Source organism: Streptococcus downii (assembly GCF_004353325.1).
Taxonomy (GTDB): domain Bacteria; phylum Bacillota; class Bacilli; order Lactobacillales; family Streptococcaceae; genus Streptococcus; species Streptococcus downii.
Window position 1 is genome coordinate 173,214 of the sequence record NZ_MZNX01000009.1, and the last position, 57,671, is coordinate 230,884.

Here is a 57,671-nt window from a genome sequence, read left to right on the forward strand (position 1 = left end):
TCGGACCATCACAGAAGCAAGTCTAACAGTTGATGAGACAGGGCAGTTTTTGACCTTTAGCTTTTCAGGGAATGGTTTCTTGTATAAGCAGATTCGCAATATGGTGGGAACGCTGCTCAAAATCGGAAATAATCGAATGCCAGTTGAGCAGATTGACTTGATTTTGGAGAAGAAGGACAGGCAACTTGCAGGTCCAACGGCGGCACCAAATGGTTTGTATTTAAAGGAGATTCGTTATGAAGAATAATCGTATTTTAGCACTTTCTGGGAATGATATTTTTAGTGGTGGAGGTCTGTCAGCTGATTTGGCTACCTATACCTTGAACGGCTTGCATGGTTTCGTAGCAGTGACTTGTTTGACAGCTTTGACAGAAAAGGGGTTTGAAGTCTTTCCTACGGATGATACTATTTTCCAACATGAGTTGGATAGCTTGCGTGATGTGGACTTTGCAGGGATTAAGATTGGCCTTCTTCCTACTGTCAGTGTGGCTGAGAAAGCCTTAGACTTTATCAAGCAACGTCCGGGAGTGCCTGTGGTATTGGATCCCGTCTTGGTCTGCAAGGAAACGCATGATGTAGCGGTCAGCCAACTCTGTCAAGAGTTGATTCGTTTTTTTCCTCATGTTAGCGTGATTACACCTAATCTCCCAGAAGCAGAATTGCTAGCTGATCAGGAGATCAAAACCTTGGAAGATATGAAAGCTGCAGCGCAGAAATTGTATGATTTAGGAGCGCCGGCAGTTATTATCAAGGGAGGCAATCGCCTTAGTCAGGACAAGGCTGTGGATGTCTTTTATGATGGACAAACTTTCACTGTCCTAGAAAATCCCGTTATCCAAGGGCAGAATGCTGGTGCAGGATGCACCTTTGCCTCAAGCATTGCCAGTCACTTGGTTAAAGGTGATGAACTTTTAACAGCAGTGGAGAGCTCTAAAGCTTTCGTTTACCGTGCCATTGCACAAGCAGATCAATATGGAGTAAGACAATATGAAGCAAACAAAAACAACTAAAATCGCCCTTGTATCCCTTCTAACCGCCCTTTCTGTGGTTCTAGGTTATTACTTGAAAATTGGAACGCCAACAGGAATATTGACTCTCTTGGATGCAGGTATTTTCTTTACTGCCTTTTACTTTGGCAGTAAAGAAGGAGCTGTCGTTGGAGGACTAGCAGGATTCCTAATTGACCTTTTATCAGGCTATCCACAGTGGATGTTCTTTAGTTTAGTGAACCATGGCTTGCAAGGATTTTTTGCAGGTTTTAAAGGGAAGTGGCAATGGCTAGGCCTTGTCTTGGCTACTATCGTCATGGTAAGTGGCTACGCCCTAGGTTCTACCCTTATGAATGGCTGGTCAGCAGCCTTGCCAGAAATCCTTCCAAACTTCCTGCAAAATACCTTGGGAATGGTTGTGGGATTTGTAGTCTTTCAGAGTGTTAAGAAGATTAAGTAGAGAGGTTGAGTCAAAAGTCTTTAAAATCAAAAAACGCATAGTATCAGGTGTTGAATAAACTTGATACTATGCGTTTTATTATTTTGACTCTCAGTCTTCCTGTAGATAATAGGAAATTACAACAGAAGAATTACTATCAAAATAGGAATCTTTATCAAAATATTTGCAATTTTCTATTGTAATACTATGTATTTTGTAATTTTTAATAAAATGAGGTAATTTTTCATATTTTTCTTCAAGTAATGTTACATTATGAAATCCAATATTCTCAAAAAGCTCTTTTACTTCGAAAGGTTCTTTTGCAAGTAAAATCTCATAATCATCAGGTGGAAGAATATACTGATTCTTTAAAATATCATTAAGCCGCTCCGAAATTCGTAAACTAACATTTTTAGGCATACTTGAGTCAGTGTTTTCACTTGAGATTCTAACTTTTCCTGTTAAAATTCCATAATCATTATAATCTAAAGTAAAACACCAAGTTGAAATTCGACTATTTGAATATACCTCCAAATTAATTAAAGCTTGGCTAATTTCTACTTTTTTTATTCGAATAATTTTATCGGTTTCTTCGTGAATTATTCTATTGAACTCTTCTTGATTTAAGAATTCTGGAAATTGAATGGATAAAGATTGTCTAAGCTCCTCATCTTGTTTCTTTTCAAGACGCTCTTGACTATTCCATGAGTGTACTTCAAGAATAATATTTACAACTTTACCTGGAATACTTATAACATTAGAAATTCCTGTCATAGTATTATTGACTATATTCACAGCTCCATCTACAGTATTGCCAGTTATTTTTGAAGTTTCATCGACAACTATTTTTACGGCTTTTGAAGTCTCATTAGCAATATCATTAACAACCTTCGAGGATTCATTAACGATACCATTTACAACCTTAGAAGTTTCGTTAGTAACGTTGTCAACTAATTTAAAGAAATCATTTAACATAAAATAATACCATTAATCAAAATAAAGCAAGTCTTTGCTGGTGCTGGTGAAGAGGTCAAAGCCATCCTTAGTGACGACACCGCAGTCTTCGATACGGACACCGACTTTTCCAGGGATATAGATACCTGGTTCAACAGAGAAGCACATGCCTTCTTCGATGACCATGTCGTTTCCTTCCATGATAGATGGAAATTCGTGGACATCCATACCGATACCGTGACCGAGACGGTGGTTGAAGTACTCACCGTAGCCCGCTTTTTCGATGACTTCACGGGCGGCGCGGTCCACTTCATGGGCAGTCACACCTGGATTGATAAAGTCAAGGGCAGCTTGTTGGGCTTCAAGGGTCAAGTTGTAAATATCTTTTTTGAATTGGTCTGGTTTGCCGACAGCGATCGTACGAGTCATATCTGAGGCGTAGCCATTGACCATAACACCCAGGTCAAAGAGGAGAAGGGCATCCTTTTCGACCTTGTTTGCTCCAGGGATACCGTGTGGATTTGCAGCGTTATCACCAGTCAAGACCATGGTATCAAAGCTCATTTCATAGCCTTCATGCTTCATGGCAAAGTCGATTTGGGCAATGATATCTGTCTCAGTCTTATCAAGAGAAATATTATCAAAACCAACTTTAACCGCCTTATCAGCATAGAGACCAGCAACCATCATTTTTTGCACTTCATCAGCTGATTTGATGAGGCGCATGCGTTGGATGCGAGGAGTGAGGTTTTCAAACTCAGCAGTTTCAAAAACTGTTTTCAAACCATGGTATTTGGTTAAGATGAGATTGTCAAACTCGACTGCCACACGTCTGAAGTCTAACTGTGGCAAGGCATTTTGGATTTTCTTCCAAGGGTTTTCAGAGTCCACATAGCCCATAACTGGGAAGGAAACAGTGCTTGTTGCACGCTCTACTTCAAGGGCTGGAACGAAGAGAAGCGGTTCCTGATTTGCTAGGACAAAGAGGAACATTTGGCGTTCATGGGGATCACTGTAAAAGCCAGTGAGGTAATTGATAGTGACGGGGTCAGATACGACAGCGACGTCTAGTTTTTCTGATTCAAGATATGTTAGGATTTGTTGTAATTTAGACATATGCTACCTTCTTTCTACCCCTCTATTTTGGCAAAAAAAGAGAGAAAATGCAAGGGAGAAGGGTAAAAGAACAGGCAAAAAGAACTCCGACAAGATAGGGGAGTTCTTTGATATAATTTTCCTTAGTTTAAGAAAAGTCAGCCTTGCTTTTGACGTCGCTGTATTCTTCAGCGATTTCTTGACTGAGGATGTTCTCATAGGCAGGGAGTTGGATATCCTGACCGTATTTCTTCTTGAGAGCAGTAGTGACGAGGCGATAAGCCAGATTGGCATTACGAGAGAGGATAGGTCCGTGGAAGTAGGAACCAAAGACGTTCTTATAATGAACCCCTTCGCCGACCTTTTCTTCGTTGTTTCCATTTCCATAGACCACCTGTCCCAGTGGTTTTTGGTCATCTGAGAGGAAGGTGCGACCTTGATGATTTTCAAAGCCATAGTAGGTTTCATCGAAGTCTTCATTGTGAATCTTGATGTCACCGATAAAGCGGTTGTTGGTTTGGTTGAGGGTATAATGTCCCATGACACCGAGCCCTTCGATGCGTTTACCTGAAGCCTCAACATAATATTGGCCCAATAGTTGGAAACCACCACAGATAGCTAGAACCACTCCGTCGTTTTGGATGTAGTTGTCAATGCTTTCTTTTTTAGCAGGAAGGTCTCCAGCGATAATACTTTGTTCAAAGTCTTGACCACCACCGAAAAAGGCGATGTCGTAGTGATTTTCATCAAAGTCATCATGAAGTGAAACGATGTCAACCGTCACATGGGCCCCTAGTTTTTCAGCCACATACTTGAGCATGAGGATGTTTCCATTATCCCCGTAGGTATTCATAAGGTTTCCATAGAGGTGGGCGATGTTGAGCTGATAAGGGTAGTTGCCAGCTTTTGAGGAAAGTGAAGTATAAACCATCAGTTCATCTCCTTTCTAACAATCTGACGACTAGCCAGCAGTTCGCGGAATTCAAGCATAGCAGTATAGGTTGCTAGGATATAGGCATGCTTACAATCTTGGTTCTCAATGGTCTTGAGAACTTGTTCCAGACTACTTGTCTCAGTGATTTTATCAGCTGGGTAGCCCGTTACCCGTAGACGACGAGCGATTTCAGAATGACGAACACCGCCAGCGTTGATTTCAGGAATGTCCATGTCAGTGATTTGTTCAAAGTCAGCATCCCAAATCCAGCTAGTATCAATCCCATCAGCATAGTTGGCGTTGAGAAGGACAGATAGGCTAAATGGATAAGGAGCTAGTTTGATCATCTCGATAGCTTGGGTAGCACCGACTGGATTCTTAATCAAGACAAGAGTACATTCCTTATCACCGATATGGAAGGTCTCCTGGCGTCCAAAGACAGCACGGCTCTTGTCAAATCCTTGCTTGATCAGTTGTGAATCAGCACCGAGGAAACGGGCAATAGCAACCGCAGCAAGGGCATTGTAGATATTATAGAGTCCACCGATTTGGATGCCGTATTCTTGGCCGTCAATGACAAAGCGAGAGCGATTGTTGGTCAACTCAACCAGTTCTGTCAGACGGTAGTCCAAGTCAGGACGTTTGCAGCCACAATTTTCGCAGATATAGGCCCCCAAGTTGGCATAGGTATTGTGCTCATATTTGAGGATGCCTTGACAGTCAGGGCAGAGAATACCTTCAGTATTGTAGTGAGCAAGTTGGGCTGGCCCTTTCTCCAAGTCAAAACCAAAATACTCTACAGGATTTGGAATAGCTGGCTTGTAGAATAGGGGGCTATCACCATTTAGAAGAACAGTAGCCGTAGGCACCTTACGAATGGCATCCAAAATCATCTTATAAGTTGTGTAAATCTCACCATAGCGGTCCATCTGGTCACGGAAAATATTAGTGATAACAAAAAGGCTAGGATGGATATAGTCACAGATACGAGAAAGACTGGCCTCGTCGATTTCGAGAACGGCAATGTTTTTCCCAGTTTTAGACGATTTGGCAGTCAAGAAGGTTGTCGTTATCCCTGTGATCATGTTGGCACCACTTGGATTGGTCAGAACCTGACCATAAACCTCTTTTAAAATGCCGACAGTGAGGGCAGTTGTCAGGGTTTTTCCGTTGGTTCCAGTGACCACGACAATCTCGTAGTTCTTAGCTAGATTTTGTAAAATATCTTTATCAAATTGAAGGGCGAGTTTTCCTGGGAGCGTACTTCCACGGCCAAGACGGCTCAAGATGAAGTGAGATGAACGCCCAGCAAGAAGGCCCAAAGTAGTTTTTAATTTCATGTTTCTATTATATCATACTGCGCCCAGCAGTCCAATAACTAAAGTAACCTCTACGATCAACTAAAAAAGTAACCTCAAAGGCGCTTTTTAGGCTCTAATTAAACCAATCAAATACCAACCTTTGGATTTTTTAACTTTGGTAACTTTAAGAAATGAATCTTTCTCACTCTGAACATAAAAAAGTAGAGGACATCAATTATCCTCTACAGATTTTAAAATTTCATTAATCTACTACAGTTGACAAAGATATCTAACCTTTGGGATTTAGATTATTTTTGGGAAAGTCTCTTTTATAATAAATTACGAATTTTTTCTTTTATAAATGCGTTAAGAGGATAGTGTTTATCAAGATATTCTAGGAGTGCCTGAGCAGATTCAAAAATTCGTTCGTAACCTTGCAAGAAGTGAGGCAATTGTTTGGCCTCATTTGGATAACTTTTTTCAAATCTTCTATTGCTGTTAAAAATATCTATAAAATCAGATTTAGAAGTTTTTTCCAAATTGATTAGTTCGGTCCAAAGCTTGACGGATCTGTTTTGGATGAAATCATAAGCAGCCAATTTTTCGCCTCGTTGATAGCGACCTAGTCCTATATATAGATTGCATAAAATTTCTCCCAACAGCCATTCACGGTCTCTATTTTCTTTTGATGGCAATCTTTGTGGCCGGCAGATTGTTCCATCAAAACCGACCTCCTTCCAGATAATCTTGCCTTCAGCGAAGGGAATGTTTACTAGTTCATGAGCTTCAAAGACAGCAAATTCACAAAAAACATCATCTTCAAATAGAACTTTATGTCCGTCCACTGTATTTTGGTAGTGAAATGCAATTGGTTCTAGATTACTTAACCAAGTTAGATCCTGTATATAGGCCTGCTTGTAGCCATCTTTTACAATAACAAAAAAATCCAAATCTGAGTATTGATCCAATCGGTCTCTTTCTACTCCGCAAGAACCAAGTGCCAGCAAAGCTAGTGCTTGTCTAGAATCTTTTAGAGACTGACCAATATCATCTAGTCTTTGTAACAGTAATTCTGTTTTATTCATAATCGTTACCTCATTATTTCTTGTTTACAGACATTATATAGTTAATGTTTTCGAAAGTCAATTTCATCCCATACCAAATATATACTAATGTAATATGGGATTTCTTTCGATATTTTTTACAATGATAAAGTTTAAACATTTTGCAGAGTATTGCTCATATTATCAAGAATGAAGAAATTTGAAGTATCCTTTGATTGATTAGAAAGTGATTCTTATCTTTAAAAAGATTAAATGATTTGGAAAATATTTGAGAAGAAAAAATATATCGACTTAGCCATCAATTTGCAAACGGTAAAACCTTTCCACAAACGATGAAAATACACATACGACCCGCGCAAAGAGTGGATAATTTACTAATTAGGCATGAAACAATCATTGCAAAATATACTTTTTAAATTACCCATAAAACGATGAGCTGAAGCGAGTTATTCAAAGTCATATGTATTGCTGATATTTGAAAGAGTGACCTGAGACTCAATATATAATTAGGACTGCTAAGTAAAGTTTGGATATTATATCATAAAAGAGGGAAAAGACAGATTTGAGATTTCGCAGAAACAAAAACAGCCCGATGAGGGCTGTGAGATACCAAGAAGTCTCAACTTAAATCGCAAACAAGTCATTCAAGTTCTCAGCCAAGGTTGGGTGAGTGAAGATTTGTTTTGTGAAGTAAGTGTAAGGAATCTTGTTGTCCATGGCAACAGTGATAATGTTGATGATTTCTTGAGAACCTTCTGAGAAGATAGTTGCTCCAAGAATTTCTTTTGTTTCAGTATTGACAACAGCTTTGAAGGCTCCACGAAGGTCTCCGTTTACGTGACCACGAGGCATGGCAGCAACAGGAATTTCCTTCACTGCGTATGGAAGTTTCAAATTAGCTGCTTGGCTTTCCGTCAAACCAACTTGTGAAAGTGCAGGTGTGATGAACATGGTGTTTGGCACATTGAGACGGTCTTCAAGAGTGTAGCTGCCATCTCCAGCAAGGTAGCTGTAGACAACACGGAAGTCATCAAGTGAGATGTAGGTAAATTGAGGTCCACCGTTGACGTCTCCAACTGCGAAGACACCAGGAACGTTTGTTTGACAATGTTTGTCTACTTTAATAGCACCACGTTCAGTTAGTTCAATATCTGTATTTTCAAGTTGAAGTGGTTCTACATTCGGTTTACGTCCAGTTGCGTAGAGAAGGGCATCGAAGCGGTAAGTTTCGTTTTCAGTTACGACAAGGACTTGGTCACCGTCGTTTTTGATTTCAGTAGTACGGATGTTTTGAAGCAATTCAATGCCGTCTTCTTCCATGTATTGTTTAGCAAGAGCTGCGATGGAAGGTTCTGCACGAGGAAGGAAAGTATCCAAGGCATCTAGGACGGTAACCTTGCTTCCAAGTTTGTTGTAAAGACCAGCAAATTCAAGACCGATGTTTCCGCCACCAAGGACTCCAAGTTTTTCAGGCAATTTGTCCAAGTTTTGAATACCAGTCGAGTCAAAGACATTCTTACTTGTAGCAAGTCCAGGGATTGGCAAGACGTTTGAAACAGCACCAGTGTTGATAACGATGGTTTCAGCAGTCATTTCTTGTTTTTCGTCACCAGCCTGGATCTCGATCACCTTATTTGACACGAAATGTGCCTCTGCATCAATGACATCAACGCCATTATCGGACAACATTTTATAATTCTTAGCGTTAAGACGATCAGTCACTGCACCACGCTCTTTCATGGTATCGTCAAATGACCAGCCCTTTTCAGCCACTACAATCATAGTCTTGGTTGGGATACAAGCAATATTAATGCAAGTACCACCATACATCGCTTTACTGCGCTCGATGACAGCAACTTTTTTTCCAGCCGCATTCATCTTAGCAGCCAAAGTCTTACCGGCTTTACCAAATCCAATGACAATTAAATCGTATGTTAACATTTTTAAATCCTCCTATTTGATTTAATTCTAGCATAAGAAAACACTTTTTGCACAAATCTGCTACGGGAAATGGAGTGAGTTTGAAATGCTCCCTTCAAATCCTTTGAAAAACCAGTTTCAGGCCACTTTACTGTTAGAAAATCGTTTACATGATTTTCCTAATGGATTCTACTATCTTTTGCTTCTCTCTTGTGTTATACTAGATAGGTTGCAAAGAAACTAGTACTTTTCTTTCGTGGAAAAGAAGCAACACGGTATCTCTTTTTTGTAGAAGATACGTCATGAAAAGAAAAGTATATACTAAGCGCTATAGGATGGCTTCGCACCATCTTTAGAAAGAAGAAAAACGTGAAATTTAATGAATTTAACTTGTCTGCTGATTTGCTAGCAGAGATTGAAAAAGCTGGATTTGTAGAAGCAAGTCCCATCCAAGAACAGACCATTCCATTGGCTCTTGAGGGAAAAGACGTTATCGGTCAAGCCCAGACTGGTACAGGGAAAACCGCGGCCTTTGGCTTGCCAACCCTTGAAAAGATCCGTACAGAAGCAGCAACTATTCAAGCCTTGGTCATCGCTCCAACTCGTGAACTCGCTGTTCAAAGTCAAGAAGAACTCTTCCGCTTTGGTCGTAGCAAGGGAGTGAAAGTTCGATCAGTTTACGGTGGTTCAAGCATTGAAAAACAAATTAAAGCCCTTAAATCGGGTGCCCATATCGTGGTGGGAACTCCAGGTCGCCTCTTGGACTTGATCAAACGCAAGGCTTTGAAATTGCACGATATTGAAACCCTCATCCTTGATGAAGCGGACGAAATGCTCAACATGGGCTTTCTTGAAGACATCGAAGCTATTATCTCTCGTGTCCCTGAAAGTCGTCAAACCTTACTCTTTTCAGCAACCATGCCAGATGCTATCAAACGTATCGGTGTTCAGTTTATGAAAGAACCTGAGCATGTGAAGATTGCTGCCAAAGAATTGACAACAGAGCTGGTGGACCAGTACTATATCCGTGTCAAGGAACAAGAAAAATTCGATACCATGACCCGTCTCATGGATGTAGAACAACCAGAACTTGCTATCGTATTTGGTCGTACCAAACGCCGTGTGGATGAATTGACTCGTGGACTTAAAATCCGTGGCTTCCGTGCAGAAGGCATTCACGGGGATTTGGACCAAAACAAACGTCTTCGTGTCCTTCGTGATTTTAAAAATGGCAATCTTGATGTACTGGTTGCGACAGACGTTGCTGCGCGTGGTTTGGATATCTCAGGTGTGACCCATGTCTATAACTACGATATTCCACAAGATCCTGAAAGTTACGTTCACCGTATCGGTCGTACAGGTCGTGCTGGTAAGTCAGGTCAATCTATTACCTTTGTTTCTCCAAATGAAATGGGTTACCTTCAAATCATCGAAAACTTGACTAAGAAACGCATGAAAGGCTTGAAACCAGCGACAGCAGAAGAAGCCTTCCAAGCTAAGAAACAAGTAGCGCTCAAGAAAATCGAACGAGACTTCGCAGACGAAGCAATTCGTGGGAACTTTGAGAAATTTACTAAAGACGCTCGTAAGTTGGCTGCTGAATTTAGTCCAGAAGAATTGGCTATGTATATCTTGAGCCTGACAGTCCAAGATCCAGACAGCCTACCAGAGGTTGAGATCGCGCGTGAAAAACCACTGCCATTTAAACCATCAGGTAATGGCTTTGGTGGCAAAGGTAAGGGAGGTCGAGGAGACCGTCGAGATCGTGATCGCCGTGGTAATGGTCGCCGTGATGATTTCAAGAAAGGCAGTCGTGGGAACGATCGTTTTGATAAAGACAGACGTTACCGTAATAAAGACAATAAAAAACCTCGCAACACTTCAAGCGAAAAGAAAACCGGCTTTGTTATTCGTAACAAGGGCGATAAATAAGAAAAAGCGGTTCAAAATGAATCGCTTTTTTATATAAGGAGACCGATAGTAAAAGAAGATGTATAAAAGTAAAGGAAAGGTGAGATGGGAAGGGGAACTTTAATCCATCTTCTTATAATGTTATTATATAAAAACCGGAACAGAATGTCAATAAAAAATTGCTATTTTTATAAAATATTTTTGCTTTTAAAAATTGCAATTCAATAAGCAATTTTCAGATAATTATTGAAATAAAGACTTTTCTATGTTATAATGGAAGCGATTATATGCGAGGTGAAAAATGGCACATTTATTAGAAAAAACAAGAAAAATTACATCAATTTTAAAACGCTCAGAAGAGCAAATGCAGGATGAACTTCCATACAATGCCATTACACGTCAACTAGCAGACATTATTGATTGCAATGCCTGTATTGTCAATAGCAAGGGTCGTCTTTTGGGCTACTTTATGCGCTATAAAACTAATACAGACCGTGTAGAGCAGTTTTTCCAAACCAAGACTTTCCCAGATGACTATGTTCAAGGGGCAAACATGATCTATGATACGGAGGCCAATCTTCCTGTTGAACATGATTTGACCATTTTCCCTGTAGAGAGCCGTGCGGACTTTCCAGATGGTTTGACAACCATTGCTCCCATTCATGTATCAGGGATTCGCCTAGGTTCGTTGATCATTTGGCGTAATGATAAGAAATTTGAAGATGAGGATTTGATTCTTGTTGAGATTGCGAGCACGGTTGTGGGGATTCAACTCTTGAACTTCCAACGTGAAGAAGATGAGAAGAATATTCGCCGTCGTACGGCTGTTACCATGGCGGTCAACACCCTTTCCTATTCAGAACTTCGTGCCGTATCAGCTATTTTAGCTGAATTGGATGGAAATGAAGGGCAGCTGACGGCATCAGTTATTGCAGACCGTATTGGCATTACGCGCTCAGTGATTGTCAATGCGCTTCGTAAACTGGAATCAGCGGGAATTATTGAGAGTCGTTCACTAGGAATGAAGGGAACCTATCTCAAAGTATTGATTTCAGATATCTTTGAGGAAGTGAAAAAGAGGGACTACTAATGACAAAGGCTTTAATCTCGATTGACTATACAGAGGATTTTGTAGCAGATCAGGGAAAATTGACAGCAGGTGCTCCTGCTCAAGCCATATCAGAGGCGATTGATCAGGTGACCAGACTGGCTTTTGATCGTGGATACTATGTCTTTTTTACCATTGATGCTCATGAGGAAGGGGATGATTTTCATCCTGAGAGTAAACTTTTCCCACCTCACAACATCATTGGAACTAGTGGTCGCAACTTGTATGGAGAACTAGCAGATTTTTACCAAGCCCATGCTTCTGATAGTCGTGTCTTTTGGATGGACAAGCGTCACTATTCAGCATTTTCAGGTACGGACCTAGATATCCGCTTGCGAGAACGTCGAGTTGATACAGTCATCTTAACTGGTGTTTTGACAGATATTTGTGTTCTCCATACGGCTATTGATGCTTATAATTTAGGTTATCAAATCGAGGTTGTCAAGCCTGCGGTTGCTTCCATCTGGCCAGAAAATCATCAGTTTGCTCTTGGACATTTTAAGAATACTCTGGGAGCCAAATTGTTGGATGAAAATCTTGATGAAATTAAAGAATGATTCCCTTGGAAAAATGAAAAAAATCTGAAAAAAGTGTTGACAAAGATTTTGAAAGTTGATATACTAGTAAAGTAATCGACGCGGGGATGGCGGAATTGGCAGACGCGCAGGACTAAGGATCCTGTGACCGCTTTAGGTCGTGAGGGTTCAAGTCCCTCTCTCCGCATAGGATAAGAGTTAGCTTTGGCTAGCTCTTTTTATTTTTAAAAAGAAGGCTAGAGGACGCATTTTGGATATCGGAAGGTATTGGGCATCAAGAACTATTATTTTATGAGAAAGTTTGAACCGTTTTTTTCCATTTGGTCTTGTTCAGAATTTTCTCAGACACAAGTCAGAAAATGAAGAACTTAGGAGATGGGAAAATACTAAGCTGAAAGACGGTGCCAGCATTTATAAAATGGAGTATATTTTTGATTGATAAAATGCATTCTATATGAGAAAAGTTAGCGTTCGCTAGCTTTTTTGTTTTTTTCAAAAAAATTTTTCGATTTCATAAACATTTCATATTTGGATTTTATAATAGTCTTACAAATATGGAGGTGACAAATGAATCCAATCCAAAGAGCTTGGGCTTATGTCAGCAGAAAACGACTGAGAAGTTTTATTTTATTTCTGATTTTATTTGTCCTTTTGGCAGGAATTTCAGCCTGTTTGACTCTGATGAAGTCCAACAAAACAGTAGAAAGCAATCTTTACAAATCACTCAATACATCTTTTTCTATCAAAAAGATAGAAAATGGACAGACCTTCAAATTGTCTGACCTAGCATCCGTGAGCAAGATTAAGGGACTGGAAAATGTCTCTCCTGAACTCGAAACGGTCGCAAAACTGAAAGACAAGGAAGCGGTGAGTGGTGAGCAGAGTGTCGAACGCGATGATTTGTCAGCAGCGGACAAGAACTTGGTTAGCTTAACGGCTCTTGAAGATTCATCCAAGGATGTCACCTTTACCAGTTCGGCTTTCAATCTAAAAGAAGGGCGACACCTTCAAAAAGGAGACTCTAAGAAAATCCTTATTCACGAAGAGTTGGCTAAGAAGAACGGTCTTTCGCTTCATGACAAGATTGGCTTGGATGCTGGTCAGTCCGAAGCTGGAAAAGGGCAAACAGTAGAGTTTGAGATTGTCGGCATCTTTTCTGGTAAAAAACAAGAAAAGTTCACAGGCTTGTCTTCTGACTTCAGTGAAAACCAGGTCTTTACAGACTATGAAAGCAGCCAAACGCTTCTGGGAAATAGTGAACCGCAAGTCAGTGCAGCGCGCTTCTATGTAGAAAATCCTAAGGAAATGGACGGACTCATGAAGCAGGTGGAAAACTTGGCTTTAGAAAGTCAAGGTTACCAAGTTGAGAAGGAAAACAAAGCCTTTGAACAAATCAAAGACTCAGTTGCAACCTTCCAAACCTTCCTCACCATCTTCCTTTATGGGATGTTGATAGCTGGAACAGGAGCTTTGATTTTGGTCTTGTCTCTCTGGTTGAGAGAAAGAGTCTACGAAGTGGGGATTTTACTCGCACTTGGAAAAGGCAAGAGCTCGATCTTCCTACAGTTCTGTTTAGAGGTAGTTTTGGTATCTCTTGGAGCTTTGCTTCCAGCATTTGTTGCAGGAAACGCCATCACATCCTATCTGCTCCAAACTGTACTAGCCAGTGGAGATCAGGCAACCTTACAGGACACGCTGGCCAAAGCAAGCGGTCTATCAACCAGTCTCCTATCCTTTGCAGAATCTTATATTTTTCTGCTACTGATTGGTTGCTTGTCTGTAGCCCTTTGTTTCCTATTCTTATTTAGAAAATCGCCGAAAGAAATTTTATCATCTATTAGTTAAGAAGGAGAAATCATGACTTTATTACAATTGCAAGATGTTACCTACCGTTATAAGAACACTGCTGAGGCAGTTTTATATCAGATCAAGTATAATTTTGAACCCGGAAAATTTTATAGTATCATTGGTGAGTCAGGAGCAGGGAAATCCACTCTCTTGTCCCTACTGGCTGGTCTAGATAGTCCTGTCGAAGGTTCTATCCTTTTCCAAGGAGAGGACATTCGAAATAAGGGATATTCTTACCATCGCATGCACCATATTTCCCTGGTCTTTCAAAATTATAATTTGATTGATTACCTTTCTCCGCTGGAAAATATCCGCTTGGTCAACAAAAAGGCAAGTAAGGATACCTTGCTTGAGCTTGGTTTGGATGAAAGCCAGATCAAGCGGAATGTTCTCCAGTTATCAGGTGGGCAACAGCAACGTGTAGCCATCGCTCGCAGTTTGGTATCAGAAGCTCCAGTTATTCTAGCTGATGAGCCAACAGGAAATCTGGATCCTAAAACCGCTGGAGATATTATCGAACTGCTCAAATCACTTGCCGAGAAAACAGGTAAATGTGTGATTGTCGTCACCCACAGTAAAGAAGTGGCACAAGCATCAGATATTACACTTGAGTTGAAGGATAAGAAACTGACTGAAACTCGCAATACTACAAAATAAGATGAGCTTGTTTTGATAGAATTATAAAATCAAATCTAGAAAGGGAACCTATGTTACACAACGCATTTGCCTATGTTACAAGGAAGTTTTTCAAATCGATTGTTATCTTCCTGATTATTCTCCTCATGGCGAGCTTGAGTTTGGTCGGCTTGTCGATCAAGGGAGCTACTGCCAAGGCTTCTCAGGAGACTTTTAAAAATATTACCAATAGTTTCTCCATGCAAATCAATCGTCGCGTCAATCAAGGAACGCCACGTGGTGCTGGGAATATCAAGGGTGAGGATATCAAAAAAATCACTGAAAATAAGGCCATCGAGTCTTATGTTAAACGCATCAACGCTATCGGAGATTTGACTGGATATGACCTCATCGAAACTCCAGAAACCAAGAAAAATCTCACTGCAGACCGTGCCAAACGGTTTGGCAGCAGTTTGATGATAACAGGTGTCAATGACTCCTCTAAAGAAGATAAGTTTGTCTCTGGATCATATAAGCTGGTTGAAGGTGAGCACCTAACCAACGATGACAAAGACAAGATTCTCATGCACAAGGACTTGGCAGCCAAACACGGCTGGAAAGTTGGAGATAAGGTCAAATTGGACTCTAATGTCTATGATGCAGACAATGAAAAAGGAGCCAAGGAAACAGTCGAAGTGACAATCAAGGGGCTCTTTGATGGTCACAATAAGTCAGCAGTAACCTACTCACAAGAACTCTATGAAAATACAGCTATCACAGACATTCACACAGCTGCAAAACTTTATGGATACACAGAAGACACAGCTATTTATGGGGACGCAACCTTCTTTGTAACAGCGGACAAGAACTTGGATGACGTCATGAAAGAGTTGAATGGTATCAGCGGTATCAACTGGAAGAGCTACACACTTGTGAAGAGCTCCTCTAACTACCCAGCTCTAGAGCAATCCATCTCTGGTATGTACAAGATGGCCAACCTCCTCTTCTGGGGTAGCTTGAGCTTCTCAGTTCTTCTCCTTGCACTCTTGCTTAGTCTTTGGATTAACGCTCGCCGCAAGGAAGTGGGAATTCTCCTCTCTATCGGTCTCAAGCAGGCAAGTATCTTGGGGCAATTTATCACCGAATCTATCCTGATCGCCATCCCTGCTCTCGTTTCGGCTTACTTCCTAGCCAACTACACAGCTCGAGCAATCGGAAATACTGTTCTTGCCAATGTCACTTCAGGTGTTGCCAAGCAAGCCAGCAAGGCTGCTCAAGCCTCTAATCTTGGTGGTGGTGCTGAAGTAGATGGCTTTAGTAAGACCTTGTCGAGCCTAGACATTTCCATTCAGACATCAGACTTTATCATCGTCTTTGTCCTTGCTTTGGTTCTAGTGATTCTCGTTATGGCGCTTGCCTCAAGCAATCTCCTCAGAAAACAACCAAAAGAGCTCTTGCTCGATAGCGAATAAAAAACTTGCTACCTATTCTCCCCTAAATGGGGTATAATATAGGTAGCATTTTTATTTATTTCATCTTGATAATACTCTTCGAAAATCAAATTCAAACCACGTCAGCTTCACCTTGCCGTACTCAAGTACAGCCTGCGGCTAGCTTCCTAGTTTGCTCTTTGATTTTCATTGAGTATAAGGCCTCTTCCTTTCAGGGTGAAACCGAGATGATTTACAAGAAATTTAAAGGAATGTGAAACGTTTTTCTATGAAAATTTTAATTGTAGAAGATGAGGAGATGATCCGTGAGGGGATCAGTGACTATTTGACGGATTGTGGTTATGAAACCATTGAAGCAGCAGACGGTCAGGAAGCCTTAGAAAAATTTTCCAGCTATGAAGTAGCCCTAGTTTTACTGGATATCCAGATGCCCAAGCTGAATGGCCTAGAAGTCCTAGCTGAGATTCGTAAGACCAGTCAGGTTCCTGTCTTGATGTTGACCGCCTTTCAGGATGAAGAATACAAGATGAGTGCCTTTGCTTCGCTAGCAGATGGCTATCTGGAAAAACCCTTTTCCCTCTCCCTCTTAAAAGTGAGAGTAGACGCGATTTTCAAGCGTTACTACGATACGGGACGAACCTTTTCCTATAAGAATACTAAGGTGGACTTTGAAAGCTACAGTGCAAGCCTAGCAGGAGAAGAAGTGGCTATCAATGCCAAAGAGTTGGAAATTCTGGACTATCTGGTGAAAAATGAAGGACGGGCTTTGACTCGTTCTCAGATTATCGATGCTGTCTGGAAGGCGACAGATGAAGTCCCCTTTGACCGTGTCATTGATGTCTATATCAAGGAACTGCGGAAAAAGCTGGATTTGGATTGTATCCTCACTGTGCGCAATGTTGGTTATAAATTGGAGCGAAAATGAAACGAACAGGTTTATTTACAAAGATTTTTATCTATACCTTCTCAATTTTTAGTGTTCTGGTCGTCTGTCTTCATTTAGCCATTTATTTTCTCTTTCCCTCAACTTATCTGAGTCATCGTCAGGAAACCATTGGTCAGAAAGCGACAGCCATTTCCCAGTCCCTAGAAGGAAAGGATAGGCAAAGTATCGAGCAAGTATTAGACTTGTATTCCCAGACTAGTGATATCAAGGGGGCCGTCAAGGGAGAAATGACCGAGGACAAGTTAGAAGTCAAGGACAACCTTCCTCTGGACACGGATCGCCAGACTACCTCCCTCTTTATCGAGGAGCGTGAGGTGAAAACGCAAGATGGTAGCACTATGACTCTCCAGTTTCTGTCTTCCATGGATTTGCAAAAGGAAGCAGAGCAAATCAGTCTTCAGTTTCTTCCCTATACCTTGTTGGCATCCTTTCTGATTTCTCTTTTGGTTGCTTACATCTACGCTCGAACCATTGTTGCCCCAATCTTGGAAATCAAGCGGGTGACCCGTCGGATGATGGATTTGGATGGACAAGTGCGATTGCGCGTGGATTCTAAGGATGAGATAGGTGATCTCAAGGAACAAATCAATAGCCTTTACCAGCATCTCTTGACTGTCATTGCGGACTTGCATGACAAGAATGAAGCTATTCTCCAGCTGGAGAAGATGAAGGTTGAGTTCCTACGAGGGGCTTCTCATGAATTGAAAACACCTCTGGCCAGCTTGAAAATCCTAATCGAAAATATGAAAGAAAATGTCGGCCGTTATAAGGATAGAGACCACTATCTGGGAGTTGCCTTGGGGATTGTGGACGACCTCAGTCACCACGTTCTTCAGATTCTTTCTCTTTCTTCGGTTCAGGAATTGCGAGACGAGAAAGAAGAGGTTGACCTCCTTCAGATGACACAAAGTCTGGTCAAGGATTATGCTTTGCTTGCCAAGGAGAGAGAACTTCAGGTAGACATTAGCTTAACCCATCAGCAGGCTTACATAAATCCATCTGTGATGAAGTTGATCCTATCTAATCTCATCAGTAATGCTATCAAGCACTCCACTCCAGGTGGCCTGGTCCGCATTGGAGAAAGAGAAGGAGAACTCTTTATCGAGAATAGCTGTAGTCCTGAAGAACAAGAAAAACTGGCCCAGTCTTTTTCTGAAAATGCCAGTCGCAAGGCCAAGGGTTCAGGAATGGGACTCTTTGTGGTCAAAAGTTTATTAGAACATGAGAAATTACCTTATCATTTTGAGATGCAAGATGATCGCTTGACCTTTTTCATACGTTATCCTAAAGTCGTGCAAGACTAAGGGAAAGAAAGGGTTTACATTGATTGGATTGGAAGAAATTCAATCTAAAGTATGGGAAAAACTAGCTTTTTTTATCAAAAAGTGATAAAATGAACAATGTAAATGGGATGTCCCAAAAAATATATAGGAGGCCTGACAAATGGCAATCGTTTCAGCAGAAAAATTTGTCCAAGCAGCTCGTGACAACGGTTATGCAGTTGGTGGATTTAACACAAACAACCTTGAGTGGACTCAAGCTATCTTGCGTGCAGCAGAAGCTAAAAAAGCTCCAGTTTTGATCCAAACTTCAATGGGTGCTGCTAAATACATGGGTGGTTACAAAGTTGCTCGCAACTTGATCGCTAACCTTGTTGAATCAATGGGTATCACTGTACCAGTAGCTATCCACCTTGACCACGGTCACTACGAAGATGCACTTGAGTGTATTCAAGTTGGTTATACTTCAGTTATGTTTGACGGTTCACACCTTCCAGTTGAAGAAAACCTTGAAAAAGCTCGTAAAGTTGTAGAATTTGCTCACGCAAATGGTGTATCAGTAGAAGCTGAAGTTGGAACTATCGGTGGTGAAGAAGACGGAATCATCGGTGATGGTGAATTGGCTCCAATCGAAGATGCTAAAGCAATGGTTGCAACTGGTATTGACTTCTTGGCAGCTGGTATCGGTAACATCCACGGTCCTTACCCAGCAAACTGGAAAGGTCTTCACCTTGATCACTTGCAAAAATTGACAGAAGCAGTTCCAGGCTTCCCAATCGTATTGCATGGTGGTTCAGGTATTCCTGATGACCAAATCCAAGCAGCTATCAAACTTGGTGTTGCGAAAGTTAACGTTAACACTGAATGCCAAATCGCATTCGCTAACGCAACTCGTAAATTTGCTCGTGACTACGAAGCTAACGAAGCAGAATACGACAAGAAAAAACTCTTCGACCCACGTAAATTCTTGGCTGATGGTGTAAAAGCTATCCAAGCATCAGTTGAAGAACGTATCGACGTATTCGGTTCAGAAGGTAAAGCTTAATCTAGCTGAATAATACAGATAAAACCTGCCCATTGGGTGGGTTTTTTGGTGTGGAGAAAATAAATTATTTTTCAAGTTTAGGAGGTAGAATTTAATGTGATTCTAAGAAATTTTTTAATTTATGATAAAATAATAGTATGAGTATTATTAATTGAATTCAAGTTTTTATTTAGTTAGAATATAAAAATATTCTGGTATCATTGATTTTAATTACATTGTATAGAATATTCTATAATTCATTATTTTGAAAACTTTGTTTTATTCCAGTATAGTATGTAGGTGATATAAAATGAATAAATTGGCAAACAATATTAAAAGTTTAAGATTAAGCATGGGTGAAACTCAAGAAGATTTAGCTTATGCTCTAGATTTAAATAGTAAGAGTGCTGTTGCAAATTGGGAAAGTGGTGAAAATGTTCCTTCGTCAGAAAATTTACATAGAATCTCGAATAGATATGGAGTTACAATTGATCAATTAATGAATGATGATTTAACTTCCGAGTTTTCTTTTATAAAATATTTTTGTAATGTTAATAGTGCCGATGAATTAATAAAATTATTTATGAATTTATTTCCTGTTATACTTTTAGAGTCTGAGAAATCAAATTTAAAGTTAGTTGAGGCAATTGAGTGTCAAAAGAATTTAAAAATCTGTATGATTAGAGGAGATAATCAAGAGGAATTTGATTTCTATTATGATAAAACAAGTTATATTTATATGGAACTAATTGATAAGGAGGAATCGGTTTCAGCTAATGCTAACCTTGTGAGTATGTTTCTTTTATGTGCTTTTTACAATAGAATTGGAAAGGGATGGGATGGTATTCAAGATTGTTTTGAATTTAGTAATAAAAGTTTAAGAAAAAAAGAATTAAAACGTTTTATTTCGGAGATATACTTAAGTAGAAATTTAAATAAACTCAATAAGGAACGGTCAGAGTACCATCTTTTAAATGAAACTATTTTGGAATTAATAAAGGAATTAAAATATCAAAAAAAATTAATTCAATTAAGTGATTATTTCATGTGTTTACGTTACTTTTTAGGTTTAGTTGATAATAATCTTAATAATGCTATTAATCAACAAATAGGATTTGCTATCTTGAACGATTTATCTTTAATGAAAAATAAATATGTGGGGCGTATATATAATTATTTAGATGAACTGAAGAAAGTTCAGTAGAAGTGAACGACAAATTTTGTTTGATAAGATATAATTAAAAAATAAAAATTAAGGAGCTTAATGATGAATTTTATAATTATTTGTATTATGATATTGGTTTGTATATTGTTATTATCGATTATAAAACTAGAATATCTTAAAAGACTGTTAACTAGGTATATTGTAGATAATAGAAGTAGTGAGTTATCCTTTATAGAATCTAGTGACTTCAGTGTTTTAGAATGTGCAAAAATACTAAACAAAAAATACAAAATTGGACTGATTAACTCCTATATTGTAGTTAATTCAATAAAAATCAGATAAAATTGAAATAAAAAAGTGGGAAAGAAATGAAAATTAATACGCGAAGAATCAAAGATCAAGCAAATAGTGCATTAAACATTACCATGAAAGTATCAAAATCTGTTGGCAAAAGTATGTCAAAAGGTGGGAGGGAATGTCTAAATTTTGTTGTAAACAATCCTGAATTTATATTAATTATTTTAAGTTTGATAACTAACAAGAATAGCCTTAATCAAAGACGGATTAATGAATTGGAAGATACAGAGCAAGACAGATCACTAGATGATTCAACCTTTTCTGAACTGCTACAAGAAGAACAAGCTATTAATCATTTTTATCCTGATGAAAGAAAATCTCCTTGTGTACATTTATATCATCTAGGCGAAAATACTTTTGTAAGAGGAGGAACAGAACTAGAAAAAGAGGAATTCCGTAAAGAGAATAACTTGTAGTTTTACACTCTATATTTGATTGAAACATAATTTAAAAAGGACAAAGAGAGGTAATTATATGTCAAAATTATATACATGTGAAGAATGTGGTGGAGAGTTCACTAAGAGAGAGCTTAATTGGGATGGTAGCGATCATATTGATGGAGTTTACTATTGCAAAGACTGCTTTCATTTTTTAGAACAATGTGGGATTGATGCGATGGATCCTGATGGATTTGGATATGATGAGTATGGCAATTGGGATCAAGAACGTTTAGGTTTTTAGATTTTTGTGAGTTTTACTTTACTGTATTAGATATATTTTTAATTAATTTAATCAACCAACCTGCTCTAAGTGCAGGTTTTTGTGTGTTCTAAGGAAACGATTAAACCAGAATTTTTGATTAAAACTATTATTTTAAGAGTAAAATCTCTAATTTCATAATCTTCAGGCAAACGCTTGCATTCCGTTTTTTATTGGGCTATAATAGGTTGGTATAAAGCCTTCTGTAGTAATAAAATGTAGAAGTTGTAGAAAGTAAGGATTTAGATATTTGTAGTTAAAAATACAATGTTGCTATTCCTTGCTATAGGGAGAGATTTATGGCAATGATAGAAGTGGAACATCTTCAGAAAAATTTTGTGAAGACAGTCAAGGAACCGGGATTGAAAGGGGCTTTGCGCTCTTTTATTCATCCTGAAAAGCAGACCTTTGAAGCGGTCAAGGATTTGACTTTTGAAGTTCCAAAAGGGCAGATTTTAGGATTTATCGGGGCCAATGGTGCTGGGAAGTCGACAACCATCAAAATGCTGACTGGGATTTTGAAACCGACATCTGGTTTTTGTCGGATTAACGGCAAGATTCCGCAAGACAATCGCCAAGATTATGTCAAGGATATTGGAGTGGTCTTTGGGCAACGTACCCAGCTATGGTGGGATTTGGCTCTGCAAGAGACTTACACGGTTTTGAAAGAGATATACGATGTGCCAGATTCGCTCTTCCACAAGAGAATGGATTTTTTAAATGAAGTCTTGGATTTGAAGGATTTTATCAAGGACCCCGTGCGAACTCTTTCACTTGGGCAACGGATGCGTGCGGACATTGCGGCTTCCTTGCTCCACAATCCTAAGGTTCTCTTTTTAGATGAGCCGACCATTGGTTTGGATGTGTCGGTCAAGGATAACATTCGTCGGGCCATTACTCAGATCAATCAGGAAGAAGAAACAACCATCCTCTTGACCACTCACGACCTGAGCGACATTGAGCAGCTCTGTGATCGGATTTTTATGATTGACAAGGGGCAGGAGATTTTTGATGGAACGGTTAGCCAACTCAAGGAGACCTTTGGCAAGATGAAGACTCTTTCTTTTGAACTGGTACCAGGTCAAAGTCATCTCGTTTCTCACTATGAAGGTTTTTCGGATATGACCATTGATAGACAAGGAAATAGCCTCAATATTGAATTTGATAGTTCCCGCTACCAGTCGGCTGATATTATCAAGCAAACCTTGTCTGATTTTGAGATTCGCGATTTGAAGATGATGGATACGGATATTGAGGATATTATCCGTCGCTTCTACCGAAAGGAGCTCTAAGATGGTCAAATTGTGGAGACGTTATAAACCCTTTATCAATGCAGGGATTCAGGAGTTGATTACTTATCGAGTCAACTTTATTCTCTATCGGATTGGCGATGTCATGGGGGCTTTTGTGGCCTTTTATCTCTGGAAGGCAGTCTTTGATTCGTCGCAAGAGTCTTTGATTCAGGGATTCAGTATGGCAGATATCACCCTCTACATCATCATGAGTTTTGTGACCAATCTTTTGACTAGGTCGGATTCTTCTTTTATGATTGGTGAGGAGGTCAAGGATGGCTCTATTATCATGCGCTTACTGAGACCGGTGCATTTTGCGGCCTCTTATCTTTTTACAGAGCTAGGTTCCAAGTGGTTGATTTTTATCTCTGTTGGACTTCCATTTTTAAGTGTTATTGTGTTGATGAAAATCTTATCTGGGCAAGGTATTGTAGAAGTGCTGGGACTAACTACCCTTTATCTATTTAGCTTGACGCTCGCCTACCTGATTAACTTTTTCTTTAATATCTGCTTTGGATTTTCAGCCTTTGTGTTTAAAAATCTATGGGGTTCCAATCTACTCAAGACTTCTATAGTGGCCTTTATGTCTGGAAGTCTGATTCCCTTGGCTTTCTTTCCAAAGATTGTTTCTGATATCTTGTCCTTCTTGCCTTTTTCATCCTTGATTTATACTCCAGTCATGATTATCGTTGGGAAATACGATGCCAGTCAAATTCTTCAAGCGCTTTTGCTACAGTTTTTCTGGCTCTTAGTGATGGTGGGCTTGTCTCAGTTGATTTGGAAACGGGTTCAGTCATTCATCACCATTCAAGGAGGTTAGTATGAAAAAATATCAACGCATGCATCTGATTTTTATCAGACAATACATCAAACAAATCATGGAATACAAGGTTGATTTTGTGGTTGGTGTTTTAGGTGTTTTCCTGACCCAAGGCTTGAACCTCTTGTTTCTCAATGTCATCTTTCAACATATTCCATCCCTAGAAGGCTGGACTTTTCAAGAGATAGCTTTTATTTATGGTTTTTCCTTGATTCCCAAGGGTCTGGACCATCTCTTTTTTGACAATCTCTGGGCACTGGGGCAACGATTGGTGAGAAAGGGAGAGTTTGATAAGTATCTGACTCGTCCTATCAATCCTCTTTTTCACATTCTGGTTGAGACCTTTCAGATTGATGCCTTGGGTGAACTTTTGGTCGGTGGCATTTTACTAGGGACAACAGTATCAAGTATTGCTTGGACTCTTCCAAAATTCCTGATTTTTCTAGTCTGCATTCCTTTTGCGACCTTGATCTATACTTCCTTGAAAATCGCGACTGCCAGCATCGCTTTTTGGACCAAGCAGTCAGGTGCCATGATTTATATTTTCTATATGTTTAATGATTTTGCCAAGTATCCGATTTCCATTTACAATTCGCTTCTTCGTTGGTTGATTAGCTTTATCGTGCCTTTCGCCTTTACGGCCTACTATCCTGCCAGCTATTTCTTGCAGGACAAAGACGGGCTCTTTAACATCGGTGGTTTGATGTTGATTTCCCTTGTTTTCTTTGTTATTTCTTTAAAACTCTGGGACAGGGGCTTGGACGCTTACGAAAGTGCGGGTTCGTAAGATATAAAATAGGATGAGATTTAAACATTAAATATGTTACAAACAACCGTTGAAAATTATAGCGGTTGTTTTTGCATGTTTATTAAGGCATAAATTCTATCCATACCCCTTTTTGCGATTTTGGTAATTATTCCAGTTGATTGCTACTATTTTTGATGGGAGGAATGAGTTTATATTGTACCCAGTTAACTATAATATTTATTGACTAATCTATTTGTTAACATGGATTAAAAAAAAAATTAACCTGGGTTAATTTTTCTTGACTTAAATTTTTTTAATTGATATACTATTTTTCAGAGAGCTAACAATTATATATAAATGTACTACTCTATCCCACTAGATAATACGTCATAAAACTTTTTATAACAAAGGCTAGCAAAGTTAAAGTTTTCTATCTATTGGGTTTAAAATAAAAAATGAAGGAATTATAATGAAAAAAAGTACGGTATTGTCATTAACTACTGCTGCAGTTATTTTAGCAGCATATGCCCCCAATGAGGTAATTTTAGCAGATGCACCTAGTTCTGAAGATGCTTTAAGAATTTCTGATAAAGAAAAAGTAGTAGCAGATGCACCTAGTTCTGAAGATGCTTTAAAAATTTCTGGTAAAGAAAAAGTAGTAGCAGATAAAGAAACAGAAAACAATGAACAATCTGAAGATATTCATAATGTTATAGAAACTTCAAAGGATACTGAGGAGAAGAAGACAACAGTTATTGAGGAAAAAGAAGTTGTTAGTAGAAAGCCTAAGATAGACAAAAAAACTAGTAACGAAGGAGCAAGTATCAAAGAAGACTCCAATCAATCCAAAGGAGATGATGCGAACTCATTTGTAAATAAAGATACAGAAAATCCTAAAAAAGAAGATAAACTTGTCTATATTGCTGAATTTAAAGATAAAGAATCTGGAGAAAAAGTAATTAAGGAACTATCCAATCTTGAGGATACAAAAGTTTTATATACCTATAATACGATTTTTAATGGCGCTGCCATTGAAACAACTCCAGATAATTTGGACAAAATTAAACAAATGGAAGGTGTTTCGTCGGTTGAACGATCACAAAAAGTCCAACCAATGATGAATCATGCCAGAAAGGAAATTGGAGTTGAGGAAGCTATTGATTACCTAAAGTCTATTAATGCTCCATTTGGGAAAAATTTTGATGGTAGAGGTATGGTCATTTCAAATATCGATACTGGAACAGATTATAGGCATAAGGCTATGAGGATCGATGATGATGCCAAAGACTCAATGAAATTTAAAAAAGAAGATTTAAAAGGCACTGATAAAAATTATTGGTTGAGTGATAAAATCCCTCATGCGTTCAATTATTATAATGGTGGTAAAATCACTGTAGAGAAATATGATGATGGTAGGGATTATTTTGACCCACATGGGATGCATATTGCAGGGATTCTTGCTGGAAATGATACTGAAAAAGATATCAAGAACTTTAATGGCATAGATGGAATTGCGCCTAATGCACAAATTTTCTCTTATAAAATGTACTCTGACGCAGGATCTGGGTTCGCGGGTGATGAAACAATGTTTCATGCTATTGAAGATTCGATCAAACACAATGTCGATGTTGTTTCGGTATCATCTGGCTTTACGGGAACAGGTCTTGTAGGCGAGAAATATTGGGAGGCTATTAGAGCATTAAGAAAAGCTGGAATCCCAATGGTTGTTGCTACAGGTAATTTTGCGACTTCTGCTTCAAGTTCTTCTTGGGATTTAGTAGCGAATAATAATCTGAAAATGACAGATACTGGAAATGTAACACGAACTGCCGCACATGAAGATGCGATAGCGGTCGCTTCTGCTAAAAATCAAACCATTGAGTTTGATAAGGTTAACATTGGAGGACAAAGTTTTAAATACAGAAATATAGGAGCTTTTTTCGATAAAAATAAAATCCTAACAAATGAGGATGGGTCAAAAACTCCAAATAAATTAAAATTTGTATATATAGGCAAAGGTCAAGACAAAGATTTGATAGGCTTGGATCTTAAGGGCAAAATTGCAGTAATGGATAGAATTTATACCAAGGATTTAAAAGATGCTTTTAAAAGAGCAACGGATAAAGGCGCACGTGCCATTATGGTTGTAAATACTGTAAATTACTACAATAGAGATAATTGGACAGACCTTCCAGCTATGGGATATGAAGCGGATGAAGGGACTACTAGTCAAGTATTTTCAATTTCAGGAGATGATGGTGTAAAATTATGGAACATGATTAACCCTGATAAAAAAACTGAAGTCAAAAGAAATAATAAGGAAGATTTTAAAGATAACTTAGAACAATACTATCCAATTGATATGGAAAGCTATAATTCTAATAAACCGAATGTAGGTGATGAAAAAGAAATTGACTTTAAATTTGCAGCTGACACAGACAAAGAACTTTATAAAGAAGATATTATAGTCCCAGCAGGGTCTACATCTTGGGGGCCAAGAACAGACTTGCTTTTAAAACCGGATGTTTCAGCACCTGGTAAAAATATTAAATCCACTCTAAATGTTATCAATGGTAAATCCACTTATGGTTATATGTCAGGAACTAGTATGGCAACTCCAATCGTAGCAGCTTCTACTGTTTTGATTCGACCAAAATTAAAGGAATTGCTTGAAAGACCTGTCTTGAAAAATCTTAAGGGAGATGACAAAATAGACCTTACAAGTCTTACAAAAATAGCTCTACAAAATACTGCAAGACCTATGATGGATGCAACCTCTTGGAAAGAAAAGAGTCAATACTTTGCATCACCTAGACAGCAGGGAGCGGGGCTAATTAATGTTGCCAACGCTTTGAGAAATGAAGTTGTAGCAACTTTCAAAAATACAGATTCTAAAGGTTTGGTAAATTCATATGGTTCCATTTCTCTTAAAGAAATAAAAGGTGATAAAAAATACTTTACAATTAAGCTTCACAATACCTCAAACAGACCTTTAACCTTTAAAGTTTCTGCATCAACTGTAACTACAGATGCTCTAACTGATAGGCTAAAACTCGATGAAACATATAAAGATGAAAAATCTCCGGACGGGAAGCAAATTGTTCCAGAAATTCACCCAGAAAAAGTCAAAGGAGCAAATATCACATTTGAGCATGATACTTTCACTATAGGTCCAAATTCCAGCTTTGATTTAAATGCGGTTATAAATGTTGGAGAAGCTAAAAACAAAAATAAATTTGTAGAATCATTTATTCATTTTGAGTCAGTGGAAGAAATGGAAGCTCTAAACTCCAACGGTAAGAAAAGAAACTTCCAACCTTCTTTGTCGATGCCTCTAATGGGATTTGCTGGGAATTGGAACCACGAACCAATCCTTGATAAATGGGCCTGGGAAGAAGGATCAAAATCAAAAGCAATGGAAGGTTATGATGATGATGGTAAACCAAAAATTCCAGGTACCTTAAATAAGGGGATTGGTGGAGAACATGGTATAGATAAATTTAATCCAGCAGGAGTTATCCAAAATAGAAAAGATAAAAATACAACATCCCTAGATCAAAATCCAGAATTATTTGCTTTCAATAACGAAGGAATCAACGCACCTTCATCAAGTGGCTCTAATATTGCTAAAATCTATCCTTTAGATTCAAATGGAAATCCTCAAGATGCTCAACTTGAGAGAGGATTAACGCCTTCTCCACTTGTATTAAGAAGTGCAGAAGAAGGGGTGATTTCAATAGTAAATACAAATAAAGAAGGAGAAAATCAAAAAGACTTAAAAGTCATTTCGAGAGAACACTTTATTAAAGGAATTTTAAACTCTAAAAGAAATGATGCAAAGGGCATTAAATCTTCTAAGCTAAAAGTTTGGGGTGACTTGAAATGGGATGGACTCATTTATAACCCTAGAGGTAGAGAAGAAAATGCCCCAGAAAGTAATGACAAAAAAGATCCTGCTACTAAGATACGAGGACAATTTGAACCGATTGCGGAAGGCCAATATTTCTATAAATTTAAATATAGATTAACCAAGGATTACCCATGGCAGGTTTCCTATATTCCTGTAAAAATTGATAACACCCCTCCAAAGATTGTTTCAATTGATTTTTCAAACCCTGGAAAAATTAAGTTAATTACAAAGGATACTTATCACAAGGTCAAAGAGCAATATAAGAATGAAACGCTATTTGCGAGAGATCAAAAAGAACATCCTGAAAAATTTGACGAGATTGCCAACGAAGTTTGGTATGCTGGGGCCGCTCTTGTTAATGAAGATGGAGAGGTTGAGAAAAATCTTGAAGTCACTTATGCAGGTGAGGGTCAAGGACGAAATAGAAAACTTGACAAAGACGGAAATACCATTTATGAAATTAAAGGTGCAGGAGATTTAAGAGGAAAAATCATTGAAGTGATTGCATTAGACGGTTCTAGCAATTTCACAAAGATTCATAGAATTAAATTTGCTGATCATGCTGATAAAAATGGGATGATTTCCTATTATCTAGTAGATCCTGATCAAGATTCATCTAAATACCAAAAGCTTGGCGAGATTTCCGAATCTAAATTTAAAAATTTAGAAAATAGAAAAGAGGATAGTCTTAAAAAAGATACAACTGAAGTAGAACATCATCAAGAAAATGAAGAGGCTACCGAAGAAAAATCTAGCTTGACTATTCATAAAACAATTTCAACAATTAGAGACTTTGAAAGCAAAGATTTAAAGAAACTCATTAAAAAGAAATTTAGAGAAGTTGATGACTTTACAAGTGAAACTGGTAAGAGAATAGAGGAATACGATTATAAATACGATGATAAGGGAAATATCATTGCTTATGACGATGGTAGTGCCTTAGAATATGAAACTGAAAAACTTGATGAAATCAAATCAAAAATTTATGGCATTCTAAACCCATCTAAAGATGGACACTTTGAAATTCTTGGAAAGATCAGTAATGTTTCTAAAAATGCCAAGGTATACTATGGAAATAACTATAAATCGATAGAAATCAAAACGACCAAGTATGATTCCCATTCAAAAACGATGACATTTGATTTATACGCTAATATTAATGATATTGTGGATGGATTAGCTTTTGCAGGAGATATGAGGTTTTTTGTCAAAGATGATGGTCAGATAAAAGCTGAAACTAAAATTAGAATGCCTGAAAAAAATAAGGAAACTAAAGCAGAATATCCGTATGCATCAAGTTATGGGAATGTAATAGAATTAGGAGAAGGAGATCTTTCAAAAAATAAACCAAATAATTTAACGGACATGGAATCTGGTAAAATCTATTCTGATTCAGAAAAACAACAATATCTATTAAAGGATAACATCATTCTGAGAAAAGGCTATGCACTAAAAGTGACTACCTATAATCCTGGAAAAACGGATATGTTAGAAGGGAATGGAGTCTATAACAAGGAAGATATAGCAAAAATCCAAAAGGCCAATCCTAATCTAAGAGTTTTATCAGAAACAACAATTTATGCTGATAGTAGAAATGTTGAAGATGGAAGAAGTACTCAATCAGTATTAATGTCGGCTTTGGACGGCTTTAACATTGTAAGGTATCAAGTGTTTACATTTAAAATGAATGATAAAGGGGAGGCAATCGATAACGATGGAAATCTTGTGACAGATCCTTCTAAACTTGTATTATTTGGTAAGGATGGTAAAGAGTACACAGGAGAGGATAAGTCCAATGTAGAAGCTATAAAAGAAGATGGCTCTACGTTATTTATTGATGCAAAACCAGTAAATCTTTCAATGGACAAGAACTACTTTAATCCATCTAAAACTAATAAAATTTATGTACGAAATCCAGAATTTTATTTAAGAGGTAAGATTTCTGATAAGGGTGGTTTTAACTGGGAGTTGAGAGTTAATGAATCGGTTGTAGATAATTATTTAATCTACGGAGATTTACACATTGATAACACTAGAGATTTTAACATTAAGCTTAATGTTAAAGACGGTGACATCATGGACTGGGGGATGAAAGACTATAAAGCAAACGGATTCCCAGATAAGGTAACAGATATGGATGGAAATGTTTATCTTCAAACTGGCTATAGCGATTTGAATGCGAAAGCGGTTGGAGTACATTATCAATTTTTATATGATAATGTCAAACCAGAAGTAAAGATTGATCCAAAAGGAAATACTAGTATCGAATATGCTAATGGAAAATCTGTAGTCTTTAACATCAATGATAAAAGAAATAATGGATTCGATGGTGAGATTCAAGAACAACATATTTATGTTAATGGAAAAGAATACAAATCATTTGATGATATTAAACAACTAACAGATAAGATACTAAACATTAAGATTGTTGTAAAAGATTTCGCAAGAAATACAACCGTAAAAGAATTCATTTTAAACAAAGATACGGGAGAGGTAAGCGAATTAAAACCTCATACGGTGACTGTGACAATTCAAAATGGAAAAGAAATGAGTTCAACGATAGTGTCGGAAGAAGATTTTATGTTACCTGTCTATATGGGTGAATTAGAAAAAGGATACCAATTTGATGGTTGGGAAATTTCTGGTTTCGAAGGGAAAAAAGACGCTGGCTATGTTCTTAATCTATCAAAAGATACCTTTATAAAACCTGTATTCAAGAAAATAGAGGAGAAAAAGGAGGAGGAAAATAAACCTACTTTTGATGTATCGAAAAAGAAAGAAAAAACACAATCTAATTCAACTAATGATGTCAACAGTATTGTTTCTGATGAAAATGATAAAAACTTTGAAATTAACAAGAACATTTATCTAAATGAACAAGGAAACTTAACTAATAAAAATACCAACATCAATAGTAAATCAACTAGTAACAATCCTAATGAGTTGCCAAAAACCGGAACAGCAAGCGGAGCCCAGACACTATTAGCTGCCGGAATCATGTTTATAGTAGGAGCTTTTCTTGGATTGAAGAGAAAAAATAAAGATTAAGACAAAAGCTATAGAAAAAATGGTTTATGTACTGAGATTAGATAGTGAGGTGATGACATAGTTTTGTGAAAGTATTGATTTATAAATATATTATTTAGATTTCTATGAAAATGGGAGATTTAATAGAGATATATGTAAAAGCCTTGTCTCAGGACAGGCTTTTTCTAATGGAGATAAAAATTTCTTGACATCTATTCTCAGAGTGCTATACTAAAAGGGTAATCGCCGATTTAGCTCAGTTGGTAGAGCAACGCACTCGTAACGCGTAGGTCACAGGTTCAAGCCCTGCAATCGGCAGAATCAAGAAGTCCAAACGGGCTTCTTTTTTTGTAAATATAGGAAAGGTGGAACGTTTGAGATAGGTTCTATTTAACGTCAGAAACTCCTACTTATAAATTAAAACTAAAATTTATATTTTGTGGTATAATATATTTTAATAAGCACTTGTTTTCGTTCCGTTTTAGAGGACTATAGGCTGTTAATCATTCTAGAATTTTTTGCATAGATTTTCTAAAAATTATAAAAATCCGTGGATAATAACGAATGAAGTCTAGCAAGCTAGGCTGAATATAAATCAAAAAGGAGAAAATTATGAATAAGAAAGAACGGGAAAGACAATTTGAAGAGATTAACGGACGTAAGCGGTCAGAATCAAAGTTGACTCCAAATAAAAAAATAAAAATCTATATTGGCATAGCACTCGCTGTTTTAGTCACTCTTATCTTGGTAAGTATTTTCTCATATTTTCTGATTGTAAAGAAAGAGTCAAATCAAGCATCGTCTGCTGTTTCAACTACAGAGTCAACAAGTCAATCGTCTACAAGCCAAGGAAAGACAGATGAGACTGATAAGGATAAACAAGAGGAAATTCAGAAACTCAAGGATCAACTGACTGCTTTAGATACCAAAATTACGGAAGCAGAAGCATTTGTTAGCAAGTTCAAGAAAGAAACTGCTGTTCCAAAATTAGATATTGAAGCAATTAAGAACAATGACTTGTCTAGTTTAGAAGGTACTTGGCGTAGTCAATCTGGTAATGAATACATTATTAATGATTCTGGAGAAGTACGTGCGACTTGGTTTACAAATGATCAAAAGTACGAATCTGTAGTTGGATTAAAGGTATCAAAAGGACAAGATAATCGTAACCCTGAGACAGCGTCTATCAGTGCATGGGTAAAAGATTCTGTTGCTGGAGGATTTGTAATAGTAGCTGTGCCAAGTGGAGTCGTTATGCAACCTGCTGATGACGGAAAGATTACGGATAAAAGCAATCATACTGAGGAAAGACTACTTTCAGGACAAGATTATGGGTCTATGTTAATGAAACCAGAAAATGTTTATTATCGTGTGAAACCAGATACCAGTAAACTTGAGGAAGCAGAAAAGAACTTAGCTCAACTACAAGCAGACCGTGAATCAATCAAATCTTCTCTAGAGCCAAAGGAAAAGAAAAACTAGATGGTATTCGTTCAAAAATATTGTTACAATCGGCAGAATCAAGAAGCCCATTAGTGCTTCTTTTTCTTTTGTTACAAATATTCAACCACTTAGACAGAGATATTGACCAGATAGGCAAAAGGGCTTGTTCTTGAAAAATTCCTCTGCTATAATGGTTCATGTAAGGGGCGTGAGGGGTCAGTATCAGACAACTCAAGAACCTAAAAAAGAAAATGGAGACAAAAAAATGAAAAAATTATTAGGACTTGTATTTTTAGTAGCAGCAGCGCTAGTATTGTATTTCGGTTCTGTTGGATGGCCAAGTTTGGATGTCAACCTCTGGTCACTCATTCCGGTAGGATTGTTCCTCTATTTCACACTAGAAAACTTTTTGAAAAAAGATTACAAGGCTAGTCTGATGTGCTTGATCATTGCCTTTATCATCGCAAATGCTATTTTTGATCTTTTGCCAATTTCAAGTGGTTTGGTGATTGGTGCTGGTGTGCTAGCTTGTGTAGGAATTGGCTACCTCTTTCCTGATAAGGATAAAAAAGAAGATAAATAAAAAGTCTCGAGATTTCTCGAGACTTTTTTTATCGACCAGCGTAATATTTTTGGATCCCCTTTACGATGCCTGCGACCAGTTTGTCTTGGTAGTGGCTATCTCTGATTTGTTGGTTTTCGGAGAAATTATCCATATATCCAAGCTCTAGGAGAACGGCTGGTTTGGCGGTTTCGCGTAGTACGGCATAGCTGCTCTCCAACAGGCCAGCATCCTTGGCTCCTGTTTCTGCTAGAAGAGAGGAGTGGATGGCAGCGGCGAGGCGTTTGCTTTCACTCATACGATCAGGGTGATTGTGCCAGTATTTATTAATCTTACTTGGATAATCAGGTTCATCGCTATAGGAGTAGGTTTGAATACCGCTCGCTTTTGAGTAGGTATTACCAGTAGCGTTGAAGTGAATACTGATAAAAATATCAGAGTTGGTCTTATTAACCATACGAGAACGTTCGGTAACAAAATCAACGTCAATATCACTATCACGAGAAGTGAGGACCTTGTAGCCTAGTTCTTCTAACTTAGTACGAAGCTTACGGTAAATCTGCATGTTGAGATCTTTTTCAGCTACATTGTAGTAAAAGGCACCTGAATCTCGACCACCGTGTCCAGGATCTAGGAAGATGGTATTGCTGTATAGTCCTTTTGTAAATCCACCTTCAGTTGAAACTTCAGAAATCCATTGGCCGTATTTTTGGAACAGGTGTTCCTTACCGTCTATCTTGTAAGTTCCTGAAACATAATGCCCATTATCATCTAGGTAGTAGCGTGCTTTGTCAGAGTTATCGTAAATCCATTCGCTCTTTGCCATGTAACCACCTGACTTGAGGTAGTATGCTCCAATCCACTCCTGATTTGCATAACGGCCATCCGCTTTTAGATAGAACCAGCTCTTGTAGGCTTTATCGAAGATCCACTCATTCTCCGCCATGGCTCCACTGGTTTTAAGGTAGTAGCTTTCTTTCCATTTGTCTGCTAGCATTCCACCATTCTGGTCAAATGAGTACCAGGAACCTTGAATCTTTTGCCAGTTGTCTTGGATATATCTCCCTGACCCGTTCGCATAGAACCAAGTATCCTTGATTTTGACCCAGTTGTTTTCTGCCATAGCTCCACTCTGGTTGAAGAGGTAGCCCTTGAAGGTTGTCGCACTCAGCATTCCACCGTCTTTGTCAAAGTAATACCAAGAACCGTTGACTTTCTCCCATTTATCCTGCGAGATCTTTCCAGAAGGAGCGACATAGTACCAAATTTGATCTAATTTTGTCCAGCCCTTTTCCGCCATAGCCCCGCTTTTTGTGAGCAGATAGCCGTCAACGGCAGTGTTGCTGAGCATGCTTCCAGTTTGGTCAAAATAGTACCAAGAACCATTGATTTTTTTCCAAGTGTTCAGAGCTAGTCGTCCAGAAGGATCAGCATAGTACCATTGATTGTCCAGTTTGGTCCAGCTATTTTCTATCATGACACCATCTTGGTCAAAGGCATAACCTTTGTAGATAGTAGAATGAAGACGATTACCATCTTGATCGAAGTAGTACCATTTGCCTTGGATTTGTTTCCAGTTCAAAGCAGGTTTATCATCTTGGTAAAAACGCCAGTGGTGATTTTCTTGGTACCATCCTTCTTTTTTGGGCTTGTCTTCTTGCACATTTACTTTCGGAAGAACTTCTGATTTAGAGTTTTCCTCAACACTCGATTCCTTCTTTTCTTCTTTGGCAATTGCTTCCTTGACAGCAGATGTGGATTGAGTAGTGTTTTCTTCTCCTAAGACGGATGCGGGTGCTAATCCTGCGATTGAAAGGATTAAAGCACTGGTCAGTAGTATCTTTTTCACTTTTTATTTCCTAACTTTTTCTTTTCTCTTTTTCATTTTTCCTATTAATTATCGAATTGAACTTCTTCTAGTAAGTATTCGATAAAGCGTTCGCCCATCTTAGACAGGCTGGTTTTTTCATGCTGGATATAGACTAGTTCAATCGGGTCGTCAATGTCCAGTGGAATGGAAACGATATTGTCTCCGTTGAGGTTGCTGTTCAATATCCCTGTTGCAATGGTGTAACCATCCAAACCAATCAAAAGATTAAAGAGGGTGGCACGGTCACTGACTACGATGGATTTCTTGTGGTGCTCTTGTGAAAGAATCTCCTCTGAAAAGTAGAAGGAGTTGTGCGTCCCCTGGTCGTAACTGAGGTAAGGAAAATCTTCTAAATCAGCCAGTTTGACCTTGTCTTTTTTAGCTAGAGGATTGGTCTTGCTAACAAAGATATGGGGTTGAGCGGTAAAGAGGTGGTGGGCTAAGAGGTGATTGTCATCTAGCATTTTCGTTAAAACATCGCGGTTGTAGCTGTTTAAAAAGAGGACACCGACCTCACTACGGAAGTTCTTGACATCGTCAATAATCTCCCAAGTCCGAGTTTCACGAAGGAAAAGTTCGTATTTTTCCATATCACTTTTCTTGAGCAAAGAGACAAAGGCATTGACTACAAAGGCATAGTGCTGGGAGGAAACGCTGAAAAGTTCGCGGTGGGCGATAGGATTTTTATAGCGTTCCTCCAAAAGCTGAGTTTGCTCAACGACCTGACGGGCATAGGAGAGAAACTCCATCCCATCACGAGTCAAGGTAATGCCCTTGGGATTGCGGATAAAGATTTCAATGCCCATTTCATTTTCCAAGTCTCGAACGGCATTAGAGAGACTGGGTTGGGTAATAAAGAGTTGCTTGGCTGCCTCATTCATAGAGCCAGTTTCGACGATTTTAATAATATAGTGTAGTTGTTGAATTCTCATGTTTTTATTGTACCATACTTGCGGAAGAATGGGCAATGAAGACGAAGAAAATAGGGGGAAAGAGCCGGTCCAGTATTGAAAAAAACTCCAAAATCTGTTAGAATGGAAGCTATGAAAACATTCTATGATGTGCAGCAATTTCTCAAACAGTTTGGCATTATTGTTTACATGGGGAAGCGTTTGTATGATATTGAACTGATGAAGCTCGAACTCTCTCGGATCTATGATGCAGGTCTGATGGACAAGCTAGACTATCTAGAGGCGGAAGCTGTTCTTCGTAGAGAGCACAAGATAGAATTAGACTACATAGAGAAAAATGGAGATAAGAACTTATGACAATTTGGTTTTTGTGGGGAATCGTACTAGCGATGGCAGCATGGATGGGGTATAACTACCTTCGTATTCGTCGTGCGGCTAAGATTGTGGATAATGCAGAATTTGAAGCCTTGATTCGGAAAGGGCAATTGATTGACATCCGTGAACCAGCAGAATTTCACAGAAAACATATCCTCGGAGCTCGCAATATTCCTTCAAATCAGTTGAAGTCAAGCCTTGCAGCCCTTCGTAAGGATAAACCTGTCCTTCTCTATGAAAACCAACGCGGACAAGGAGTGACCAATGCAGCACTTTATTTGAAAAAACAAGGTTTTTCTGAGATTTATATCCTTTCTTATGGATTGGATTCTTGGAACGGGAAAGTCAAGACTAGCTAACATTCTGTTAAAAACTGTCGAATGATAGATAAAGCTTGCATTTTATGGTATCATCATTTATATTAATTTTAAGGAGATTTTATAATATGAATTCACAACAAAAGAAAAAACCTTCACTTATTTTAGGTATCTTATCTATCGTCCTTGGTTTGCTATCGCCAATAGTGGGTCTGATTTTGGGGATCATAGGATTGGTCTTGGCTTTTTCATACCAAAAAGAATCTGGACTGGACTATAAAACAGAAAAAATTCTCAATATCGTAGGACTTGTAGTTTCTGTTCTTAACTGGATTCTAGCAATCGCAATAGTTTTTAGATAAGCAAAAAACAAAAAAGCTTTAAATATAAAGCTTTTTTGTTTTATCGACTCATCTCTAAATAGTTTTTAATGATTTCCAATTCCTCTGGATTCAAGGAACGGTATTGTCCTTCTGCTAGTTCTGGGTCTAATGTAAAGTCACCGAACTGGACTCGTTTTAGGGCAGTCACCTTGACACCAACTGAGAGGAACATTTTTTTAACCTGATGAAATTTGCCCTCAGAGATAGTGATGGAGGCCCGGCTCTCTGTTGGGCTTGCGGACAGGATTTCAAGCTGAGCAGGTTTACAAGTGGTCCCATCTAAAAAGACAATCCCATCTTTGAATTTTTGGATATGGTCTGACGTGAGCGGTCCGTTTACTACCACTTGATAGGATTTATCGACATGGTACTGGGGATGAAGGAGCTGAAAGCCAAGAGGTCCATTGTTTGTTAAAAGGAGCAGTCCCGTCGTATCGCGGTCTAATCTGCCGACAGCATAGAGCTGGTCAGACTGGATGTCAGGTGGGAGTAGGTCCATGACGGTTGGCAGTTTCTTATCCTTGCTAGCTGTAACGACTCCGTTTGGCTTATGAAGCATGAGATAGTTGTGCTCGTATCCTTGAATCTGCCGTCCTTGAAAGACTAGTTTTTGCAATCCTGTATCAACATTTTGGGCGAGGGAGCGAGCTGGATAATCATCCACTAGGATTTCTTTTTTTAACAGAGCGTGTTTCATAGCCTTGCGACTGACCATTTCTTGGGCTAATAATCTATCTAAACGCATACCAGCTTATCATATCATAAGTCTCTGACTTTGAAAAGAGTTGCCTTGACTAGAAAAGCAGAGTGAAAACATTTACACTTAGCTGAACTGTGATTTTTGAATGAGACTGTGGTATAATTGTTCAGTTAGAAATAAAAATTTAAATATTAGAGGAAATCATGACAAAATTAAGAGAAGATATCCGTAACATTGCGATTATCGCCCACGTTGACCACGGTAAAACAACCCTCGTTGATGAATTATTGAAGCAGTCTGAAACTCTTGATGCACGTACTGAATTGGCAGAGCGTGCTATGGACTCAAACGATATCGAAAAAGAGCGTGGAATTACTATCCTTGCGAAAAATACAGCCGTAGCCTACAACGGAACTCGTATCAATATAATGGACACACCAGGACACGCGGACTTCGGTGGAGAAGTTGAGCGTATCATGAAAATGGTTGATGGTGTTGTCTTGGTCGTAGATGCCTACGAAGGAACAATGCCACAGACTCGTTTCGTATTGAAAAAAGCCTTGGAACAAGACCTTGTCCCAATCGTGGTTGTCAACAAAATCGATAAACCATCAGCTCGTCCAGCAGAAGTAGTAGACGAAGTATTGGAGCTCTTCATTGAGCTTGGTGCAGACGATGACCAGCTTGATTTCCCAGTGGTGTATGCTTCAGCTATCAACGGGACTTCTTCATTGTCAGATGATCCAGCTGATCAAGAAAAAACAATGGCGCCAATCTTTGACACCATCATCGACCATATCCCAGCTCCAGTGGACAACTCAGATGAACCGTTACAGTTCCAAGTCTCACTCTTGGACTACAATGACTTCGTAGGACGTATCGGTATTGGTCGTGTCTTCCGTGGTAGTGTGAAAGTTGGGGACCAAGTTACCCTTTCTAAACTAGATGGTACAACGAAGAACTTCCGTGTTACAAAACTCTTCGGTTTCTTTGGTTTGGAACGTCGTGAAATCCAAGAAGCTAAAGCAGGTGACTTGATTGCCGTTTCAGGTATGGAAGATATCTTTGTTGGTGAGACGATTACACCGACAGATGCAGTTGAGCCTCTTCCAATCCTTCACATCGATGAGCCAACGCTTCAAATGACCTTCTTGGTCAACAACTCACCATTTGCTGGTAAAGAAGGTAAATGGGTGACTTCTCGTAAGGTGGAAGAACGCTTGCAAGCAGAATTGCAAACAGACGTTTCCCTACGAGTTGACCCAACGGACTCACCAGATAAATGGACTGTCTCAGGTCGTGGAGAATTGCACTTGTCAATCCTGATTGAAACCATGCGTCGTGAGGGTTATGAACTTCAAGTATCTCGTCCAGAAGTTATCGTAAAAGAGATTGATGGTGTTAAATGTGAGCCATTTGAACGTGTTCAAATCGATACTCCAGAAGAATACCAAGGATCTGTTATCCACAGCCTTTCTGAACGTAAGGGTGAAATGTTGGATATGATTTCAACTGGTAATGGTCAAACTCGTTTGGTCTTCCTTGTTCCAGCGCGTGGTTTGATCGGATATTCAACTGAGTTCTTGTCAATGACTCGTGGTTACGGTATTATGAACCATACCTTTGACCAATATTTGCCATTGATTCCAGGTGAAATTGGGGGACGTCACCGTGGTGCCCTTGTTTCCATCGATGCTGGTAAGGCTACAACTTACTCAATCATGTCTATCGAAGAACGTGGAACCATCTTTGTCAACCCAGGTACTGAGGTTTACGAAGGAATGATCATCGGTGAAAACTCTCGTGAAAACGACTTGACAGTGAATATCACCAAGGCCAAACAAATGACCAACGTCCGTTCAGCTACTAAGGACCAAACAGCTGTTATCAAGACACCTCGTATCTTGACACTTGAAGAGTCTCTTGAGTTCTTGAACGACGATGAGTACATGGAAGTAACGCCTGAGTCTATCCGTTTGCGTAAGCAAATCCTTAACAAGGCAGAGCGCGAGAAAGCCAACAAAAAGAAAAAATCAGCTGAATAAGAGCTAGAAAGAGATAAAGATGGTCTATTTAATCATAGGGATACTCTTATTACTACTCTATGTATTTGCGACACCCCAAAGCATCAAAGGAACAGTCAACATCGTTATCTTGGTCTTTGTAGTTGTTGCACTCTTGATTTTGCTGATGTTGTCCATCTTGCAGATCTTCCAATTACCGACAGAATTCTTTGTCACAATCGCCATGCTGGCTCTAGCCTACTTTAGCTTGAGAGACATTACGCTCATGCCTGTAAAAAAGGGTAAGAGAAGATAATAGAAGAGGCTGGGTAATGACTCAATTTGAGGAGAAAATCTAGCAAATTTTTCCCTGATAAAACGCATAATATCAAGGTTTTTGAATGCCTGATATTATGCGTTTTTATGATTTTTAAAACTTTTTGAGCGACCTATTAGAAAGTGGATACTCTTACAATTATTTTGGAAATAATTTAATTTCTGATTTAACGTATATTTTCTCAGAAGGACTATTATTCCAACTTTTTCAAGGGTAGTCTTATTTTGGACCGAAAGAAAAAGATTGAAGAAATCGTCCAAAATGAACTTTTCTTCAATCTGGAGGTTCGTACCTCTTTTTTTATTTCTTTTTCCGATTTAATACTGCATTGAGGACAATGGCGAGGAGGCTTGCCACGACGATTCCGTTTGAGAAGAACATTTGGAAGGCTGTTGGCATGCTGACAAAGAGATTGCTATTGTTGAGTCCGACACCTGCAGCGATTGATACAGCTGCGATAAGGAAGTTGTGTTCATTGTTAGCAAAGTCAACGCGGGCGAGGATTTGCATTCCTTGAAGGGAAACAAAACCAAACATCACCAGCATGGCCCCTCCAAGGACAGGACTCGGAATGATTTGGGCGAGGGCACCAAACTTAGGAAGGAGTCCAAGGAGGACTAGGAAACCAGCTGCGTAGTAGATTGGCAGGCGGGTCTTGATACCAGATAATTTAACCAAACCAACGTTTTGTGAAAATCCTGTGTAAGGGAAGGTGTTAAAGATTCCTCCGAGAAGTACAGCCAAACCTTCTGCTCGGTAACCGTTGCGAAGGCGCGTGCTGTCGATTGGGTCATTGGTGATATCAGACAAGGCTAGGTAAACACCAGTGGACTCAACCATAGACACCGTTGCGATGATACACATCATGACGATGGATGAGATTTCAAAGGTTGGGATACCAAAGTAGAGTGGAGTTGGGACATGGACAAGCGGTGCTGCCGCAACAGGGGAGAAATCTACCAATCCCATGGTAGCAGCAATGGCAGTTCCGACAACCAGACCAATCAAAATAGAGATAGACTTGATAAATCCTTTGGTAAAGATGTTAATCAAGAGGATAATCAGAACAGTGATAGCTGCAAGCAAGAGGCTTTGACCAGTTGGCTCTGGAACATTATTTCCCATATTTCCAATAGCAACAGGAATCAAGGTCAATCCAATCGTGGTAATGACAGAGCCCGTTACGATAGATGGGAAAAGATTGGCAACTTTTGAGAAAATGCCTGAAATCAGAACTACATAAATCCCTGAAACGATAAGGGCACCAAACATAGCACCGCTACCGTGGCTTTGCCCAATCATAATTAAAGGAGCGACGGATTGGAAGGCAACTCCAAGAACGACTGGTAGCCCAACACCAAAGTATTTGTTGAGTTGGAGTTGGAGGAAGGTGGCCACCCCACACATGAATATATCTGTAGAAATCAGGTAGGTCAACTGCTCAGCTGAATAGCCAAGAGCTGTCGCAATCATGATGGGAACTAGGATAGAACCTGAGTACATGGCTAGTAAGTGCTGTAAGCCAAGAACGGCTGCTTGCGAGTGTTTTTCTTGTTGTTGCATTAGAGATCTGCCTCCTTAAATACGACCTGACCATTTTCAAAACGATCCAAACGAGCGAGTGATAGAACTGGATAGCCAGCTTTCTCGAGCAAATCACGACCATCCTGGAAGGATTTTTCGATAACAATACCGATGGCTTCGATTTTAGCTCCGGCCTGTTCAATAATTTGGATCAAGCCTTTGGCAGCTTGTCCATTGGCTAGGAAATCATCGATAATCAAGACCTTGTCCTCAGGTGAGAGGAATTTTCCAGCGATGGAAACCGTGCTCGTCACCTGCTTGGTAAAGGAGTAAACCTCAGCAGTTAAGATGCCTTCGTTCATAGTGATGTTTTTAGCTTTCTTTGCGAAAATCATGGGAACATCTAAGGCTTCAGCTGTAAAAACAGCTGGGGCGATCCCTGAAGCTTCAATCGTTACAACCTTGGTAATGCCAGCAGATGCGAATTTTTCCGCAAAAACCTTACCAATCTCCCGCATCAAACGATAGTCAACTTGGTGGGTTAAAAAGGAATCTACCTTGAGGATGTTGTCACCCAAGATCTGCCCATCCTCAAGGATGCGCTCTTCTAATAATTTCATAAGACCTCCTAAAGTCTAAACTCTTTTGTGTTTTTCTATCGCCTTTATCATCTCAAAAAGGGCTAGAAAAAAGGACCTACTTAACAGATAAGCAAGCCCTCAAAATAGGTATGTCTAAAAACATACCCTCAACAGACTTACTCATTGTTAGGTGTTCCGGCACCTTGTAGAAACGTCGTGCCAATTCACGACATAAACAAGTAAAATGATATTCAATTTTAAATAGGCTACTGCCAATGTTTTTATTTTACACCAATTAGCTTTATAAATCAAATATTTTGTTAGCAAATAGATCATAAAAGCGAACGAAAAAGCCTACAAGGCTAGATAGTATTGTAGACTTCGATTATTCTATTCGCTAAATCTTAGAAAATAACCATCTGGATCCAAAATCGCAAATTCATGAGGGTAAATAAAGCTATCTCCCACTCGAAATTCTCTTTTTGTCAGCGGACGATGGATAGGATGGTCAGCTTCCAGCAGTTTTTGGTGGAGCTGAGGGACATCTTCAATACCAAAGGAAATATTGACACCGCGCCCGAAAGGATAGGTTAGTTGGGCTAATTCTTCTGTGCTGCCTTCTTCTAGCATAAGTTGGCAGTCTTCAAGCGAGAGGAAGAGAAATTTCTCCTCTGGACGCTCGTATTCGACAGAAAATCCCAGCAAGTCGCAGTAGAAGTGGCGTGACTTTTCGAGGTCAGATACTACAAATTCAGGAATGACAGCTTGATAGTCCATTAGCTTTCTCCTTAGAGTTCAATTTCCAATACAATCGGCGTATGGTCTTGACGCGCACCTGAGTCAATCATGTCAGACTTAGTCACCTTGTCAGCCACGCGATTGCTGGTAAGCCAGTAGTCTATTCTCCATCCTGTATTGTTGATTTTAGAAGTCTTGCTGCGTTGTGCCCACCAAGTATAGCGCTCTGGGACATCACCGTGAATGTGGCGGAAGGTATCGGTAAATCCAGTTGCTAAGAGGTTGGTAAACCCAGCACGTTCCTCGTCTGTAAATCCAGGTGAACGGCGGTTGCTGGCAGGATTTGCAAGGTCGATTTCCTTGTGGGCTACGTTGTAGTCTCCGGTCGCAAGTACTGGTTTTTCTTTGTCTAGTTCAGCCAAGTACTCCGCATATTTGACATCCCAGACCTGACGTTCTTCCAAGCGTTTGAGGCCGTCGCCAGCGTTTGGAGTGTAAACTTGGGTCACGAAAAATTCATCAAATTCTAGAGTGATGATACGGCCTTCCAAGTCCATGGTAGAAGGGGCACCGATTTCTGGGAAAGTGACAGTGGGTGTGAGTTCTTTCTTATAAAGGAACATGGTTCCAGCATAGCCTTTGCGGGCAGGTTCCTGAGAAGAGCGCCACGTGTTTTCGTAGCCTGGGAAGAGTTCTTCTAAAATTTCCAAGTGTTTCTTTGTAGGACCCTTGGCAGAAAGCTTGGTTTCTTGGATAGCGATGATATCAGCATTTTCAGCGACCAAGGTTTGTAGTACTTCTTGGGACAATTTGGCACGAGTTGAGTCACTAGTTAGGGCAGCATTGAGGGAATCAATATTCCATGATATGAGTTTCATAAACTTACCTTTTTCATTCAGATTACAGACTATATTATACCAAAAAAAGGCGTATTTCCCCAACGTATGGTTTGAAAAATCACCCTCTTTCGTTTATAATTAAGAATGATTTTATGAAAGGGAGTGAAAATAAATGAAATTTTACTCATATGACTATGTACTTAGCCAAATCAGTCAGCAAAATGGCATCATGATTGGCTTTGGAATTGTTCTCCTAGCTATCACAGGATTTTTTGCTTTTAAAGCCTATCGAGATAAAAAGGGGACTAAGTTTCGGGAATTGGTCATGATTTTGGCCTTGACCTTGGTGGCCATGCTTTTGGTGACAATCTCAAAATACCAGACCAATCAAGCCTCTAACAACCAATTTCAAACCTCCCTTCATTTCATCGAGCTTGTTTCCAAAGACTTGGGAGTGGATAAATCAGAAGTTTATGTCAATACTTCTGCAGCCACTGATGGAGCGCTTGTCAAGGTAGGTCCAAATTTCTACCGCGCCATGAACGGGAGCCAACCAGACAAGTATCTTTTAGAGAAATTAGAATTGCATCAAACAGACGCTATTGAATTGGTGGAGGTAAACAAATGACACTCAATTATATGGAAATTTTAATCAAACTGGCCTTGGGGCTCTTCTCGCTTGTTTTTGTTATCAATGTGACAGGAAAGGGGAACCTAGCACCTAACTCTGCGACAGACCAAATTCAGAACTATGTACTCGGGGGTATCATCGGTGGGGTGATTTACAATAGTGCCATCAGTATCCTTCAGTATGCAGTTATCCTGATTATGTGGACCATTCTGGTCTTGACCCTCAAGTGGCTCAATAACAATGTTCGTTTTGTCAAACGCTTGATTGATGGAAAACCAACTCTCCTTATCAAAAATGGGCAGATTGACCCAGAAGCCTGTCGTTCAGTTGGTTTGTCTGCAGCAGAAGTTGCTCTCAAACTTCGTAGCCAAGGGATTTTCCAGATGAAACAGGTCAAATGCGCTGTGCAGGAGCAAAATGGCCAACTCATCGTGGTCCAAATGGGGGATGAAAATCCTAAGTATCCAGTTGTGACTGACGGTGTGATCCAAGTAGATGTTTTGGAATCGATTGGTCGTAGCGAAGAGTGGTTGCTTGATAACCTCAGCAAACAAGGGCATGACAATGTAGCCAATATCTTTATCGCTGAGTATGACAAGGGTGTCGTCTCAGTCGTAACCTATGAATAAGAAAAACCTGGGGTCTTGGCCTCAGGTTTCAATTTGCAATCAGAAAGGGATTTTATGTCCATTATTCAAAAACTTTGGTGGTTTTTCAAGTTAGAAAAACGCCGTTATCTAGTCGGGATTGTGGCCTTGGTCTTGGTTTCCGTCCTCAATCTCATTCCCCCCATGGTCATGGGACGGGTAATTGACGCCATAACGTCGGGGCAATTAACCCAGCAGGACCTCCTTCTTAATCTATTTTATCTACTGCTGGCAGCCTTTGGGATGTACTATCTGCGCTATGTTTGGCGCATGTATATCCTTGGGACTTCCTACCGTTTGGGGCAGATTATGCGGTCTCGCTTGTTTGAGCATTTTACCAAGATGTCGCCAGCCTTTTATCAAGCATATCGGACAGGGGACCTGATGGCACACGCCACCAATGATATCAATGCCTTAACCCGTTTAGCAGGTGGAGGAGTCATGTCAGCAGTGGATGCCTCTATCACGGCACTGGTGACTTTGCTGACCATGCTCTTTAGCATTTCTTGGCAGATGACTCTGGTTGCCATTCTTCCCTTGCCTTTTATGGCTTATGCGACCAGTCGTTTAGGGAGAAAGACCCACAAGGCCTTTGGCGAGTCACAAGCTGCCTTTTCCGAACTCAATAACAAGGTGCAGGAGTCTGTATCAGGTAGCAAGGTGACCAAGTCTTTCGGTTATCAGGCGGATGAGTTGAAGTCCTTTCAAGCGGTCAATGAATTGACCTTCCAAAAGAATCTCCAAACCATGAAATACGACAGTCTCTTTGACCCCATGGTTCTCTTGTTTGTTGGTTCGTCCTATGTTTTAACTCTCTTGGTCGGTTCTTTGATGGTTCAGAAAGGGCAAATCACGGTTGGGAATCTGGTCACCTTTATTAGCTACTTGGATATGCTAGTTTGGCCTCTTATGGCTATCGGTTTCCTCTTTAATATTACTCAGCGAGGGAAGGTTTCTTACCAACGGATTGAGGATCTTTTATCTCAGGAATCACCTGTAAAAGACCCTGAGTTTCCTCTGGATAGTATTGAAAATGGACGCTTGGAGTATGCCGTTGAAAGCTTTGCCTTTGAAAATGAAGAAACACTGACTGATATTCACTTTAGCTTGGCAAAAGGGCAAACTCTGGGCTTGGTTGGTCAGACAGGCTCTGGGAAAACGTCCTTGATCAAACTTCTCTTGCGTGAGTACGATGTGGATAAGGGTGCCATTTACCTAAACGATCACGATATTCGCGATTATCGTCTGACAGACCTTCGCAGTCTAATAGGCTATGTCCCTCAAGATCAGTTCCTCTTTGCGACTTCAATCATAGACAATATCCGCTTTGGCAATCCTAATTTACCCCTTTCAACGGTCGAGGAAGCGACTAAGCTAGCCCAAGTTTATCAAGATATTGTAGCCATGCCCCAAGGATTTGATGCCCTCATCGGTGAAAAGGGGGTCAGTCTTTCTGGTGGTCAAAAGCAACGTCTGGCCATGAGTCGGGCAATGATTTTAGACCCTGATATCTTGATTCTAGATGATTCCTTGTCCGCCGTGGATGCTAAGACAGAGTATGCGATTATCGACAATCTCAAGGAGACACGGAAGGACAAGACAACCATTATCACAGCCCATCGCCTCAGTGCGGTTGTCCATGCAGATCTAATCTTGGTTCTGCAAAATGGTCAAATTATCGAACGGGGTAGACACGAAGACCTGCTAGCTATGGATGGCTGGTATGCCCAAACCTATCAGTCTCAGCAGTTGGAAATGAAAGGAGAAGAAGATGCAGAATAAACAAGAACAGTGGACTGTGTTAAAACGCTTGCTGTCCTATCTCAAGCCTTATGGTCTCCTGACTTTTTTTGCCCTTACCTTTCTTCTAGCGACTACGGTCATTAAAAGTGTGATTCCCCTGGTTGCTTCCCACTTTATCGACCAGTATCTCAGCAATCTCAACCAACTTGCTGTGACCGTTTTGCTGGTCTACTATGGTCTTTACATCCTACAAACTCTAGTTCAGTATGTTGGCAATCTTCTCTTTGCGCGGGTCTCCTACAGTATTGTTAGGGATATTCGTCGCGATGCCTTTGCCAATATGGAGAAACTGGGCATGTCCTATTTTGACAAGACGCCAGCTGGTTCGATCGTCTCTCGTTTGACCAATGATACCGAGACCATCAGCGATATGTTTTCAGGGATTTTGTCCAGTTTTATCTCAGCAGTTTTTATCTTTCTGACAACCCTGTATACCATGTTGGTGTTGGATTTTCGTTTGACAGCTTTGGTCTTGCTCTTTCTTCCTTTGATTGTCCTTTTGGTCAATCTCTATCGGAAAAAGTCAGTTAAAATCATCGAAAAAACTAGAAGTCTCTTGTCGGATATCAATAGTAAGCTAGCAGAGAATATCGAGGGAATTAGGATTATCCAGGCTTTTAATCAAGAGAAGCGTCTGCAGGCAGAATTTGATGAGATTAATCAAGAACATTTGGTCTATGCCAACCGTTCTGTAGCCTTGGACGCCCTCTTTTTACGTCCTGCCATGAGTTTACTGAAACTCCTAGGCTACGCTGTTTTGATGGCTTATTTTGGCTACCGTGGGCTTTATCTGGGAATAACAGCAGGAACCATGTATGCCTTTATCCAGTACATCAACCGTCTCTTTGATCCCCTGATTGAGGTGACGCAAAACTTTTCAACCCTTCAAACTTCTATGGTTTCTGCAGGCCGTGTTTTTGCCTTGATTGATGAGAGGACCTATGAGCCTCTTCAAGAAGATGGGCAAGCTAAAGTCAAAGAAGGCAATATTCGGTTTGAGCACGTGTGTTTCTCATATGATGGCAAACACCAGATTCTGGATGATATTTCCTTTTCAGTTAACAAGGGCGAAACCATTGCCTTTGTAGGCCATACAGGTTCGGGGAAATCATCTATTATCAATGTCCTCATGCGTTTTTATGAATTTCAGTCAGGTCGAGTTCTCTTGGATGATGTGGATATCAGGAACTACAGTCAGGAAGAGCTGAGAAAGAACATCGGTCTGGTCTTGCAGGATCCCTTCCTCTATCATGGGACCATTAAGTCCAATATCGCCATGTACCAAGAGATCAGTGATGACCAGGTCCAGGCTGCAGCAGCCTTCGTGAATGCAGATTCCTTTATCCAAGAACTTCCTCAGGGTTATGATTCCCCTGTTTCTGAGCGTGGCTCCAGTTTTTCAACAGGTCAGCGTCAGCTTCTTGCCTTTGCCAGAACAGTCGCCAGTCAGCCTAAAATCCTGATTTTGGATGAAGCGACAGCCAATATTGACTCTGAAACAGAAAGTTTGGTTCAAGCTTCTCTGGCTAAGATGAGACAGGGACGGACAACCATTGCCATTGCTCATCGCCTTTCTACCATCCAAGACGCCAACTGTATCTATGTTTTGGACAAGGGGCGCATCATCGAGAGTGGAACCCATGAGGAACTCTTGGTCTTGGGAGGAACCTATCACAAGATGTATAGTTTGCAGGCAGGGGCTCTTACCTAAAGAAGAATTCCTCTAAATTACAGATTTCTTGCACCGCCTTTTCCATTTTGTGGTATAATGAAAAATGTTGACAAATAGTATAATAAAAACAAAGGAGAAACAGCATGCTGAAATGGGAAGACTTGCCCGTGGAAATGCAATCAAGCGAGGTTGAGTCTTACTACCAGCTTGTCTCTAAAAGGAAAGGTTCGCTGATCTTCAAGCGTTGTCTGGACTGGGTTCTGGCCTTGGTTTTACTGATTTTGACTTCCCCAATCTTTCTCATCTTGAGTATTTGGATCAAGTTGGATAGCAAGGGACCTGTCATTTACAAGCAAGAGCGCGTGACCCAGTACAACCGTTCGTTCAAGATTTGGAAGTTCCGTACTATGGTAACGGATGCGGATAAAAAAGGAAGTCTAGTGACTTCTGCTAACGATAGCCGTATTACCAAAGTGGGAAATTTCATTCGCCGTGTGCGCTTGGACGAACTACCTCAGCTAGTCAATGTCCTTAAAGGCGAGATGTCCTTTGTTGGGACACGACCTGAGGTGCCACGCTACACGGAGCAGTATAGTCCTGAAATGATGGCGACCTTGCTCTTGCCAGCAGGAATCACCTCTCCAGCTAGTATCAACTACAAGGATGAGGACACGATCATCAGTCAAATGACGGAGAAAGGTCTGTCAGTTGACCAGGCCTATGTCGAACATGTCCTTCCTGAAAAGATGCGCTATAACCTCGCCTATCTCCGAGAGTTTAGTTTCCTTGGAGACATCAAAATCATGTTTCAAACCGTGTTTGAGGTACTAAAATAAAGTAGTCATGAGAAAATGAGTACAGATAAAAGGAGCAAATCAATGCCAAATTACAATATTCCATTTTCACCACCCGATATTACAGAAGCAGAAATTGCTGAAGTAGCGGATACCCTTCGTTCTGGTTGGATCACAACAGGTCCGAAGACAAAAGAACTGGAGCGTCGCTTGTCTCTTTACACACAGACACCTAAGACTGTCTGTCTCAACTCTGCGACTGCGGCTCTTGAGTTGATTTTACGTGTTTTGGAAGTGGGACCAGGTGATGAAGTCATCGTTCCAGCCATGACCTATACAGCTTCATGTAGTGTCATCACTCACGTAGGAGCAACACCTGTCATGGTGGATATTCAAGCAGATACGTTTGAGATGGATTATGACTTGCTTGAGCAAGCTATTACTGAGAAAACTAAGGTGATCATCCCAGTAGACCTTGCAGGGATTGTTTGCAACTATGATCGTTTGTTCCAAATTGTGGAGAAGAAACGCGATCTCTTTACTGCTTCAAGTAAGTGGCAAAAGGTCTTTAACCGTATTGTGCTTGTCTCTGATAGTGCCCATGCTTTGGGATCAACTTATAAAGGACACCCTGCGGGCTCTATCGCTGACTTTACTTCCTTCTCATTCCATGCCGTTAAAAACTTTACAACGGCTGAGGGAGGAAGTGCGACTTGGAAGGCCAATCCAGCGATTGACGACGAAGAAATGTACAAGGAATTCCAAATCCTTTCCCTTCATGGTCAGACTAAGGATGCTCTTGCTAAGATGCAATTGGGTTCATGGGAGTACGATATCGTAACACCAGCCTATAAGTGCAACATGACGGATATCATGGCTTCGATAGGTTTGGTACAATTGGATCGTTACCCTGGTTTGCTACAACGTCGTAAGGACATCGTGGATCGCTATAATCGTGGCTTTGCGGGTACTCGTATTCACCCACTGGCACACAAGACTGATACTGTCGAATCTTGTCGTCACCTCTACATCACCCATGTAGAAGGTGCTAGTCTAGAAGAGCGTAACCAAATCATCCAAGAATTGGCCAAAGCAGGAATTGCAAGTAATGTACACTACAAACCGCTTCCTCTCTTGACAGCTTATAAGAATCTTGGCTTTGATATGGCAGATTATCCAAGAGCCTATGCCTTCTTTGAAAATGAAATTACGCTCCCTCTTCATACAAAATTAAGTGATGATGAGGTTGATTATATCGTTCAGACTTTGGTGAGAATTTCCGAAGAAATACTCGGTTCAGGAAAAAAATCATAAAAAAATCTTGACAAAGATAGAACAATAACATATAATATTCTCAATAAATCAGAAAAGTAACTATATTCGATCTTCAGGGAGCCTGTGGTGATTGTGAACAGGTGGTTGGAAGTAGTGAAAGTGGGCTGATTTTAAAAATGAATTTGAAACAATGAAAATTCGGTGCGCACACCTTACAGTGCAACTTGTTGTTAGACAAGGCAGAGATGTAAGGGGGGATAGTCCCTTTATAATTGAGGTGGCACCGCGTTACCAACGCCCTCACACGGAAGTAGATTCTGTGTGTGGGCTTTTTTCATATCTTTAAATTAATACTGAAAGAGGAAAATTTTATGACAACTAAAGGATATTTTGGACAATTTGGTGGTAGTTTTGTACCGGAGCCGATTCAGGCTTTGTTGGATGAGTTGGAAGTGACATTTGACAAATACAAGGATGATCCAGAATTTTTGGCAGAATTTCGCCATTACTTGAAGGATTATTCAGGTCGCGAAACACCGCTTTATTTTGCGGAAAGTTTGACAGATCACTTAGGTGGCGCTAAGATTTATCTCAAGCGCGAAGACCTGAACCATCTGGGTTCTCACAAGCTTAACAACGTTTTAGGGCAAATCCTTCTTGCCAAACGTATGGGCAAAAAACGAGTGATCGCGGAAACAGGAGCTGGTCAACACGGTGTTGCGACAGCAGCGGCTGCAGCCAAGTTTGGTATGGCCTGTGATGTCTACATGGGGGCAGAAGATGTGGAACGTCAACGCCTCAATGTTTTCCGCATGGAGATGATGGGAGCAACTGTTCACGCGGTTGAAACGGGAACTCGAACTCTCAAGGACGCGGTTGATGCAGCCTTTGGAGCATGGATGAATGATCTTGAAGCCTTCTACGTTTTGGGATCTGCTGTAGGTCCTCATCCTTATCCTACAATTGTTCATGAATTCCAAAAGGTCATCAGTGAAGAATCTCGTCGTCAAATCTTAGAAAAAGAAGGCCGTTTACCAGACTACGTCATTGCCTGTGTAGGTGGTGGTTCCAATGCCATCGGTGCTTTTTCACAGTATGTAGCTGATGAAGAAGTCAAATTGATTGGGGTAGAAGCCGCTGGTCACGGACTTGACACAGACAAGCACGCAGCCACTATGACAAAAGGTAGTGTCGGAATTGTCGACGGTATGAAGACTTATGCAGTCTTTAAGGAAGATGGAGAGCTGGCGCCAGTTTACTCTATCTCAGCTGGTTTGGACTATCCAGGGGTTGGTCCAGAACACGCCTACTTTAAAGATTCTGGCCGCGTAGAATATGTGGCAGCGACAGATGAAGAAGCGGTTCAAGCCTTGCTCCTTCTTAGTAAGACAGAAGGGATTATCCCAGCGATTGAAAGTTCGCACGCGATCGCAGAAGCAGTTAAACGTGCACCGAAACTAAGTAAAGATGAGATTATCATCATCAATGTCTCTGGGCGTGGAGACAAGGACGTAGCTGCGATTGCAGACTACCTAGAAGCTAAAAAATAAGAGATGGAAAAATTACAGTCTTTTCTCTCCCAGAGAGCTTGTGGTTGCTGGAAACAAGCAGAGAAAACTGTAAGGTTGGGTCTATCTGAAACGAGAGAAGAAAACATAATTCTCAAGGGAGTGCCCTTTATCGCACAGCCTGTTACAGAATCTTTCTAAGACAGGAATGAGAGATAGGAGAAATCCTATAATTGAGGTGGCACCGCGAATTTCGTCCTCACGCAAGTTATTTTGCGTGGGGATTTTTCATACAGTCGCCACGGACTAGAATTAGAACTGAAAGGGAAATTACAATGGAACGAATCATTCATGGAGATGTCTTATCACCAATATTGGCTTATATGCGTCTAAAGGGGCAACACAAGGTTATCTTAGAGAGTATTCCGAGAGACAAGGAAACCGCTCGTTTTTCTATCCTAGCCTATAATCCAGTTTTTGAGATTCAGTTTGAAAATGGAGTCCTTTATCAAAATGGTCAAGTGATTGATCGGGATCCTTTGGATTTCCTTTATGAAGTGACTCATAAGAGCCAGCACCATTCAGACCTACCTTTTGGTGGGGGAGCTATTGGCTTTGTGGGGTACGATATGATTTCTCTTTATGAAGAAATTGGACAAATCCCTGAGGATACCATTGGGACGCCAGACATGCATTTCTTTGTCTATGAGAGCTATATGGTCTTTGACCACAAGAAGGAAAAAATTCATGTCATAGAGGATGCTCTCTATAGCGAGCGCAGTCAAGAAGACTTGAAAGAATCCTTGAACCAAGTGCTTGTGGAATTACGCATCCCTGCTCCAAATGAATTTGAAGATTTGGATTTATCTCCGCTCGACTTCAAACCGCATATCGCTCCTCAGAAGTTTGAGCAAATGGTCGAAACAGCTCGTGACTTGATTCGTAATGGTGATATGTTCCAATGCGTGCTCAGTCAGCGTTTCTCAGCAGAAGTTACTGGAAATCCATTTGATTTCTATAGGAATCTTCGAGTGACCAATCCATCTAATTACCTCTATTTCTATGATTTTGGGGATTATCAAATCATCGGTGCCAGTCCTGAAAGTTTGGTTTCTGTCAAAAACGGTATCGTGACAACCAATCCGATTGCAGGTACGCGACCAAGAGGCACAGCGGATGAAGAGGACAAGGCCTTGGCGACAGACCTGCTTTCTGATGAGAAGGAAACAGCAGAGCATCGGATGTTGGTAGACTTGGGGCGTAACGATATTGGTCGCATCTCTGAAACAGCCAGTGTCCAAGTCACCAAGTATATGGAAGTGGAGCTCTTCCGCTATGTCATGCATTTGACCAGCGTGGTCAAGGGACGTTTGCTTCCAGAACTCACTGCCATGGATGCCTTGAAAGCTACACTTCCAGCTGGAACAGTTTCAGGAGCTCCAAAGATTCGGGCCATGAGACGGATCTATGAACTGGAAACAGAAAAACGCGGTGTATACGCAGGAGCAATCGGCTACTTGTCTGCGACGGGTGATATGGACTTCGCTATCGCCATCCGAACCATGATTCTTAAGAATCAAACAGCTTATGTGCAGGCTGGGGCAGGGATTGTCTATGACTCCATCGCCCAAAACGAATACCAAGAAACCATTAACAAGGCTAAATCTATGACTAGAATTGGAGAACTAAGACCATGATTTTATTGATTGACAACTATGATTCTTTTACCTATAACTTGGCCCAGTACATTGGGAGTTTTGCAGAAGTGCAGGTCTTGAGAAATGATGATCCCAAGCTGTATGAAGAAGCTGAAAAAGCAGATGGTCTGGTCTTTTCTCCTGGTCCCGGTTGGCCAGTTGATGCTGGAAAGATGGAAGACATGATTCGTGACTTTGCCGGCAAGAAGCCGATTCTAGGGATTTGTTTGGGTCATCAAGCTATCGCAGAAGTCTTTGGTGGGAAGTTAGGTTTGGCTCCCAAAGTCATGCATGGGAAACAGAGCCATATCAGCTTTGAAGCGCCATCTGTTCTCTATCAAGGCATTGAGGATGGTCGTCCAGTCATGCGCTATCACAGCATTTTGATTGAAGAAATGCCAGAAGGCTTTGAAGTGACAGCTCGTTCGACTGATGACCAGGCCATTATGGGAATTCAACACAAAACCCTGCCGATTTATGGCTTCCAGTACCATCCAGAAAGTATCGGAACGCCAGATGGCTTGTCTTCTATTCGAAATTTTATCGAGAAGGTTGTAAAGTGAGGAAACTAGGATGAAAGAAATTATTGAAAAACTAGCGAAATTTGAAAATTTATCAGGTGTGGAAATGACGGATGTCATTGAGCGTATCGTAACTGGGCGTGTAACCGAAGCTCAGATTGCTTCTCTTCTCTTGGCCCTTAAGATGAAGGGGGAAACACCTGAAGAACGCACAGCCATTGCACAAGTCATGAGAGGCCATGCCCAACACATTCCAACTGAGATACATGATGCCATGGACAACTGTGGTACAGGTGGGGACAAGTCTTTCAGCTTTAACATTTCCACAACTGCAGCCTTTGTCTTGGCTGGTGGCGGCATTCATATGGCTAAGCACGGTAACCGTTCGATTTCTTCTAAATCGGGTTCTGCAGATGTCCTTCAAGCATTGGGCATCAATCTTGACCTCAAACCAGCTGAACTAGGTAAGGTTTTTGATAAAACTGGCATCGTCTTTCTCTTTGCTAAAAATATGCACCCAGCTATGAAATACATCATGCCAGCACGTTTGGAATTGGGAATTCCAACAATCATGAACTTGACTGGTCCACTGATTCACCCAATGGCCTTGGAAACACAGCTTCTTGGGATTAGTCGTCCAGAACTGCTAGAAAGTACCGCTCAGGTTTTGAAAAATATGGGCCGCAAGCGTGCCATCGTGGTTGCTGGACCAGAAGGGCTGGATGAAGCTGGCTTGAACGGAACAACCAATATTGCTCTTCTTGAAAATGGCGAAATCACCTTGTCAAGCTTCACTCCAGAGGATTTGGGGATGGAACGCTACGCTATCGAAGATATCCGTGGTGGCAATGCTCAGGAAAATGCAGAAATTTTGCTCAGCGTTCTTCAAAACGAACCAAGTCCATTCTTGGAAACGACAGTCTTGAATGCTGGTCTTGGTTTCTATGCTAATGGTAAGGTAGCTAGTATCAAGGAAGGAGTTGCCTTGGCTCGTCAAGTGATTGCTAGTGGCAAGGCCCTTGAAAAACTCAGACTGTTACAGGAGTACCAAAAATGAGTCAGGAATTTTTATCACGAATCTTAGAACAGAAGGCGCGTGAAGTCGAGCAAATGGAGCTGGAGGAAATCCAGCCCTTGCGCCAGACCTATCGCTTGGCTGACTATTTAAAACAACATCAAGACCGTTTGCAGGTAATCGCTGAGGTCAAGAAGGCTAGCCCTAGTCTGGGAGATATCAATCTCGATGTGGATATTGTGCAACAGGCCCAGACTTATGAAGCGAACGGAGCAGTGATGATTTCGGTTTTGACAGATGAAGTTTTCTTTAAAGGGCATTTGGATTATTTGCGTGAGATTTCCAGTCAGGTAAACATTCCGACGCTTAATAAGGACTTTATCATCGATGAAAAGCAAATCATCCGTGCTCGCAATGCGGGTGCGACAGTCATCTTGCTCATTGTGGCAGCCTTGTCAGAAGAACGCCTTAAGGAACTTTACGACTATGCGACAGAGCTTGGTCTAGAAGTTTTGGTGGAGACTCACAATCTTGCTGAACTAGAGGTGGCCCACAGACTGGGTGCTGAGATTATTGGGGTTAACAACCGTAACTTGACCACCTTTGAAGTCGACTTGCAGACCAGTGTAGACTTGGCTCAGCACTTTAAGAAAGGTCACTATTACATTTCTGAATCTGCCATTTTCACAGGACAGGATGCGGAACGAGTAGCATCATCCTTTAACGGAATTTTGGTGGGAACAGCTCTCATGCAGGCAGAGGATGTGGCTCAAAGAATCAAGGAGTTGCAGATTGACAAAGGTTAAGATTTGTGGATTATCGACCAAAGAAGCGGTAGAGACAGCCGTATCAGCAGGGGCAGACTACATTGGTTTTGTCTTTGCGCTTAGTAAAAGACAGGTGAGCTTGGAAGAGGCTGCTGAGCTCGCAAAGCACATTCCTTCCGATGTAAAAAAGGTTGGCGTATTTGTTTCACCAAGTAGGGCAGAACTGCTAGAAGCGATTGAAAAAGTTGGCTTGGACTTGGTCCAAGTTCATGGTCAGGTGGCGGATGATTTGTTTGAGGATTTACCTTGTGCCAGCATTCAGGCTGTGCAGGTGGATGGAAATGGGCATGTGCCTAATTCTCGGGCAGACTATCTACTCTTTGATGCCCCTGTGGCTGGGAGTGGCCAGACCTTTGACTGGGGCCAACTGGATACGACGGAATTAGCTCAGCCCTTCTTTATCGCAGGTGGGCTTAATGAAGACAATGTAGCAAAAGCAATTCAACACTTTACTCCCTATGCAGTAGATGTATCGAGTGGGGTGGAGACAGATGGACAAAAAGATCATGAAAAGATTAGAAGATTTATAGAGAGGGCAAAGAATGGCATATCAAGAACCAAATAAAGATGGATTTTACGGAAAATTCGGCGGACGTTTCGTCCCAGAAACATTGATGACAGCAGTTTTGGAGTTGGAGAAGGCCTACCGTGAAAGTCAAGCAGACCCAAGTTTCCAAGAGGAATTAAATCAGCTCTTACGCCAGTATGTAGGACGTGAAACGCCTCTTTACTACGCAAAAAACCTGACCCAGCATATCGGTGGCGCCAAGATTTACCTCAAACGTGAAGACCTTAACCATACAGGGGCTCACAAGATTAACAATGCCTTGGGACAGGTTCTTCTGGCTAAACGCATGGGCAAAAATAAAATTATCGCTGAAACAGGTGCTGGTCAGCACGGTGTGGCAACTGCAACAGCTGCGGCCCTCTTCAACATGGAATGTACCATCTACATGGGTGAGGAAGATGTCAAACGACAAGCCCTCAATGTCTTCCGTATGGAGCTTTTGGGAGCCAAGGTTGAGGCAGTAACAGATGGTTCGCGCGTGCTCAAGGATGCGGTCAATGCAGCCCTCCGTTCATGGGTGGCAAATATCGACGATACCCACTATATCCTTGGTTCTGCCTTAGGACCTCATCCATTCCCAGAAATCGTTCGTGACTTCCAAAGTGTCATCGGTCGAGAAGCCAAACAACAGTACCGTGACTTGACAGGGCAAGATTTGCCAGATGCCCTAGTAGCCTGTGTTGGTGGTGGTTCTAAT

At 40.4% G+C, this 57,671-nt stretch carries 52 protein-coding genes, 2 tRNA genes, 1 riboswitch and 1 other annotated feature (2 of these 56 cut by a window edge); of the genes, 41 read left to right on the forward strand and 13 right to left on the reverse strand.

Annotated elements, in window-relative coordinates; genetic code table 11:
- The 3 genes in view from truA to E2R31_RS07060 are tightly spaced (each overlapping or abutting the next) and all read left to right on the forward strand, a layout consistent with a single transcriptional unit that may run on beyond the window.
- Positions 1–247: the 3' end of a tRNA pseudouridine(38-40) synthase TruA gene (truA, locus tag E2R31_RS07050; protein WP_132973650.1), read on the forward strand. It extends 503 nt beyond the left edge of the window; only the last 247 of its 750 coding nucleotides appear in the window; its start codon lies beyond the left edge, outside the window; the stop codon is at positions 245–247.
- Complete coding sequence (locus E2R31_RS07055) at positions 237–1,010, forward strand: bifunctional hydroxymethylpyrimidine kinase/phosphomethylpyrimidine kinase (protein ID WP_132973652.1); 774 nt, start codon at positions 237–239, stop codon at positions 1,008–1,010. Before truA ends, E2R31_RS07055 begins: the two co-directional genes overlap by 11 nt.
- Complete coding sequence (locus E2R31_RS07060; RefSeq protein WP_061408613.1) at positions 988–1,449, forward strand: ECF transporter S component; 462 nt, start codon at positions 988–990, stop codon at positions 1,447–1,449. Before E2R31_RS07055 ends, E2R31_RS07060 begins: the two co-directional genes overlap by 23 nt.
- A gap of 90 nt (positions 1,450–1,539) precedes the next feature.
- Here E2R31_RS07060 and E2R31_RS07065 read toward each other — a convergent pair whose 3' ends face one another.
- From E2R31_RS07065 to E2R31_RS07090, 6 genes are all read right to left on the reverse strand, one after another.
- Positions 1,540–2,403, reverse strand: coding sequence for a hypothetical protein (locus E2R31_RS07065; RefSeq protein WP_061408616.1), 864 nt, complete (start codon positions 2,401–2,403; stop codon positions 1,540–1,542).
- 12 nt (positions 2,404–2,415) lie between these two features.
- The gene (locus E2R31_RS07070) at positions 2,416–3,498 is read right to left on the reverse strand and encodes a M24 family metallopeptidase (protein ID WP_132973654.1); all 1,083 of its coding nucleotides are present in this window, start codon (positions 3,496–3,498) and stop codon (positions 2,416–2,418) included.
- Positions 3,499–3,625: 127 nt separating this feature from the next.
- A complete protein-coding gene (gene gatD, locus E2R31_RS07075) occupies positions 3,626–4,408 on the reverse strand; it encodes a lipid II isoglutaminyl synthase subunit GatD (RefSeq protein WP_132973656.1) in 783 nt (260 codons plus the stop codon).
- Positions 4,408–5,751, reverse strand: a complete 1,344-nt coding sequence (gene murT, locus E2R31_RS07080; protein WP_132973658.1) for a lipid II isoglutaminyl synthase subunit MurT — start codon at positions 5,749–5,751, stop codon at positions 4,408–4,410. Before murT ends, gatD begins: the two co-directional genes overlap by 1 nt.
- 290 nt (positions 5,752–6,041) lie before the next feature.
- On the reverse strand, positions 6,042–6,797 hold the full coding sequence (locus E2R31_RS07085; RefSeq protein WP_132973660.1) for a hypothetical protein: 756 nt from the start codon (positions 6,795–6,797) through the stop codon (positions 6,042–6,044).
- A 603-nt stretch (positions 6,798–7,400) separates the two neighbouring features.
- Positions 7,401–8,717 carry an FAD-containing oxidoreductase gene (locus E2R31_RS07090; RefSeq protein ID WP_132973662.1) on the reverse strand — a complete coding sequence of 439 codons (1,317 nt, stop codon included), beginning with the start codon at positions 8,715–8,717 and terminating at the stop codon, positions 7,401–7,403.
- 348 nt (positions 8,718–9,065) lie between these two features.
- On the opposite strand from E2R31_RS07090, the gene cshA reads away from it, so the two are divergent.
- From cshA to E2R31_RS07205, 20 genes are all read left to right on the forward strand, one after another.
- The gene (cshA, locus tag E2R31_RS07095; protein ID WP_132973664.1) at positions 9,066–10,628 is read left to right on the forward strand and encodes a degradosome RNA helicase CshA; all 1,563 of its coding nucleotides are present in this window, start codon (positions 9,066–9,068) and stop codon (positions 10,626–10,628) included.
- A gap of 280 nt (positions 10,629–10,908) precedes the next feature.
- Positions 10,909–11,697: a GTP-sensing pleiotropic transcriptional regulator CodY gene (codY, locus tag E2R31_RS07100; RefSeq protein ID WP_125394844.1), complete on the forward strand. Its 789-nt coding sequence runs from the start codon at positions 10,909–10,911 to the stop codon at positions 11,695–11,697.
- Positions 11,697–12,272: a cysteine hydrolase family protein gene (locus E2R31_RS07105; protein WP_132973666.1), complete on the forward strand. Its 576-nt coding sequence runs from the start codon at positions 11,697–11,699 to the stop codon at positions 12,270–12,272. Before codY ends, E2R31_RS07105 begins: the two co-directional genes overlap by 1 nt.
- 80 nt (positions 12,273–12,352) lie before the next feature.
- Positions 12,353–12,438: transfer RNA gene (locus tag E2R31_RS07110), tRNA-Leu, on the forward strand.
- Positions 12,439–12,818: 380 nt separating this feature from the next.
- Positions 12,819–14,096 (forward strand): ABC transporter permease, encoded by a 1,278-nt coding sequence (locus tag E2R31_RS07115; RefSeq protein WP_132973668.1) that lies wholly within the window; start codon positions 12,819–12,821, stop codon positions 14,094–14,096.
- 12 nt (positions 14,097–14,108) lie between these two features.
- Positions 14,109–14,756, forward strand: a complete 648-nt coding sequence (vex2, locus tag E2R31_RS07120) for an ABC transporter ATP-binding subunit Vex2 (RefSeq protein ID WP_000173735.1) — start codon at positions 14,109–14,111, stop codon at positions 14,754–14,756.
- Between the two features lie 50 nt (positions 14,757–14,806).
- A complete protein-coding gene (vex3, locus tag E2R31_RS07125) occupies positions 14,807–16,186 on the forward strand; it encodes an ABC transporter permease subunit Vex3 (RefSeq protein WP_132973670.1) in 1,380 nt (459 codons plus the stop codon).
- 247 nt (positions 16,187–16,433) lie between these two features.
- Complete coding sequence (vncR, locus tag E2R31_RS07135) at positions 16,434–17,090, forward strand: response regulator transcription factor VncR (RefSeq protein ID WP_132973672.1); 657 nt, start codon at positions 16,434–16,436, stop codon at positions 17,088–17,090.
- Positions 17,087–18,415 carry a sensor histidine kinase VncS gene (gene vncS, locus E2R31_RS07140; protein ID WP_132973674.1) on the forward strand — a complete coding sequence of 443 codons (1,329 nt, stop codon included), beginning with the start codon at positions 17,087–17,089 and terminating at the stop codon, positions 18,413–18,415. The genes vncR and vncS overlap by 4 nt, the downstream gene beginning before the upstream one ends.
- A gap of 139 nt (positions 18,416–18,554) precedes the next feature.
- Complete coding sequence (locus tag E2R31_RS07145; protein ID WP_001019005.1) at positions 18,555–19,436, forward strand: class II fructose-bisphosphate aldolase; 882 nt, start codon at positions 18,555–18,557, stop codon at positions 19,434–19,436.
- Positions 19,437–19,725: 289 nt separating this feature from the next.
- Positions 19,726–20,619, forward strand: a complete 894-nt coding sequence (locus E2R31_RS07150) for a helix-turn-helix domain-containing protein (protein WP_132973676.1) — start codon at positions 19,726–19,728, stop codon at positions 20,617–20,619.
- Positions 20,620–20,948: 329 nt separating this feature from the next.
- Entirely contained in the window at positions 20,949–21,353 is a 405-nt protein-coding gene (locus tag E2R31_RS07160) for a hypothetical protein (RefSeq protein WP_000700897.1), read from the forward strand.
- Positions 21,354–21,411: 58 nt separating this feature from the next.
- Positions 21,412–21,618, forward strand: coding sequence for a hypothetical protein (locus tag E2R31_RS07165; RefSeq protein ID WP_132973678.1), 207 nt, complete (start codon positions 21,412–21,414; stop codon positions 21,616–21,618).
- Positions 21,619–21,935: 317 nt separating this feature from the next.
- Entirely contained in the window at positions 21,936–22,928 is a 993-nt protein-coding gene (locus tag E2R31_RS07175; protein WP_132973680.1) for an ABC transporter ATP-binding protein, read from the forward strand.
- A gap of 1 nt (position 22,929) precedes the next feature.
- On the forward strand, positions 22,930–23,748 hold the full coding sequence (locus tag E2R31_RS07180) for an ABC transporter permease (protein ID WP_132973682.1): 819 nt from the start codon (positions 22,930–22,932) through the stop codon (positions 23,746–23,748).
- 1 nt (position 23,749) lies between these two features.
- On the forward strand, positions 23,750–24,535 hold the full coding sequence (locus E2R31_RS07185) for an ABC transporter permease (protein ID WP_132973684.1): 786 nt from the start codon (positions 23,750–23,752) through the stop codon (positions 24,533–24,535).
- Between the two features lie 430 nt (positions 24,536–24,965).
- Complete coding sequence (locus E2R31_RS07190; RefSeq protein WP_132973686.1) at positions 24,966–31,454, forward strand: S8 family peptidase; 6,489 nt, start codon at positions 24,966–24,968, stop codon at positions 31,452–31,454.
- Positions 31,455–31,678: 224 nt separating this feature from the next.
- A tRNA-Thr gene (locus E2R31_RS07195) sits at positions 31,679–31,751 on the forward strand.
- A gap of 294 nt (positions 31,752–32,045) precedes the next feature.
- Positions 32,046–32,915 carry a DUF6287 domain-containing protein gene (locus tag E2R31_RS07200; protein WP_049518940.1) on the forward strand — a complete coding sequence of 290 codons (870 nt, stop codon included), beginning with the start codon at positions 32,046–32,048 and terminating at the stop codon, positions 32,913–32,915.
- A 226-nt stretch (positions 32,916–33,141) separates the two neighbouring features.
- The gene (locus E2R31_RS07205; protein WP_042902605.1) at positions 33,142–33,459 is read left to right on the forward strand and encodes a hypothetical protein; all 318 of its coding nucleotides are present in this window, start codon (positions 33,142–33,144) and stop codon (positions 33,457–33,459) included.
- A 28-nt stretch (positions 33,460–33,487) separates the two neighbouring features.
- Here the strand turns inward: E2R31_RS07205 and E2R31_RS07210 are convergent, their stop codons facing one another.
- Positions 33,488–35,287, reverse strand: a complete 1,800-nt coding sequence (locus E2R31_RS07210; protein ID WP_049518941.1) for an N-acetylmuramoyl-L-alanine amidase — start codon at positions 35,285–35,287, stop codon at positions 33,488–33,490.
- Positions 35,288–35,331: 44 nt separating this feature from the next.
- Entirely contained in the window at positions 35,332–36,240 is a 909-nt protein-coding gene (locus E2R31_RS07215) for a LysR family transcriptional regulator (RefSeq protein ID WP_001222578.1), read from the reverse strand.
- A 102-nt stretch (positions 36,241–36,342) separates the two neighbouring features.
- Between E2R31_RS07215 and E2R31_RS07220 the strand changes: the two genes are divergently transcribed.
- The 3 genes from E2R31_RS07220 (at position 36,343) to E2R31_RS07230 (ending at position 37,273) form a co-directional block, all read left to right on the forward strand.
- Complete coding sequence (locus E2R31_RS07220) at positions 36,343–36,576, forward strand: YqgQ family protein (RefSeq protein ID WP_044135604.1); 234 nt, start codon at positions 36,343–36,345, stop codon at positions 36,574–36,576.
- Positions 36,573–36,953, forward strand: coding sequence for a rhodanese-like domain-containing protein (locus E2R31_RS07225; protein WP_049518942.1), 381 nt, complete (start codon positions 36,573–36,575; stop codon positions 36,951–36,953). The genes E2R31_RS07220 and E2R31_RS07225 overlap by 4 nt, the downstream gene beginning before the upstream one ends.
- An 86-nt stretch (positions 36,954–37,039) precedes the next feature.
- Positions 37,040–37,273: a hypothetical protein gene (locus tag E2R31_RS07230; RefSeq protein ID WP_001088138.1), complete on the forward strand. Its 234-nt coding sequence runs from the start codon at positions 37,040–37,042 to the stop codon at positions 37,271–37,273.
- Between the two features lie 40 nt (positions 37,274–37,313).
- Here the strand turns inward: E2R31_RS07230 and E2R31_RS07235 are convergent, their stop codons facing one another.
- The gene (locus E2R31_RS07235) at positions 37,314–38,039 is read right to left on the reverse strand and encodes a 16S rRNA pseudouridine(516) synthase (RefSeq protein ID WP_132973688.1); all 726 of its coding nucleotides are present in this window, start codon (positions 38,037–38,039) and stop codon (positions 37,314–37,316) included.
- A 158-nt stretch (positions 38,040–38,197) separates the two neighbouring features.
- Between E2R31_RS07235 and typA the strand changes: the two genes are divergently transcribed.
- Positions 38,198–40,039, forward strand: a complete 1,842-nt coding sequence (typA, locus tag E2R31_RS07240) for a translational GTPase TypA (protein WP_132973690.1) — start codon at positions 38,198–38,200, stop codon at positions 40,037–40,039.
- A gap of 19 nt (positions 40,040–40,058) precedes the next feature.
- Positions 40,059–40,313 (forward strand): DUF3165 family protein, encoded by a 255-nt coding sequence (locus tag E2R31_RS07245; RefSeq protein ID WP_000262659.1) that lies wholly within the window; start codon positions 40,059–40,061, stop codon positions 40,311–40,313.
- A 321-nt stretch (positions 40,314–40,634) separates the two neighbouring features.
- Here the strand turns inward: E2R31_RS07245 and E2R31_RS07250 are convergent, their stop codons facing one another.
- From E2R31_RS07250 to E2R31_RS07265, 4 genes are all read right to left on the reverse strand, one after another.
- A complete protein-coding gene (locus E2R31_RS07250) occupies positions 40,635–41,897 on the reverse strand; it encodes a nucleobase:cation symporter-2 family protein (protein WP_132973692.1) in 1,263 nt (420 codons plus the stop codon).
- Positions 41,897–42,478: a xanthine phosphoribosyltransferase gene (locus E2R31_RS07255; RefSeq protein ID WP_132973694.1), complete on the reverse strand. Its 582-nt coding sequence runs from the start codon at positions 42,476–42,478 to the stop codon at positions 41,897–41,899. Before E2R31_RS07255 ends, E2R31_RS07250 begins: the two co-directional genes overlap by 1 nt.
- Positions 42,479–42,602: 124 nt before the next feature.
- Positions 42,603–42,698, reverse strand: a riboswitch (purine riboswitch).
- 131 nt (positions 42,699–42,829) lie between these two features.
- Positions 42,830–43,216, reverse strand: coding sequence for a bleomycin resistance protein (locus E2R31_RS07260; RefSeq protein ID WP_000386231.1), 387 nt, complete (start codon positions 43,214–43,216; stop codon positions 42,830–42,832).
- Between the two features lie 11 nt (positions 43,217–43,227).
- Positions 43,228–44,055 (reverse strand): exodeoxyribonuclease III, encoded by an 828-nt coding sequence (locus tag E2R31_RS07265; protein WP_132973696.1) that lies wholly within the window; start codon positions 44,053–44,055, stop codon positions 43,228–43,230.
- Between the two features lie 133 nt (positions 44,056–44,188).
- On the opposite strand from E2R31_RS07265, the gene E2R31_RS07270 reads away from it, so the two are divergent.
- From E2R31_RS07270 to trpB (E2R31_RS07330), 13 genes are all read left to right on the forward strand, one after another.
- A complete protein-coding gene (locus tag E2R31_RS07270; protein WP_132973698.1) occupies positions 44,189–44,644 on the forward strand; it encodes a DUF3290 family protein in 456 nt (151 codons plus the stop codon).
- The gene (locus E2R31_RS07275; RefSeq protein ID WP_132973700.1) at positions 44,641–45,276 is read left to right on the forward strand and encodes a DUF421 domain-containing protein; all 636 of its coding nucleotides are present in this window, start codon (positions 44,641–44,643) and stop codon (positions 45,274–45,276) included. The genes E2R31_RS07270 and E2R31_RS07275 overlap by 4 nt, the downstream gene beginning before the upstream one ends.
- 54 nt (positions 45,277–45,330) lie before the next feature.
- Entirely contained in the window at positions 45,331–47,076 is a 1,746-nt protein-coding gene (locus E2R31_RS07280; protein WP_132973702.1) for an ABC transporter ATP-binding protein, read from the forward strand.
- On the forward strand, positions 47,066–48,808 hold the full coding sequence (locus E2R31_RS07285; protein WP_132973704.1) for an ABC transporter ATP-binding protein: 1,743 nt from the start codon (positions 47,066–47,068) through the stop codon (positions 48,806–48,808). Before E2R31_RS07280 ends, E2R31_RS07285 begins: the two co-directional genes overlap by 11 nt.
- Positions 48,809–48,912: 104 nt before the next feature.
- Positions 48,913–49,605 (forward strand): sugar transferase, encoded by a 693-nt coding sequence (locus E2R31_RS07290; RefSeq protein WP_000922228.1) that lies wholly within the window; start codon positions 48,913–48,915, stop codon positions 49,603–49,605.
- Positions 49,606–49,647: 42 nt separating this feature from the next.
- The gene (locus E2R31_RS07295) at positions 49,648–50,877 is read left to right on the forward strand and encodes a DegT/DnrJ/EryC1/StrS family aminotransferase (RefSeq protein WP_165941802.1); all 1,230 of its coding nucleotides are present in this window, start codon (positions 49,648–49,650) and stop codon (positions 50,875–50,877) included.
- Between the two features lie 332 nt (positions 50,878–51,209).
- The gene (gene trpB, locus E2R31_RS07300) at positions 51,210–52,388 is read left to right on the forward strand and encodes a tryptophan synthase subunit beta (protein ID WP_009730495.1); all 1,179 of its coding nucleotides are present in this window, start codon (positions 51,210–51,212) and stop codon (positions 52,386–52,388) included.
- Positions 52,385–52,610 (forward strand) — a binding site (T-box leader). It overlaps the preceding gene by 4 nt.
- Positions 52,611–52,681: 71 nt before the next feature.
- Positions 52,682–54,043, forward strand: coding sequence for an anthranilate synthase component I (gene trpE / locus E2R31_RS07305; RefSeq protein ID WP_132973708.1), 1,362 nt, complete (start codon positions 52,682–52,684; stop codon positions 54,041–54,043).
- A complete protein-coding gene (locus E2R31_RS07310) occupies positions 54,040–54,606 on the forward strand; it encodes an aminodeoxychorismate/anthranilate synthase component II (protein WP_038804943.1) in 567 nt (188 codons plus the stop codon). Before trpE ends, E2R31_RS07310 begins: the two co-directional genes overlap by 4 nt.
- A gap of 10 nt (positions 54,607–54,616) precedes the next feature.
- Entirely contained in the window at positions 54,617–55,621 is a 1,005-nt protein-coding gene (gene trpD, locus E2R31_RS07315; RefSeq protein WP_038804944.1) for an anthranilate phosphoribosyltransferase, read from the forward strand.
- Positions 55,618–56,385, forward strand: a complete 768-nt coding sequence (gene trpC, locus E2R31_RS07320) for an indole-3-glycerol phosphate synthase TrpC (protein ID WP_038804945.1) — start codon at positions 55,618–55,620, stop codon at positions 56,383–56,385. Before trpD ends, trpC begins: the two co-directional genes overlap by 4 nt.
- Entirely contained in the window at positions 56,372–56,971 is a 600-nt protein-coding gene (locus tag E2R31_RS07325; RefSeq protein WP_165941803.1) for a phosphoribosylanthranilate isomerase, read from the forward strand. Before trpC ends, E2R31_RS07325 begins: the two co-directional genes overlap by 14 nt.
- On the forward strand, positions 56,949–57,671 hold the 5' portion of the coding sequence (trpB, locus tag E2R31_RS07330) for a tryptophan synthase subunit beta (protein WP_132973712.1). The gene runs 501 nt beyond the window's last position; 723 of the gene's 1,224 nt are visible here — the first part of the coding sequence; it begins with the start codon at positions 56,949–56,951; the stop codon falls past the right edge of the window. Before E2R31_RS07325 ends, trpB (E2R31_RS07330) begins: the two co-directional genes overlap by 23 nt.

What these genes read in the sequence shown, in the direction of transcription:
- E2R31_RS07055 (WP_132973652.1), top strand. Translation starts at nt 237, where the DNA reads ATGAAGAATAATCGTATTTTAGCACTTTCTGGGAATGATATTTTTAGT.
- E2R31_RS07060 (WP_061408613.1), top strand. Translation starts at nt 988, where the DNA reads ATGAAGCAAACAAAAACAACTAAAATCGCCCTTGTATCCCTTCTAACC.
- E2R31_RS07065 (WP_061408616.1), bottom strand. Translation starts at nt 2,403, where the DNA reads ATGTTAAATGATTTCTTTAAATTAGTTGACAACGTTACTAACGAAACT.
- E2R31_RS07070 (WP_132973654.1), bottom strand. Translation starts at nt 3,498, where the DNA reads ATGTCTAAATTACAACAAATCCTAACATATCTTGAATCAGAAAAACTA.
- gatD (WP_132973656.1), bottom strand. Translation starts at nt 4,408, where the DNA reads ATGGTTTATACTTCACTTTCCTCAAAAGCTGGCAACTACCCTTATCAG.
- murT (WP_132973658.1), bottom strand. Translation starts at nt 5,751, where the DNA reads ATGAAATTAAAAACTACTTTGGGCCTTCTTGCTGGGCGTTCATCTCAC.
- E2R31_RS07085 (WP_132973660.1), bottom strand. Translation starts at nt 6,797, where the DNA reads ATGAATAAAACAGAATTACTGTTACAAAGACTAGATGATATTGGTCAG.
- E2R31_RS07090 (WP_132973662.1), bottom strand. Translation starts at nt 8,717, where the DNA reads ATGTTAACATACGATTTAATTGTCATTGGATTTGGTAAAGCCGGTAAG.
- codY (WP_125394844.1), top strand. Translation starts at nt 10,909, where the DNA reads ATGGCACATTTATTAGAAAAAACAAGAAAAATTACATCAATTTTAAAA.
- E2R31_RS07105 (WP_132973666.1), top strand. Translation starts at nt 11,697, where the DNA reads ATGACAAAGGCTTTAATCTCGATTGACTATACAGAGGATTTTGTAGCA.
- E2R31_RS07115 (WP_132973668.1), top strand. Translation starts at nt 12,819, where the DNA reads ATGAATCCAATCCAAAGAGCTTGGGCTTATGTCAGCAGAAAACGACTG.
- vex2 (WP_000173735.1), top strand. Translation starts at nt 14,109, where the DNA reads ATGACTTTATTACAATTGCAAGATGTTACCTACCGTTATAAGAACACT.
- vex3 (WP_132973670.1), top strand. Translation starts at nt 14,807, where the DNA reads ATGTTACACAACGCATTTGCCTATGTTACAAGGAAGTTTTTCAAATCG.
- vncR (WP_132973672.1), top strand. Translation starts at nt 16,434, where the DNA reads ATGAAAATTTTAATTGTAGAAGATGAGGAGATGATCCGTGAGGGGATC.
- vncS (WP_132973674.1), top strand. Translation starts at nt 17,087, where the DNA reads ATGAAACGAACAGGTTTATTTACAAAGATTTTTATCTATACCTTCTCA.
- E2R31_RS07145 (WP_001019005.1), top strand. Translation starts at nt 18,555, where the DNA reads ATGGCAATCGTTTCAGCAGAAAAATTTGTCCAAGCAGCTCGTGACAAC.
- E2R31_RS07150 (WP_132973676.1), top strand. Translation starts at nt 19,726, where the DNA reads ATGAATAAATTGGCAAACAATATTAAAAGTTTAAGATTAAGCATGGGT.
- E2R31_RS07160 (WP_000700897.1), top strand. Translation starts at nt 20,949, where the DNA reads ATGAAAATTAATACGCGAAGAATCAAAGATCAAGCAAATAGTGCATTA.
- E2R31_RS07165 (WP_132973678.1), top strand. Translation starts at nt 21,412, where the DNA reads ATGTCAAAATTATATACATGTGAAGAATGTGGTGGAGAGTTCACTAAG.
- E2R31_RS07175 (WP_132973680.1), top strand. Translation starts at nt 21,936, where the DNA reads ATGGCAATGATAGAAGTGGAACATCTTCAGAAAAATTTTGTGAAGACA.
- E2R31_RS07180 (WP_132973682.1), top strand. Translation starts at nt 22,930, where the DNA reads ATGGTCAAATTGTGGAGACGTTATAAACCCTTTATCAATGCAGGGATT.
- E2R31_RS07185 (WP_132973684.1), top strand. Translation starts at nt 23,750, where the DNA reads ATGAAAAAATATCAACGCATGCATCTGATTTTTATCAGACAATACATC.
- E2R31_RS07190 (WP_132973686.1), top strand. Translation starts at nt 24,966, where the DNA reads ATGAAAAAAAGTACGGTATTGTCATTAACTACTGCTGCAGTTATTTTA.
- E2R31_RS07200 (WP_049518940.1), top strand. Translation starts at nt 32,046, where the DNA reads ATGAATAAGAAAGAACGGGAAAGACAATTTGAAGAGATTAACGGACGT.
- E2R31_RS07205 (WP_042902605.1), top strand. Translation starts at nt 33,142, where the DNA reads ATGAAAAAATTATTAGGACTTGTATTTTTAGTAGCAGCAGCGCTAGTA.
- E2R31_RS07215 (WP_001222578.1), bottom strand. Translation starts at nt 36,240, where the DNA reads ATGAGAATTCAACAACTACACTATATTATTAAAATCGTCGAAACTGGC.
- E2R31_RS07220 (WP_044135604.1), top strand. Translation starts at nt 36,343, where the DNA reads ATGGAAGCTATGAAAACATTCTATGATGTGCAGCAATTTCTCAAACAG.
- E2R31_RS07225 (WP_049518942.1), top strand. Translation starts at nt 36,573, where the DNA reads ATGACAATTTGGTTTTTGTGGGGAATCGTACTAGCGATGGCAGCATGG.
- E2R31_RS07230 (WP_001088138.1), top strand. Translation starts at nt 37,040, where the DNA reads ATGAATTCACAACAAAAGAAAAAACCTTCACTTATTTTAGGTATCTTA.
- E2R31_RS07235 (WP_132973688.1), bottom strand. Translation starts at nt 38,039, where the DNA reads ATGCGTTTAGATAGATTATTAGCCCAAGAAATGGTCAGTCGCAAGGCT.
- typA (WP_132973690.1), top strand. Translation starts at nt 38,198, where the DNA reads ATGACAAAATTAAGAGAAGATATCCGTAACATTGCGATTATCGCCCAC.
- E2R31_RS07245 (WP_000262659.1), top strand. Translation starts at nt 40,059, where the DNA reads ATGGTCTATTTAATCATAGGGATACTCTTATTACTACTCTATGTATTT.
- E2R31_RS07250 (WP_132973692.1), bottom strand. Translation starts at nt 41,897, where the DNA reads ATGCAACAACAAGAAAAACACTCGCAAGCAGCCGTTCTTGGCTTACAG.
- E2R31_RS07255 (WP_132973694.1), bottom strand. Translation starts at nt 42,478, where the DNA reads ATGAAATTATTAGAAGAGCGCATCCTTGAGGATGGGCAGATCTTGGGT.
- E2R31_RS07260 (WP_000386231.1), bottom strand. Translation starts at nt 43,216, where the DNA reads ATGGACTATCAAGCTGTCATTCCTGAATTTGTAGTATCTGACCTCGAA.
- E2R31_RS07265 (WP_132973696.1), bottom strand. Translation starts at nt 44,055, where the DNA reads ATGAAACTCATATCATGGAATATTGATTCCCTCAATGCTGCCCTAACT.
- E2R31_RS07270 (WP_132973698.1), top strand. Translation starts at nt 44,189, where the DNA reads ATGAAATTTTACTCATATGACTATGTACTTAGCCAAATCAGTCAGCAA.
- E2R31_RS07275 (WP_132973700.1), top strand. Translation starts at nt 44,641, where the DNA reads ATGACACTCAATTATATGGAAATTTTAATCAAACTGGCCTTGGGGCTC.
- E2R31_RS07280 (WP_132973702.1), top strand. Translation starts at nt 45,331, where the DNA reads ATGTCCATTATTCAAAAACTTTGGTGGTTTTTCAAGTTAGAAAAACGC.
- E2R31_RS07285 (WP_132973704.1), top strand. Translation starts at nt 47,066, where the DNA reads ATGCAGAATAAACAAGAACAGTGGACTGTGTTAAAACGCTTGCTGTCC.
- E2R31_RS07290 (WP_000922228.1), top strand. Translation starts at nt 48,913, where the DNA reads ATGCTGAAATGGGAAGACTTGCCCGTGGAAATGCAATCAAGCGAGGTT.
- E2R31_RS07295 (WP_165941802.1), top strand. Translation starts at nt 49,648, where the DNA reads ATGCCAAATTACAATATTCCATTTTCACCACCCGATATTACAGAAGCA.
- trpB (WP_009730495.1), top strand. Translation starts at nt 51,210, where the DNA reads ATGACAACTAAAGGATATTTTGGACAATTTGGTGGTAGTTTTGTACCG.
- trpE (WP_132973708.1), top strand. Translation starts at nt 52,682, where the DNA reads ATGGAACGAATCATTCATGGAGATGTCTTATCACCAATATTGGCTTAT.
- E2R31_RS07310 (WP_038804943.1), top strand. Translation starts at nt 54,040, where the DNA reads ATGATTTTATTGATTGACAACTATGATTCTTTTACCTATAACTTGGCC.
- trpD (WP_038804944.1), top strand. Translation starts at nt 54,617, where the DNA reads ATGAAAGAAATTATTGAAAAACTAGCGAAATTTGAAAATTTATCAGGT.
- trpC (WP_038804945.1), top strand. Translation starts at nt 55,618, where the DNA reads ATGAGTCAGGAATTTTTATCACGAATCTTAGAACAGAAGGCGCGTGAA.